The sequence below is a fragment of the Chryseobacterium camelliae genome (genome assembly GCF_030818575.1).
Lineage (GTDB): Bacteria > Bacteroidota > Bacteroidia > Flavobacteriales > Weeksellaceae > Chryseobacterium > Chryseobacterium camelliae_A.
Genome location: NZ_JAUTAL010000001.1, coordinates 3,056,208 through 3,113,878, shown reverse-complemented (window position 1 = coordinate 3,113,878; position 57,671 = coordinate 3,056,208). Strand labels below are relative to the sequence as shown.

Here is a 57,671-nt window from a genome sequence, read left to right as displayed (position 1 = left end):
CGACGACTTTTCCATCTTCGGCAGGCTGGATCTTCTTCGCCTTGATGCTTTTGCCTTTTGCTTTCTGTTTGATGATCTTCATCAGCTCATCGGAATAGGTGTCTTTATACATGGCCGGATCAAACTCCTGAGAAAGCTGTTCGATAAGGTTAACCGCCATTTTCAGCTCCGCACCCTTAGCCGCTTTTTTAGCCGGGATTTTCAGGTCAGAATAATCCCTGATCTCCTGCTCAAACCGTAACCGGTTCAACAATAAAATATCATTGTTATAAGGGCGGATCATGCCGATGGTTTCACTTTCACGGAGGACAAAGGTGCCGATGCCTACCATTTCCGTCTGCTGAAGTGCTTTCAGCAAAAGTCTGTACGCATTTTCACCATTTTTCTGGGGTTCAAGGTAATAGGGGGTTTCAAAATAAATACTGTCTACCTCATCTTCCTTTACAAACTGGTCGATAGAAAGGATCTTGGATTTTTCCGGGCTGGCTGCTTCGTAATCATCTTCGTCCAGAACGATGTATTTATCATCGATGCGGTATCCTTTCACGATATTTTCCCATTTCACTTCTTTTCCTGTAGATTCGTTCACCCGTTTGAAACGGATATTGGAATAATCAGACTTATCCAGCATATCAAGATCCAGCTTGGTTGTTTCCGTTGCCGAGTAGATCTTTACAGGAATATTCACTAGGCCAAAACCAATGGCACCGTTCCAGATTGCTCTCATTGTACTGTATTTGAGGCATAAAGTACAATGATTGTGCCGCGCAGGACATTATAAAAAGGATGTGGTACTTAATTAAATCTGCTGAAAGCGGGCGTAATGTTTGAGATACGCCATAGTCTTGTCAAAATGTTCTTCATCTGTATTTTCCTTACTGATAACCACATGCATCAATGATTCAATGGTAATGTACAGGTATAAGTTATCTGAAAGGCAATAGGTGATTTCTTTCCAGGCTACTTTTAAATCAAGTCTATGATCTGAAAATCTGAAATGGGTGGGTGTCAATTCCCAAAATAAGGGCTTTGAATGATGCTGAAGTTTTTCAGCCTCTTTCTTTAATACGGTTTCCGCTTTTCTTTTGGCTTTTCCGTAATAGGTAATATAATTGAAAAACATAACCAAATACATTAATCCGCTGCCGACGAAAAAGTATCCGAAAGGTTGCCGGTAAAACAGTAAAAAAGATCCTAAAGCCAGGAATATAATGCCCCAAACCAGATTTTTCTTATTCTTATCCAGATTATTTTTCCAGATTCTTCTGAATTCATATTTATATATCCGGGATACGTTTTCTGGTGAATTTACAGCAGTACAGGTAAAGATTTCTTCAATCATGTTAACTTTTTAGGCAATAGGCTACAGTTTTCCTGTTAATGAAAGGGGTAAGATGGATAGAATAAAAAAGCGGAGAAAAATCTCCGCTCAAATTTATGCTTTTAAATCCAGTTTCAGTTCAAGCTCATCCAGCTGTGCCTCAGCGATGGCTGCCGGTGCATCAATCATAACATCTCTTCCGGAATTGTTTTTAGGGAAGGCAATATAATCCCTGATAACTTCATTTCCGTCCAAAATTGCTACCAGACGGTCAAACCCGAAAGCAAGTCCTCCGTGAGGCGGCGCACCGTATTTGAAGGCGTTCATGAGGAACCCGAACTGGGCTTCCGCTTCTTCTTTGGAAAAGCCTAGCAAATCAAACATTCTGGACTGTAAATCCTTATCGAAAATCCTGATGGACCCTCCTCCGATTTCATTTCCGTTCAGGACCATATCATATGCATTAGCCCTTGCTTTTCCAGGATCAGTTTCCAGCAAATGGATGTCTTCCGGTTTCGGGGATGTGAACGGGTGGTGCATCGCATGGTAACGTCCGCTCTCCTCATCAAATTCAAGTAACGGGAAGTCTACTACCCACAGCGGAGCGAATTCATTTCCTTTTCTCAGTCCGAGACGGTTTCCGAGTTCCATCCTTAAGGCGGAAAGCTGGGTTCTTGCTTTATTTTCGTTTCCGGAAAGGATCAGCATCAAATCGCCTTCCTTTGCTCCGAATTTTTCGATGATTGCCGTTAAATCGTCTTCATTATAGAACTTATTGACTGATGAGGTCTTCACGCCGTCATTCTGGAATTTTACCCAGACCATTCCGGAAGCTCCGATCTGCGGGCGTTTTACCCAGTCAACCAGCTCGTCGATCTGCTTTCTGGTATAGTCTGCGCAGCCTTCTACATTGATCCCGACTACCAGTTCCGCATCGTCAAATATTTTAAAATCTTTTCCTTTAACCAGATCGTTCAGCTCCACGAATTTCATTCCGAAACGGATGTCCGGTTTGTCGTTACCGTAAGTCTGCATGGCATCGGCAAAAGTCATTCTCGGGAAATCTCCGAATTCCTGTCCGGTAATATCTTTCAGCAGGTTCTTGGTCATGCCTTCAAAAACATTCATCACATCTTCCTGTTCCACGAATGCCATTTCACAGTCGATCTGGGTAAACTCCGGCTGCCTGTCCGCTCTTAAATCCTCATCACGGAAACATTTCACGATCTGGAAATATTTATCCATTCCGCCCACCATCAGCAACTGCTTGAATGTCTGCGGAGATTGCGGAAGGGCATAAAACTGCCCCGGATTCATCCTGCTCGGTACCACAAAGTCTCTTGCACCCTCCGGAGTAGATTTGATGAGCACCGGAGTTTCCACTTCGATGAAGCCGTTATCGGAAAGGTAATTTCTTACCTTCTGGGCCATTTTGTGGCGGAAAATAAGCTTATCCTTGACCGGATTTCTTCTGATATCAAGGTAGCGGTATTTCATTCTCAGTTCTTCTCCGCCGTCTGTTTCATCTTCAATGGTAAACGGGGGGAGCTGGGATTCATTAAGGATGGTTAATTCTTCAACTAAAATTTCAATTTCTCCGGTTGGAATATTCGGGTTTTTGCTCACTCTTTCAATGGTTTTCCCTTTCACCTGGATCACGAATTCACGGCCCAGCTTTTTGGCTTCTTCCATCAGTTGTGCTGAAGAGCGCTCCTGGTCAAAAACCAGCTGCGTAATCCCGTAACGGTCCCGGAGATCGATCCAAATCATAAATCCTTTATCACGGATGGTCTGTACCCATCCTGAAAGTGTAACGGTTTCATTAAGATTTTTTAGAGACAGTTCTCCATTGGTGTGCGATCGAAACATTGGTTTTTAGATGTTAGATATTAAACGTCGGCTATCAGATCTATCAATCTGATTTTCGAGTGCAAAGATAGGATTTTTGAAGGTTTTTGAAATAAAAAAACTCCCTTTCGGAAGTTTTTAATGAAAAAGAATGAATACGAGCAGATATATCTTGTGATTTACCATTCTTCTCTATGATAGTCTTAGTTATTAATCCACTCGACAGCTTTTTCCATTACCTCATCCCTGTTGTTAATGATTCCTTTTGCAGTGGGTTCTACTTCAACGTCAGGTACAATTCCTATTCGCTGGGTTTATTACCATCCGGGTAATAAATACCGATTCCGCTGATCAGGCAGTATAACCTGTAAAACGTTGCCGTCAGCTCCAGCGGTCTGCTGCATATTCAAGAATGTCTCCCGGCTGGCATTCTAGTGCTTTGCAAATGGCTTCTAGGGTAGAAATTTTTATAGCTTTAGCTTTTCCGTTTTTTAAAATAGAAAGGTTTGCCTGGGTAATTCCGATTTTCTCGGCCAGTTCCTGCGATTGCATCTTGCGTTTCGCAAGCATCACATCTACATTAATGATAATAGGCATAATTAAAATTTCATGTTATGGTAAAAAAACAAATTCTGTAATCTGATGTAATTATGTTAAGGCAAAAGTACTAGATAGTGAAAAATGGTGCGTAAACTGTGTACGGTGTAATAACCATTTTTTTTCATATGCAGGGATTTACTCTAAAAGCTTAATTAGTTCCGGTTGATTATATTTTTTTGCATAATCTAAGGCAGTTAAACCTTTGTTGTTTTTTGTTTCTTTTTTAGCGCCGCTTTCCAAAAGTTTTTTTACCATTTTAAGGTCCCCATATTTTGCAGCAAACATCAGAGGTGATTTTCCATCACATATTTTTTCAAGGTCTGCTTTTTCGTCAATAAGTTTTTGGAAAATGTTCACACTTTTCATCTTAATGGCTAGTGCCAACAGATTATAGGAGGTTTCATTGACATTGAAACATTGATTAATGTTCTGTCCATCAAGAAGATCTGCAAACCTTGCTGTGTTATCGAATTTCAGAATCTGTATCTGGTCATTATTCAATTCCTGAGCGTAAAAAAGTTTTGAAAGCATGAAGAATGCAATAAATAATAAATTTTTCATAGGATTAATTTAAATTGAGTTTTATTATAAAATATTAAATAACAAGATCACTTTCATCTTGCATCTTTTTTCCTTTCAGAAAAACTTCTTTCATCAGGATGAGACTGAATCCGGTTATCAAAAAAACGAAAGGCTGAATAAGATCAGGCTGTTGTGGGGAAATCAGAATATTAATAAAGCCTTGTATCACACCAAAAGCCAGCAGTCCAAACCCCAAGATTTTAAAATTCTTAATAGCTTTATCGGTAAAGAAATTGTCCTGAGAAAGTTCAAGGATAATTCTGAATGTTGTAAGTAGAATAAAATTAATGGAAATAAGCCCCAGAAAAGCGAGAAGTAAGCTTTGATAGGTGTTTTTAGTCGTGAGGGCCATGCTGGTAAAAGGATAGTGAAACTGAACAGCAATACTGCTGCCGGGATTTTTCAGGCTTTCCAGCGAAATAAAACGGTTGGTTTCTTCTGTAAAAAAATAAAGAATGATTAAACTCAGTATCCAAAGCGAAGCAATAGCAAATATGACGATGTAGACTCCAAAAGGATATCTTAACCACCAAAGTAAAGATTTTTTTCCTGTAATTTTCATGTTTCTTATTTATTTATTGCAAAGATATAAATAATTATTGTATTACGATAATTATTTTCTGTAAAATATGAATCGCAAAAATGGCTTTTCTTGTCATATCAGTCGACAGGTCCGAATTCCTGATTGTATACTATTGATTTATAAAAACATTAACAAGGTGAAATTTTTATTTTTATATTAAAATTTATAATTTAGTGCTTCACCAAATAAATATTTGTCATTATGGGAAAAGGAGATAAAAAATCCAGAAGAGGAAAAATCACCAATGGAAGCTACGGAAAAAGAAGGCCCAGAAAAGCTTCGAAATCAGTTGTCGCCACAGAAGAAAAAGCGAAAAACTAAGAATAAAAAGGCCGGAGAAATAAATTCTCCGGCCTTTTCTATGTAACAAAATTAAATTATTTTCCGCCTAAAAAGCTTCCCAGGATATCACCCAGGCCTCCTCCTCCTTGCTGTTTCTTCGGGTCTCCATTACCGAGGATGTTCCCCAGAATATCATGTAAAGGATTTCCTGAAGAGGAATTGTTACCTCCGCCCAGCACACTTCCGAGAATGTCATTCAAAGGACTTGACTGCTGAGACTGAGCCTGGCTCGATGCGTTTCCTAAGATGCCGCCCAAAAGGTCTCCCAATCCTCCGGATCCTACATTGTTCTGCTGTTTTTCTTTTCCGATATACCCCATAATTACAGGAGCCAGCATAGCAAGCACAGGTCCGATTTTATCGATGGAGATTCCCGTATTCTGTGAAAGCTGATTTTCTACATTCTGCTTATCGTTTCCGAATATATGGTTCAGGATAGAACCGCCTTCTGCCTGTCGCGTTTCCAGTTGGGAAGGATCATCCAGAATACTGCCGTCATGGTCTTTATCAAGAGCATTATTAAGTGCTTCCGCTTCTTTATTGTCCTCAGATTTCTTTCTGAGGTAAGAAATAATTAAAGGAGCTGCCACAGCGAGCAGGGCAAGCACCTGATTTCTGTTGATACCAAATTTGTTTTCTGCCTGGTCAGCGACCTGGCTGCCCGTATTTCCTGTCAGTAAATCGATTAGGCCCATAGTTTTGTGTTTCTTTTAATTGTTAGTAAAGCAACAATACCAAAAATTATTCCTCAATACAAACGCTCAGTGAAATTTTTACAGACAGTCTTAATTCTTAAGAATGGGAACATTGGAACATGCTTCCCCGAACATCAATGATTTAACGACCGGCTGCAGCTGTTCCACAAGCTCAATATAGGCATTTTCAGGGATTTCTTTGTCGGAACATCCTTTTACCAATACCCGTTTTCCCCTCATTTCACTAAAGTCATACTTCTGGATGGCATTATGCATGAGGATCACTTCAAGGTCTTCACGGTTTCCGAAGACTATTTTTCTGGTAACCGGCGACAGTTTTGCCGTAATCAGGAAATATGCCCAGAGCGGAACAATGGCATCCGCTGAATTGTATATGTAAACATAGGTGTCACGGTATTCTTCCGCATCCATGGCCGCTACTTTTTCGCGGAAATCTTTTTCTTTGAGGATCATCTCCATAAAGAGAAAATCTTTAAGGTCTATGCCTTTGCGGGCACCTCTGGGAACCAGATCCGTAAGATCAAAGTTGATCAGGCCGCTTTCTGCAACCTTATTCCGGATTTCAAATTCTTCTGCCATTTTTATTATTATCTTTGAACAAATTTACAAATTAAGATCCAACAAAATCCTAATTTGTCTCTATCCTTACCATAGAAATGAAGTATTATATCATAGCAGGAGAAGCCTCAGGAGATCTTCACGGCAGCAATCTCATGAAAGCCTTACGGAAAAAGGACCAGCATGCGGAGTTCAGATTCTGGGGCGGTGACCTGATGAGCGCTGCGGGAGGCACGCCGGTGAAACATTACCGGGACCTTGCCTTTATGGGCTTTCTGGAAGTTGCTAAAAATATCAGGACAATTCTGAACAATATCAGGTTCTGCAAACATGATATCCGGAGTTACAAGCCTGACGTGCTGATCCTGGTCGATTACCCGGGATTCAACCTGCGGATTGCTAAATTCGCCAAAACACTCGGCATTAAAGTCGTGTACTATATTTCGCCCCAACTCTGGGCATGGAAGGAAAGCAGGGTAGAGATCATTAAAAAGTATGTGGATGAGATGCTGGTCATTCTGCCGTTTGAAGAAGATTTTTATAAAAAACATGGGGTTCATTCCCATTTTGTGGGGCACCCGTTGCTGGATGCTATTTCCAATCTGGAAAATATAGATCCGAAAACATTTAAAAAAGATAACGGACTGACTGATCGGGAAATCATTGCGCTTTTGCCTGGTTCCAGGAAGCAGGAAGTGGAAAAGATGCTCGAGCTGATGCTTTCCGTACGCCCGCATTTTAAGGACTATCAGTTTGTCATTGCCGGCGCACCAAGCCTTCCCAAAGAATTTTATCAGAAGTATGTGGATGATCATGTACATTTCGTTTCCAATAAAACCTATGACCTCCTGAGGTGCTCCAAAGCAGCTTTGGTAACCTCCGGAACGGCTACTTTGGAAACAGCACTCTTAAATGTTCCTGAAGTAGTCTGTTACCGCGGAAGCAAAATTTCCTATGCCATTGCCAAGCGGCTGGTGAAAAATATCAAATACATTTCCCTGGTCAATCTGATTATGGACCGGGAAGTTGTTAAGGAATTAATCCAGGATGACCTGAATACCCCAAATCTAATTAATGAGCTGAACCAGATCATTTCCGGAGAAAAAAGATCTGTTATGCTGAAGGATTATGAGCTGCTGAGGGAAAAGCTTGGCGGAAAAGGGGCGAGTGATAAAGCAGCGGAAGTGATTGTGAATGTCATAAAATAGTCCAATAATAAAGCCCCATTTCAGGGGCTTTACATTATTGTTTAGTTAAAATAATTTCTTTAGGCAGCGGCTGCGGAATGCCTGTATTGTAATAAGGACAATCCGATGTTATGATCTCATTTCGATAAAAGTATTTCCATTCCAGCTTTGTTTTGGTAGAATCTAAAAAATTAATAGTTATAGTGCCTGAAGTATTGCACAAATCTGAATCATTATAATATAAAGCATATCTATTATCATCTTTTATAAATTTACCTCCCCATATTTTTGCTTTATCATCCGATAGATTTGTATTATCAAATAGTATGTTTCCATTGGTATCTAAAACTTTGAATTTTGCAATCAGATAATCTCTATATTTTTTTAGAACATCATCATATTTATTTGTAATTTTTTTGAAATTAATAAAAATCGTTTTATTATCCCAAGTTCCTTTCCAGGTTCCTTCATAGAAAGGCAGTTCATTGTTAGTATCCTTTAAATAAGCATTTTCAGGGATATCTGTAAATGTTCTCAATGGATAGGTTTGTGCCGTACAGGAAATTGTAACAGTAAATAGTATAAATAAAAATATATTTTTCATAATAAATTGTTTAAATAGTTATTGAGGACAAGGAATTGACTGAACAGGATTATCAGCACCATTATATTGTAATTTACTCGTGCTGCCTGTAGCTTTATCTGACTGATACACTTCGAGACCATTTATATTGACTACTTCCTGTAAAAATTTTGTAAATAGTTTTTCAACGTTAGGTTGAGTCAGTTGTTTATTTTCAAATAATTCTCCGTATTGTTTTCCATACCATGTTTTCCAATTTTCAAGTTGTCCTACCGTTACAGCAAAATTACCATCTCCCGAATATTTCAGGATATAATTTCCTTCTGAAGTGATCACCATGGCATAAGCATCGGTCATATTGCCTTTCAGCTTTGCATTTGCGACACAACTGGTTAAAAACGTAGCCACATCATACGGCGAAAATATCTTTACAACCCCCTCCATGTTAAGATGGGTATGCATATACCCGAAATATTTATTTCCTTCCGGAAATCTTACATTTCCGTTGCTGCTGTTGGCTAAAGATTCGTACGGTACTGTGCCGTAGGCTGCGGAATAGCCTGTTTCCGTACTTTTGTTAAACATTTCAGGTTTATCCAATGCGGCTACCTTGTCTTTAAAACCTTGGTTCTGGTTCTGGGCTTTCATTTTCTCACAAGGGTTTTTAGGATTCTGCGGGCTTGTGCTTCCTCCCCCTCCCGGATAAGGGTAGGTAGGCTGTTCCCCGCCTTCATTTCCGTCTCCATCGGTTGGCTCAGGAGGACAGGTAACAATATAATTGGTTTCCCAATACCCGGCATTGGATCCGTATTCATCTGCAGGATACCACATGGATACTGCAGAGATCTGGCACTCTGTAATTCCTTTATTTTCAACTGAACTGTAAGGCTCTGATTTTACAGCTTCTCTTTCTTTAGAAGTAATATACCTCTGGAAGAATTTAATATGTTCAGAGTCACGATCCTCCAGGAACCTGACGTGATCCCCATTTCTGGGAACCTGCAGGCAGGCAGTAACTTTTCCTCCTTCTGTAACAGGGACAATCAAAAAGCTTTCATCAAAATTCCCCATGGTCATGGCATAATCCCATAAAGGTACAGCATTTCCTTTTTTAATCTCAGCTTCATGTTCAAAATAGATCTGCATTACATTTTTAATGTATTTTTCATCTTCTCTGAAGACGCTTTTGGAATGATATTCCTTAGAAGCCGGATCGGAAGAAGTATAGATCTCATCATGGACACAGGAAAGCAGTACAAGGGAGAAGGCCATCATGAAAGACAGCCACGAAATTAATTTTCTCATCATAAGTTTTGGTTTTTAGTAGGTTAAAGATATAAAAATTATCACTTCAGCGTGATGGTTTCAAAGCTAAAATATTTTTTTTCCGGATATCATTAATATTTTAATATTTTTGATTAAAATTTTAATATCATGAGTTTAGGGACGAAAGTGAGGAAATACAGGGAAGCAAAACACTGGTCGCAGGATGACCTCGCGCTGCGCCTGGACGTGACCCAGGGGACGATCTCAAATATCGAATCGGACAGGACCATTCCAAATTCCATGCTTTTAAATAAGATGGCCAAGGAGCTTGAAGTGGATATCAATGATTTGTTGAATGATGCTTCAAATAACATCATGACTAATAATGAATTTAGCGATCATGCCGTTGCTGCCGTAAATCAGTATAATCCTGTCTTTAATATTCAATCAAAAGAAATCACAGAGAGTATTTTGAAAAACCAGGAGCAGCTAACAAAATTGATGGAAGCCCAGACGAAGCTTATTGAGAACCTGCTTAAAAAATAATCCATTCAGCAGATCATGAAAAACGGCGAATAATGTTCCGGCAGTTTTTCTTTTTACTGGTTATATTGTTGTAAAGCATTACTTTTCGGTTTCCGGCTTGTCATTTCTTGCTGAAGTGTTTATTTTTGGATCACACAAGTTTTGAAATTGAACAGGCAACCATTCCTTATTCTCGTCACCTGCTTCATCCTGGGCATCCTGTTCCAGGACAGATTAACCTTGTCAGGCATTGGGGTCTATAGTATTACCGGGATATGTATTCTTGTATTTTCGGCGCTTTTTCTTACATCCTATTTCTCGTATAAGGCAAGACCATATCTTTTAGGCGTATTATTCTTCGGAGCGGGTATCACGGCACACTTTATCCATACTTTTTCCGGAACCGGTTTTCAGCAGGCCTCCCATTCCAATGTGGTTTTCAGGATCACAAAAAAGCTTAATTCAACTGAGAAAAATAAAAAATATGAGATTGAGGCGCAATCCGGGGCAGAAGTTTTCCATGCAGTGCTTTATATCCCTAAAGATCATGAAGAGCTCGACTTTAATCATTATTACCAGGCTTTGGGGTATATCAGCAGACCTGAATCCCCTAAATCAGATTTCCAGTTTGATTATGCCCGCTACCTGAACCGGAAAAATATCAGTTACCAGTGCTACATCCGCAATCACATATCTTCTTCGGTGCGTAAAGATATAAGCCTGACGGAATCCATCCAGCAGAAAAGGCTCGAAGTCTTGCAAAAGATTGACCATACAGGATTGTCAAAGACAACCCGTGAGTTTTTAAAAGGGATTATCCTGGCGGACCGTACGGAAACGGATGCCGTGACAGCTCAGGATTTCAACCGGTCCGGCCTGATGCACTTCCTTGCTATTTCAGGGACGCATATAGTGGTCATTTTCGGTGTGGTATATATTATTCTGACACGTTATGTGCCGGTTTATTTCAGGAAATACGCAATTGTGCTGAGCCTGGTGTTCATCTGGATGTTCGCTGCATTTATCGGGTTCGGGAATTCCGTGGTACGTTCCTGTATTATGCTGAGTGTCTATTATATTTATGTGCTTTTGCAGAGAAAGCCGGATCTGCTGCATTCATTGGCCTTATCTGCATTTGTCATCCTGGTTGCAGATACGCAGCAGCTTTTTGATGTAGGGTTCCAGCTTACCTTTGCCGCTGTCCTTGGAATTTTCTGGCTGAACAGGCCTATTCTGAGACATTTCCCAAAGCAGGATCACTTCATCAAGAAAATTATATTCAATACGGTCTCTATTTCCATTGCTGCCCAGCTGGCCACCTTACCGCTGGTGCTGTATTATTTTCACCAGTTTTCTCTCATCTCCGTTATTGCTAATTTTGCCATCGTTCCGTTTTCAGAAGTGATTATCATTTTCTCATTTGTCATGACTGGAATTATCGCATTGGGTTTTGATTTCACTTTGCTGAATAGTATATATGATACGGTGATCCGTTGGCTGCTCCAGGCGATCCACTGGTTTGCGGGTTTTGACGAGGTTTTTCTGGAAAGTATTCCGCTTAATCTTGTAGAAGTGCTGCTTCTTTCTGCCTTAGTCTATCAAATGAGATTTGCAATACTTAAACCTGATTACAGAAATGCTGTCAGGATGGTTAGTGTGATCCTTGTATTTTTAATGACCAGAACAATTTTTAATATCATTGCCCATCAGCGGGATGAGGTTATGGTCCATCGGCTGTATAAGAATACTGTGTTTTCTGTAAAGACTGGCGGCAAAGCCTGCTTCTGGATTAAAGGTGGTTGCGATAAAGAGCGTATCATGAAAAATATTATCCATCCCTATAAAGCTTCCAGAAGACTGAATGAGGTAGTGGTGAAAACATTCCCTTCCCATGCCTACCAGGTCGCTTATGAAGGTAAAATCTACCCTTTAAATTAGGTTTTTAATTTTTTTGTTTTCCCTTTATTCAGAAGACTTTAAGAGCTTATTTAGAAAGATTACAAACTGGGTAATTGTGAGATTTCTCACTTCTTGATGTTATTAACATTTCTTAATTTTGTGGAAATTCAAATTTAAACTTATATGGCAGGTTTAACGAGTTCTACAATAGGTAGAAAGTATGCTATGGCATTGTCGGCTATTTTTTTGCTGATCTTTTTGGTAATGCACCTTGCAGTCAACCTTTTATCGGTTTTCGGTGAAACGGCTTACAACAATGCTTCGCAGTTTATGGGATATAATCCTCTTATCCAGTTTATTATGCAGCCGGTACTGATCTTTGCCGTGATTTTCCATTTTGTAATGGGGTTTGTTCTGGAAATCAAAAATAAAAAAGCACGTCCTATCAATTACGCAATGAACAGGGGATCTGACAATTCATCATGGTCTTCCCGTAACATGATCATTTCCGGAGCGGTGATCCTTGCTTTCCTGGTACTGCATATGTATGATTTCTGGTTTCATGAAATGAATTACAAGTATATCAACGGTCTTCCGGTTGAGGAATCCAGATTCTGGGGAGATCTTCATGCAAAATTTGCAGATGTTTGGAGAGTGGTTTTATATGTGATCTCATTTGTGCTGTTAGGGCTTCACTTGTCTCACGGATTCCAGTCTTCTTTCCAGTCTATCGGGGCAAGACATCCGAAGTACATGCCGATGCTGAGAAAAGTAAGCATCTGGTATTCTATCCTTATTCCGTTAGGATTTATCTTTATCGCAATTTATCATTATATAACTCAATAATATCAATATACTAATATGAGTAAGTTAGATTCAAAAATTCCAGCAGGTCCTTTAAAGGATAAATGGAAAAATCATAAAGACCATATGAACCTTGTTGCCCCAAACAACAGAGATAAGATTGATATTATTGTTGTGGGTACAGGTCTGGCAGGAGGTTCTGCAGCGGCCACACTGGCAGAGCAGGGCTATAATGTGAAAGCATTCTGCTACCAGGACTCTCCGAGAAGAGCACACTCTATTGCTGCTCAGGGGGGGATCAATGCGGCCAAGAATTATCAGGGAGACGGTGACTCTACCTACAGGTTATTTTACGACACCATCAAAGGTGGAGACTACAGGGCAAGAGAAGCAAACGTTTACAGGCTTGCTGAAGTTTCTGCAAATATCATTGACCAGTGTGTGGCACAAGGCGTTCCTTTCGGAAGAGAGTACGGAGGCCAGCTGGATAACCGTTCATTCGGTGGGGTTCAGGTAAAAAGAACTTTCTACGCGAAAGGACAAACCGGACAGCAGCTTTTATTAGGAGCTTATTCCGCGATGAGCCGCCAGATCGGTAAAGGAAGGATTAAAATGTACAACCGCCATGAAATGATGGAGCTGGTTATCGTAGACGGTAAAGCCAGGGGAATCATTGCAAGGAATCTGGTAACCGGTGAGCTCGAGAGACATTCCGCTCACGCTGTTGTTATTGCTTCCGGAGGTTACGGTAACGTATATTTCCTTTCTACCAATGCAATGGGATCCAATGTTTCCGCAGCCTGGAAAATCCATAAAAAAGGAGCATATTTTGCAAATCCTTGTTATGTACAGATCCACCCTACGTGTATTCCTGTACATGGTACACAGCAGTCTAAATTGACCCTGATGTCCGAATCATTGAGGAACTCAGGAAGAATCTGGGTGCCTAAGAAACTGGAGGATGCTGTAGCCATCAGGGAAGGTAAATTGAGACCGGAAAATATCAAAGAAGAAGACCGGGATTATTACCTGGAAAGAAGGTATCCTGCATTCGGTAACCTTGTTCCGAGGGACGTTGCCTCAAGAGCAGCCAAGGAAAGGTGCGATGCCGGATTCGGAATTGAAAACAACGATACTAAAGAAGGAGTTTACCTTGACTTCTCTACTGAGATCATGAAGAAAGGTAAGGAAGCTGCTATTGAAAGGCATATCCACAATCCTACAGAACAGCAGATCTACGATCTCGGAAAAAATTGGGTAGAGGAAAAATACGGTAACCTGTTCCAGATGTATGAGAAAATTACTGCCGATGATCCGTATAAAACGCCAATGAAGATCTATCCTGCGGTTCATTATACCATGGGAGGTGTTTGGGTAGATTATAATCTTCAGTCTACGATTCCAGGATGTTTTGTTATCGGTGAAGCTAACTTCTCGGATCACGGAGCCAACAGGCTGGGAGCATCTGCACTGATGCAGGGGCTGGCAGACGGATATTTTGTGCTTCCATATACTATCGCAGATTATCTTTCTGCAGATATCAGAACCGGAGCTATCCCTACCAACAGCGCGCCTTTTGAACAGGCTGAAAAAGAAATCAAAGAAAAGGTAGATTTCTTTATCAATAATAAAGGAACCCATTCAGTAGACCATTTCCATAAGAAACTGGGACACATTATGTGGAATAAAGTAGGAATGGGAAGAACTCCTGAGGGTCTTGAAGAAGCCATCAGGGAAATTGAAGAGGTAAGAAACGACTTCTGGAAGAACGTAAGAGTTCCTGGAGATAAGGAAGGCATGAATACTGAGCTTGAAAAAGCATTCAGGGTAGCTGACTTCCTGGAGCTGGGCCAATTGATGGCTATCGATGCGCTGAAAAGAAATGAATCCTGCGGAGGCCACTTCCGTGAAGATCATTCTACACCGGATGGAGAGGCTGAAAGAGACGATGTGAATTACAAGTATGTTGCCGCCTGGGAATATCAGGGGAAAGACATCAATCAGGAAGTAATGCACAAAGAAGAGCTGATCTACGAAAACATCGAGGTTAAAACAAGAAGTTACAAATAATCTCCAACCTATAAATATATCATTATGAGTTCAAAAAAAGGCTTACATCTTACGCTGAAAATTTGGAGACAAAAAAACAATAAATCTAAAGGTCAGTTTGAGACTTATAAAATATCGGATGTTTCTACAGATTCCTCTTTTCTGGAAATGCTGGATATCCTTAATGAAAATTTAATTAACGATGGAAAAGAGCCGGTGGCTTTTGACCACGACTGCCGTGAAGGAATCTGCGGTATGTGTTCCCTGTATATTAATGGTAGAGCACATGGCCCGGATACAGGAATTACTACCTGTCAGCTTCACATGAGAACGTTCAAAGATGGTGAAACCATCGTTATTGAACCATGGAGAAGTGCTGCTTTCCCGGTTATTAAAGACCTGATCGTAGACAGGAGCGCATTTGACAGGGTGATGGCTGCCGGAGGGTTTGTATCTGTAAATACTTCAGGAAATACCCTGGATGCCAATGCGATCCCGGTTCCGAAAGAAGATGCGGATAAAGCTATGGATGCTGCTGCATGTATTGGATGCGGAGCTTGTGTGGCATCTTGTAAGAACGGTTCTGCTATGCTGTTTGTAGGGGCAAAAATTTCCCAGTTTGCATTACTGCCTCAGGGAAGGATAGAAGCAAAACGACGTGTTCTGAATATGGTGAAAGCGATGGATGAGGAAGGATTCGGGAACTGTTCCAATACCGGAGCATGTGAAGTGGAATGTCCTAAAGGAATTTCACTTGATAATATTGCCAGAATGAACAGAGAGTATATGGCTGCCTTCATTGATAAAGGATAGAATTAATCTTTTCAATACAACAAAAAATCGTCTCCTCACAGGATGGCGATTTTTTAGTTAAATCTTTCATAAAAGCATTTTTTAGTTGTATTGAGTATATTGAAAAACTTATTTTTGCGTAATTATAAAATTGAAATGAAAAAATATCTTTTATTGTTTATCATTGCAGTCTTTGCAATGTCTTGCTCTAAAAAAGTTGAAGTAAAAGGAAAAATTACCGGAGGATCTCCATTGGAAAGAATTGAATTCATAGATCCTACCAATATTTCTATGCTGCCTGCAGTAAATTTGGGAGTAGATAAAAACGGAAACTTCTCAGGAAGTTTTGAAGCTCCTAAAAGCGGGATGTATGTGATTTCCTACGGAGGCAAGCAAAATGTTATTTATCTTAAAGGAGGGGAGACTCTTGATATTTCCGGTAACGGGATGACTTTCCCTACAGAATATGTGGTTACAGGGGATGCTAAGAAAAATAATGACTTTTTTACAGCGACTCAGAAATACCTGGGGACCTATGCCCAGACCATCAATATCAATGACCTGATGATGAAGGATGAAAAAACCTTCCTTAAGGGCATCCAGAAAATAGAATCAGATATCAACAAAAATATTGATGAGAATGTTAAGAAGTTCAATCCGGATAACGGAGTGGTGGAATGGAAGAAAAATGACATTGCCAGTACTTTGCTTACCATTATGACGCAATATGAGATGAGCCACAAGCAGATGGGCAATCCTTCTTTCAAGGTAACCAAAGCATTCACGGATTATGAAGATAAGCTTCAGGCCAACAAAGATGACATGATCAAAGAAAGCCCTGCTTACAGAAGTTATCTGCTGACTAAAATGAGCCCGGACTTCCAGAAATATGCGGAAGCCAAAGCCAAAGGAAAAACAGATGTTACCACTTCTGAGTTGTTCAGCCAGTTCCTGAAAGACAAAAAAGATATGCCGCAGTCTACTAAAGATTACCTTCTTGCATTTGTGATGACGCAGTCAGATCTTCAAAATCAGATGCTTACCGATAAATCACTGGCGAAAGTAAGAAAGATTATTGATGAGGATATCAAAGATTCAGGGCTTAAGCAGGATCTTAACAGACTTCAGCTGGCCATGAAAGGAGTAAAAGTGGGTGATGCTGCTCCTGATGCTTCACTGGTAAAACAGGATGGAAAAAAATACAGCCTTTCTGAAAACAAAGGAAAGCCGTACCTAATGATGTTCTATGCTTCATGGAACCCGTATATTGCAGAAGGAACAGTACCCGTGTTAAAGGAGGTTGTTAACTTTTACAAATCTAAAATGAACTTTGTATTTGTGAATATGGACGATACCAAAGACCAGTTCGTAAAAACCAGCAATGCTCTGTTGAAAGGAATTAATGGTATCAATGTCTATGCTGAAGGCGGACTGAATTCAGATATTGCTAAAAAATACGGTATTTACGGATTCAGGTTGCCATCATTTGTTATTGTAGACAAAGACGGGAAGATTGCCAGCAAACCATACGTAAATCTTGGCGAGCAGGAGCTTGTAACCATATTGGATAAACTCACAGGGCTTAGTGCGCCGAGAGTAGATCCGAGGGTACAGCTGCAGGTGGGAAATAATGCCGCCGCACAACAGGCCAATCCTCAGCCGGCCCAGACAAAATAATCAATTTAGAAACAGATTAAAAACCTTGTCTACGGATAAGGTTTTTTTTATTGTATTTTTGCAATGCGAAACCGTGGGGTTTCATCGTTATACTTATCAGAATGAAAAAGAAGAAGAACAGGAATATTATCCTTGAAAATATAAAGCTTTTAAATGCAGGAGCCAAAGGCGTGGCTATCGGAAAAACGGAAGACGGGAAAACTGTGCTTGTATCCGGTGCTATACCAGGGGATGTTGTTAATGCAAGAGTGAAAAAATCAAAGTCCAAATATTATGAAGCTGAAGCTGTGGATATCCTGGAGAAATCGCCGTACAGAGTAGATCCGAAATGCATCCATTTTGGAGTTTGTGGCGGCTGCAAGTGGCAGAATATGAGTTATGAAAAGCAGCTGGACTTCAAGCAGGCGGAAGTATATAATAATATCAAAAGAATTGGTGGTATCGATGATTTTGAAACGGTTCCTATCCTCGGTTCTGCAGAGGAATATTATTACAGGAATAAAATGGAATTCTCTTTTTCCAATGCAAGATGGCTTACTCAGTATGAAATCAGTTCCGAAGAAAATTTCGGCAGCCGGGATGCTCTTGGCTTCCATATTCCAGGGATGTGGAGCAAAATCCTTGATCTTAAAGAGTGCTTCCTTCAGGAAGATCCCTCCAACACAATACGTCTGGCTGTAAGGGAATATGCCAGCAATAACGGGCTGGATTTCTTCGATGTGAGGAACCATGAAGGCTTTTTACGTACCCTAATGATGAGGCAAAACTCTGCAGGAGAATGGATGGTACTTTTCCAGCTCTACAGGGAAGAAAAGGAAAACAGGGAAAAGCTTTTTGGATTCCTGCTGGAAACTTTCCCTCAGATCAAAACATTGGTGTATGCCATTAATCCCAAACCGAATGATTCCATTTACGACCTTGATATCCATGTATACCACGGAGAAGGCTTCTTAATGGAAGAAATGGATGGGCTTAGGTTTAAGATCGGTCCGAAATCTTTCTTTCAGACCAATTACAAACAGGCCCTTGAACTCTACCGTAAAACTTTGGAGTTTGCAGACCTGAAAGGGGATGAAGTGGTATATGATCTTTACACCGGAACCGGAACCATTGCCCAGTATGTTGCCAGAAGGGCCAAGCAGGTTATCGGGATAGAATCCGTACAGGAAGCAATAGATGCAGCGGTTGAGCATGCCGAACTGAATGGCCTTACCAATTGTACGTTTTATTGCGGAGATATGAAAGATGTTTTCAATGATGAATTCCTTGCCAACCACCCAAAAGCGGATGTCCTGATTACGGATCCGCCAAGAGACGGTATGCACCAGAAGGTGGTGGAACAGATATTAAAGCTTTCACCGGATAAAATAGTTTATGTAAGCTGTAATTCCGCAACGCAGGCAAGGGATCTTGCCTTGATGAAAGAACAGTATACCGTAGTAAAAATTTTACCGGTAGATATGTTCCCGCAAACCCATCATGTGGAGAATATTGCCTTGCTGATCAAAAAATAACAGATGTAAATTTGAACCCACCCTATACCTATGAAATACCTTAAAATTTTTCTGTTGACCCTTATCCTCGGCCTGGTTTTTTCCTGTGGCGGGGATGATGATATCTGTGAAAGCGGGGAAGGTACTCCAAGAATGAAAGTATCCTTTAAAAGAGAAAGTTCAGGTCTGCCAAGAACACTGGACTCGCTGTATGTAGCGGTTGATTACGGATCGGGTAAAGTACAGCTGGGAAAACAGACTAACATCAATTCCCGGCTGATTCCTCTTAGGGTTGATGATGCTCCGTATACCGATGTCTATTTCAGGTTATCAGATAAAGGGGCAGAATCGAAAGTGAGAGTAAGCTACACCACCAGATCCACTTATGTATCGCCTGGATGCGGAATTAAAAAGAACTACGAAAACCTGGACGCCCAATTAACCAATCCCAATCCGGTACTGAAGCTTGAAGCCGGTCAAAACTTTATAGAGAATGAAGACAAAACAATTCTTTACCTTCTTTTTTAGTGTCTTGAGCCTATTTTGCCTTTCGCAGAATAAACAGACAGCACCTGCAAAAGCAGAAAAGGAAAAATGGAAGTACGAACCTAACTTCATGGTGGGGTTTGACCTTCTAAATGCCGGAGTTTCTTTCTTTTCAGACCGGAAGGTATATCAGGGGTTTATTTCATCAAGGATAAAAGGAGATATTCATGCCATTGCCGAAGCTGGTTTCGAATCGAATATCTATACGAAAAACAGTTATGATGGTAAAGCCAACGGTCCATTCGTAAAGCTGGGAGCATTTTATATGCTGGCTAAAGACAGCGAGAATCCTTTCAATGGGTTTTATGCCGGCGGAAAGCTGGCCGGATCTTTCTACACCCAGGAATATATGGCCGTACCGGTAAGAGGGTACGGAGGCAGCAATTCTTCCGTAGCTTTTCCCGCTTCCACTCAGTCTTCATTCTGGCTGGAGGGCGTATTAGGCGGTCGTGTACAGCTATTTGAATCCAACTTTTATATTGACGTCAACCTTCAGCCTAAATACCTGGCTTATACTACCAAACAGGATGATATCCAGCCGATGATTGTTCCCGGCTTCGGAAAAAGTTCCTCTAAATTTACCATGGGATTTGCGTGGAATATTGCGTATAAGTTTTAAGGATCATTTTAAATCACAGGGCGGAAACCCAAGCTTTCATACGGCTGCTCCTGTTCAGCTATAATATCATATTCGTATTATATTCTGAAAACACATTTGTGAACGGTACATAAAAAGTACTGGATTTTAGGGATTGTTTACTGTAATTATTTGGTTTAGATCAAGTATATCTTGTATAATTTTAAGTATAATTTTAAATTTAACATAATATAACTGATTTTATCCTTGATAACAAAGCATAAATATTTATATTTGGAGTTATCAAATAATTCATAAATAATTCATAAAAATTTAAATGAAAAAACTTATTACTGGTTTATTGTGTAGCTTCATAGGGAGTAGTGCGCTTGCTCAGTGGACTCCTGCAGCTATAGCTAAGAGGAATGTCTCTGAGGTTTCTCTTTCAAACAACGCTTATTACAAGTTGGATCTCAACAGGCTCAGGTCACAACTTGAAAATGCTCAGGAAACCGGACCAAATGCAAAAGCCGTTGAAATCTCATTGCCGACCATGAGAGGGAAAATGGAACGTTTTGCAGTGTACAGTTTTCCTGTTATGGTAAAAGAACTGGCAGATCAGTATCATCTGGGCTCTTATGTGGGAGTAGGTATTGACGATCCTTCAAAATTCTTAAGATTTTCAGTATCGCCAAATGATCTTCAGTCTATGATTATCAAAGGAGGTGAATATGAATTTATTGAGCCTTCCAACTCCGACAAAACCATTTACGAAGTTCATGCAAAATCCAAACCTACCGGCGGGAAAAGCTTTATCTGTAGTACAGAAGAAAGTCCTGCGGCAAAGGAACAGATAGAAGAACTTTTGCAAAAAGGGCAGTCTTTCAGCAATCAGCCGACTGACTTTTCAAAAATGTCAGATAAAAAATACAGAACCATGCGCCTGGTAATGTCTGTTACCGGTGAATATACTGCTTTTCACGGAGGTACCGTTCCTGGTGCTTTAGCAGCAGTTAATGCTACGATGACCAGAGTGAACGGTGTCTTTGAAAAAGATTTTGCATTGCACCTTAATATACAGAATTATACCAACGTTATTTATACGGATGCAGCTTCGGATCCTTATTCTGACGCAGCTACAGGAGCTGCCGGGGCATGGAATCTGGAACTTCAGCAGACATTAACGGCTAATGTAGGAAATGCCAATTATGATGTCGGACATTTGTTTGGTGCTTCCGGAGGCGGAGGAAATGCAGGATGTATAGGATGTGTATGTATCAATCCTTCTACCGCCGTGCCAAAAGGTAAAGGATCGGGATACACCTCTCCGGCAAATGGTATTCCTCAGGGAGATACCTTTGATATTGATTATGTTGCCCATGAGCTTGGGCACCAGTTGGGGGCAAACCATACATTCTCTCATGCAATTGAGGGATCCGGCGTAAATGTTGAACCGGGTTCAGGATCTACCATTATGGGATATGCAGGTATTACCGGGGCCAATACAGATGTTCAGGCAAATTCTGATGCTTACTTTCATAAAGCGAGTATTACACAGGTTCAGAATAACCTGAATGTCAGGACCTGTGATGTTGAAACAACAATCACGAATACCCCTCCTGTAATTGCAGCTTTGCCGTCATACACCATTCCTAAAGGTACAGCATTCGTTTTAACAGCTTCTGCAACTGATGCTGAGAATGACCCGCTTACTTACACATGGGAACAGGTTGACAGCGGTCTCACCAGTGCGCAGACAATTAATAAAAATAACATAGGAACAACTACTTATGGCGCGGCGTTCAGGTCTATAGCCCCAACAACCAGCCCAACTCGGTATTTTCCTAAGTTATCTTCCGTAATAGCAGGAGTATTAGACAATTCCCTGAATACCTGGGAGTCTACTCCTCAGGTGGCAAGAAATATGAAATTTGCCGTAACGGTAAGAGATAACAACCCGACCTCCACACAGCAACAGACTCAATTTGCAGAGCAGAATATCACTGTAGGCGGAGACGGGCCTTTCAGAATTAATGCAGGTAATTATTTGTTCTCAAATGTCAGCAATACTTTAACATGGGATGTAGCTAACACCAGTGGCGCACCATACAATTCAGCTAATGTTAAACTGGACTACTCAACAGATAATGGTGTAAACTGGACTACCATTATTGCCACAACGGCCAACGACGGAACGGAAAGCATTAATATGCCGGCTTCATTAAACGGACAGTTTGTTATAGTAAGAGTTTCATCCATCGGAAATATATTTTATGCGGTAAAAAAAGTAATGGTGACAACCCAGGTAGGTTGCGGAAATGCAGTTACCGGAGTTTATGTTGATAACATAACCAATACCGGAGGAACTGTAAACTGGGCACCGGTGAGCGGAGCAGTTTCTTATGTCATCCGATATAAGAGAACTTCAGATACTACATGGCAACAGACTACTACGACGGCTACTACTGTTAATCTTACCAATATTATATCCAATGCAACATATGAAGTGCAGGTAGCTTCAGTTTGTGGAACTCAGGGCTCTTTTTCAGCAAGTACCGTTTTCTCAACGCTGAATCCTACTTATTGTACAGTGGCTGTTACCAACACTGCACCACAGTATGAATATATTTCTAATGTAACTTTGACCAGCAGTACGGGAGCAGTGCTGATGAGCAATTCATCAGGACCATCTGCTTATTCAGATTATACTGCGAATACAGCGCTTCAGCCTAACCTGACAGCCAACAATACCTATACATTTTCAATGACTATAACAAATGCGGATTATGATACTGCTGCTGTTTTCATTGATTATAATAAGAATGGTGTATTCGAGGCTTCAGAAAGGATATTCAATTATCCGGTAAACCTTCCTACAGGACCAATTACAGGGACATTTACAGTGCCTTCCACGACCATTACCAATCAGCCACTGAGAATGAGGGTCATCCTGTATTACGGGGGACAGGCTCAGGCGGGATTATCTCTAGGATCTACGTATGCAGGTTGCGGGGCAATCGGTTATGGTGAAGCGGAAGATTATAATGTTATCATAGCGACTACGCTTGGAACATCTGAAGTAATTGCAAACAGCGGAATTAATATTTACCCTAATCCTGTTTCCGATGTCCTGAACGTAACCAAGGTTTCGGATAAAGCTACCTATAAAATATATAGCGCGGCAGGACAACTGATCCAACAAGGAAATATTAACGGCGGTAAAATTAATGTTGCTGAACTGATTAAAGGTGGATATATTATATCGATTGAAGATAAAGACAAGGATCTTTTCAGATCTAAGTTCATTAAAAAATAAAATCCTTTATTTTGATAAAAATCCCCGGCTTTTAACCGGGGATTTTTTATTTTGAATGGAAAATACGTTATCATTAGTTTTATATAAAAAAAATACTTGAACTCATAAGATAATAATAAAAAATGATTAGATTTGTACGATTAATATAATATTGAGAAAGTTATGAAGAAAATTTTTACTTCTTTCTTTTTCCTCTTTCTGTTTGCGATTACCAGTGCACAATGGAGTCCGACGACATTCAGAGGAGAAAAAATAAGAGGGAACTCCGACATCAGGGGCTATTACTCTTTGGACATTTCCTTATTAAAATCTCAATTGGCAAACGCACAGCTAACCGGCAGAAATGCTAAGGCTGTAACGATATCGTTGCCAACTTTAGATGGGAAAATAGAAAAGTTTGCCGTGTACAGCTTTCCGGTTGTCGTAAAGGAACTGGCAGACCAATATCAATTAGGCTCTTACGTAGGTGCCGGGATTGATGATCCAAGCAAATACCTGCGATTCAGTCTCGCTCCGAATGATTTCCAGGCGATGATCATTAAGGACGGACGGTATGAATTTATCGAGCCGGTAGACAAAGACAAAACGGTTTACGGTGTGCATCCGAAAACCGACAAAAGCAAAGAAGGCTTTCTTTGTTCTATGAATGAAGATGCACTTTCCAAAGAAGAAATAGCAAAGCTGTATCAGAATGGAAAGTCATTTGCAAACCAGACTACTGATTTTGCAAAATCATCAGATAAAAAATACAGGACTATGCGTCTTGCCATGTCGGTGACCGGGGAATACACCCAGTATTTCGGCGGAACCGTTGCAGGTGCATTAACGGCGATCAACGCCACCCTAACCAGATGTAACGGTGTTTTCGAAAAAGATTTCGCTTTACACCTGAATCTACAAAACTTTCCGGGTGTAATTTATACAGACCCGAATACCGATCCTTATTCTCCGGCTGCTCAGATGAACAACTGGAATTTACAGCTTCAGCAAACCCTTACCGCAAATGTCGGAAGTGCCAATTATGATATCGGGCATTTATTCGGTGCTTCCGGAGGAGGAGGTAACGCAGGATGTATCGGATGCGTATGTATAGATCCTACGAGCAATACATCTACCCAAAAAGGTTCTGGATATACTTCACCTGCGGACGGTATTCCACAGGGAGACAATTTTGATATTGATTATGTAGCTCATGAAATGGGACACCAGCTGGGAGCTAACCACACATTCTCTCATAGCCTTGAAGGTACAGGCGTAAATGTTGAACCGGGATCCGGCTCAACAATTATGGGATATGCGGGGATTACCGGTGCTAATACAGATGTTCAGCCTCACTCTGATCCTTATTTCCATGCGGCAAGCATCGGACAGGTTCAAACCAACCTCAATAGCAAAACATGTGACGTTGAAACGACAATTACTAACAATCCTCCGGTAATTGCTGCTCTGCCTACCTATAATATTCCTAAAGGAACCGCATTTGTATTAACCGCTTCTGCAACAGATGCAGAAAATGATCCTATGACCTATACATGGGAGGAAATGGATAATGCGAGTGTAACCATTAACAAGAATAACCTAGGGACTACTTCTACCGGTGCAACATTTAGATCTATTGCACCTTCAACAAGTCCTTCAAGATATTTTCCTAAACTATCTTCTGTACTGGCCGGAGTTTTAAACAACTCTAACAACGGTTGGGAGTCTGTCTCTACAGTAGCAAGAACCACTAACTTCAGAGTAACGGTTCGTGATAACAGCCCGATCGCTACCCAGCAGCAGACTCAGTTTGCGAATCAGCAAATCATAGTAGGAAATGACGGACCATTTAAAGTTACTACTGCTACCGTATATAATAACGGTGCGACCAATGTAACATGGGACGTAGTGAATACCAACGCTGCACCTTATAATGCTGCCAACGTTAAAATAGATTATACAACAGACAACGGACTTACCTGGAACGTTCTGTCAGCTTCTACAGCAAATGACGGAAATGAAAGCTTAACATTCGGAGCCCTTACTGTAGGAGCAACGGTTAAGATCAGAGTAAGTGCAATCAATAATGTATTCTATGCCATAGGCAACGCGACTGTAGCAGCTCTGGCTAACTGTACCAGTGCGGCACCTACAGGAGTTACGGTATCTGCGATTACCCAGACTCAGGCAACAGTAACATGGTCTGCCGCTTCCGGTGCTACTTATATCGTGCGTTACCGTACAGTAGGAAGTACAACCTGGACTCAGGTGAACGCTGCCACAAACTCTATTACACTGACCAACCTGACAGACGGAGTTCAGTATGAAGTACAGGTTGCGAATGTATGTTCAGGTACTACTGGAAACTTCTCTGCTTCCACTACGTTTACCACATTAGGTTTGACATACTGCTCTATGCAGTCCAGCAACTTTAATGACGAGTATATTTCCAATGTAACAGTAACCCCGAACGGCGCTGCTGTAATGTCTAATCCTTCTTCAGGAAGTACTTATACAGATTACTCAAACACACCGAGTGCATTGGTTAATCTGGTTATCGGTTCTGCTAACAATACGGTTTCTGTTTCCAAATTCTGGACCGGAACAACCTATAGTGAGGCAGTAGGTGTATGGATCGACTTTAACAGAAACGGAGTTTTTGAATCTTCAGAGCAGGTAATGAACTCTGCTGCCAGCACAACCACACCTGTTACCGCAACATTCTCTGTTCCTGCCGGTGCTTATAACGGGCCAGCGACTACGAAAATGAGAGTGGCACTGCAGTTTAGCTCTTCACCGGTAATGTGTACGAGTTTTACATACGGAGAAGTTGAAGACTATGCCGTAAAATTGGTACAGCCAATTGCATGTTCAACCAATGCTCCTTTAAATCTTACCGTAAACAATATCACGGCTACTTCAGCATATGTAATGTGGGATCCTGCTGCCAATGCAACCTATATATTACAATACAGACAGGTAGGAACCACTACATGGACTACTGTTCCTTTAACAGTAAACTCCTATACTATTAACAACCTGACTGAGCAGACTCAATATGAAGTTCAGGTAGCATATGTATGTTCAGGTACTACCGGAACTTATACAACGCCTTACCAGTTCTCAACGCCTGCGGTTAATTACTGTAGCATTACTTCTGGGAACAACAGCAACGGATATATTTCCAATGTAACGGTAGCTCCAACCAACTCATACATCATGAGTAATACTACAGGAGCCAACTCTTACACGAATTATTCAGCGAATGCCAATAACCTGGTTACTTTGGTACGAAGCTCGACGAACAATACCATTTCGGTAAGCAAATCATGGTTAACCACTACTACATCTTCATTGGCTGTAGGTGCTTGGATTGACTTTAACAGAAACGGTATTTTCGAGACATCAGAAAGAGTACTTTCCTCTACTGCAAATACAACTACACCGATCACGAATACATTCACAGTTCCGGCTACCTCTTATAACGGTCCGTTAACACTGAGAATGAGGGTAATTGTTTCTACGAGTACCATTAATGATCCTTGTGTTAACATTACCAACGGGGAGATTGAGGATTATGCAGTTAAGATTGTTGATCTGCAGCCTTGTACCACTGCAGCACCGTCACCGGTTACAATTGCTAACGTTACAGCTGCATCTGCAACCGTTTCATGGTTAAGTGCAACTGGTGCAACTTATGCATTGAGATACAGAACAGGAACAGGAGCATGGACAACAATCAGCCCTGCCACCAATCCTTATACAATCCTTAACCTGAATGCACAGACAACGTATGAAGTGCAGGTAGCTACAATCTGTAGCGGTACTCAGGGGGCATGGTCAACTTCAGTAAACTTTACTACACCGGCATCTACCTATTGTAACTCGGGTACTGCGACAGTTACGGATGGATACATCAATAATATAACCGTATCAGGAACTAATACTCCTGCTATGTCCAATAACTCTGGACCTAGTACTTATACGGATTATTCCAACGATGCAACAAAAACCATTACATTAGCACGTAACTCTACGAACAATACTCTTTCTGTAGGAAGAACCATTCTTTCCAGTACGTATTCTACGTATGCATGGATTGACTTTAACGGTGACGGAATATTCAATAATAATCCATCAACCACTGCCGGAGGTGAAAGAATTATGAACCTTGGTTATTCTTCTACGACACCGGTTACAGCTACTTTCAGCGTTCCTGCAAATGCTTATACAGGATCAAACAAAGTGAAGATGCGCGTTATTGTATATTACTTAACGCCTACTGATGCTTGTTCACCGCTTACCAGCAATGGGGAAGTAGAAGATTATCAGGTTAAATTTGTAGATATTCAGCCTTGTACTACGGCTCCTCCTACAGGAATCGTGATGAGTAATATTGCAGCGACTACAGCTACAGTATCCTGGATTTCTTCTACCGGTGCTACCTATTTGGTAAGATGGAGAACAACGAACCCTGTTGGAACATGGAATGTTTCTCCAACGCCAATCAATGGTAACAGCTACAACATTACAGGCCTTACTGAGCAGACTGCTTATGAGGTACAGGTAGCAACTATATGTGGTGGTACTCAGGGAGCATGGTCTTCATCTATACCATTTACAACAACGCCGATCACATACTGTAATATGACCGGTACCGGAACTACGGATTTCATTTCCAACGTAACGGTTACGCCTGTTAACCTGGGTATCCCGGCAATGACGAATACTTCGGTACAGACCAACTATATCAGTTACACTACACCAAGTACACTCGTAACACTGGATATCGGTTCCACAGGAAACAAACTTTCTGTAGCCAAAGGATGGTCTGCTGCTACACAGAGTGATGCAGTATCTGCATGGATTGATTTCAACAGAAACGGTATTTTTGAAACTTCAGAGCAGATCATGGCGTCTTCTGCGAGTACGACTACCCCGGTAACAGCCTTGTTCAATGTACCTGCAACGGCATACAGCGGTCCGCTTACAACAACCATGAGAGTAGTGCTTAAGCGTTCAAGTGCGCCGGTAATGTGTCAGGTTGCTACCAATGGTGAAGTAGAGGATTACGCGGTAAGATTAAGACCTTGTAGTACAGCAACGCCAGGAACTCCAACATTTACCGTTACTCACAATACCGCTACTGTAACCTGGACGGGTGCAACAAACAATGTAACATACCTTGTTCAGTATAGAGTATCCGGAACAACGGCATGGACGAATATATATGCATCTACACTGATAGGAAACGTTCCGTTAACCATTACAGGACTTACTCCGGCAACAACGTATGATGTACAGATCTCTGCGGTATGTAGCAATACAGCAGGAACGCCTACAGCAATCACGACGTTTACTACCCGTTGCGACCCTACCCCTCCGAATGTTACCATCAGTAACATAACGCCAACTACTGCGGTAGTAACATGGGCTCCGGTAGCAGCAAGCTCAAGCTATGTGTTGAGATACAGAGTCGTAGGAAGTACACAGTGGATCGATGTAACAACCATCCCTACGACACCGGGTAATACCTATACACTGACTAACCTGTCGCCATATACTACGTATGAAGTTCAGGTAGCCAACAAGTGTAACGGGGAAACTACCATAAACCCATATTCAAATCCTAAAGTATTTACTACAGAAAGGACTTGTGAATTGCCGCCTCCGGGATTAACCATCACCAACCTTACGCCTACAACCGCTACTGTGGTTTGGGATCCGTTCCCGGGAGCAACCTATATCCTGAGATACAGAAAGGTAGGTATCCCGAGCTGGACTACGGTAACAGTATCTACCAATACTTACACAATCCAGGGATTAACGGAATTGACGAAGTATGAAATGCAGGTGGCCAACGTATGTTCAGGAACTCCTGGTAACTATACGCCTCCGTACTTCTTTACCACACCTACGGTGATCTATTGCCAGATGTCATCTTCGGGTTCTACCGGAGCTTACATCTCAAAAGTTACCGTAACTCCTAATGGTAAAAACCAAATGGAGAATGCATCAGCAGCCTCTAACTATACCGATTATACAGGAGATTCGACTAAGTTCATAGAATTGATCCAGGGGTCTACAAACAACCAGATTTCAATTGATAAGAACCTTGCCGGAGGTGCTAAAGCAGGTGTTGCAGTGTGGATCGATTTCAACAGAAACGGATATTTCGATATCAATGAAAGAATCCTGGTTTCTGGTGCGAATACAGATACTACTGTCAGCGGAACCTTCACGGTGCCATCAGATGCCTTCATCAGCCTTACAGATTATAAATATGTAGTGATGAGAGTAGCGATGCAGAAAGACGGAATCCCGGTAAACTGTACCAGCTTTGCTACAGGAGAAGTAGAAGACTATACCGTAAGGATTTCCAAGCTTCCTGTACCGAATCCGCTGGATCAGACTCAGATTATGATTTACCCTAACCCGGTAAGCTCAATCCTGAATGTGAAGAACATCAGCAAAAAAGCGAACTATAAGATTTATAGCGCTGCCGGACAGCTGATCTCCCGTGGAATCATTCTGAACAACAAGATTGATGTAAGTAAACTGATCAACGGGGTATATGTCATCGACATCGACGATAACGGTACTACCGCACAGAAAAAATTCATCAAAGAATAATTTTCAAAATAAGATAAGCTCTCAGAAATGAGAGCTTATTTTTTTTACATGAAAAAACCTCGTCAGAAATCTGGCGAGGTTTTTACTTTATTCAATATCGAAAACGATGCGTTCTGTCTGTTCCTTTAAATCCTCTAAATCCGAATTGTTGTAGATAATACAGTCGGCCAGTTTGATCTTTTCTTTTTCGGGCATCTGCTTCTCCATAATGGCTTGGACTTCCCGGTAAGTCTTTCCGTCCCGGTCCATCACCCTTTTGATTCTGATGTTGTCCTCTGCCGTCACCAGCAAGGAACGGTCGCATTGCAGGTTCAGTTTCAGCTCGAACAATAAGGCTGTTTCCTTAAAGATGAGGTATTTCGACTGTTTTTTTACCCATTCTTCAAAGTCCAGCCTTACGGCCGGGTGAATGATCTCATTGAGTTGCTGAAGCAGTTCCGCATTGCTGAATACTTTTTCCGCAACAAATTTCCTGTCGTACTGCCCGTTGCTGTCATAGGCATGATCTCCCAGAAGGGCCCGGATCTCAGTTTTTAAGGCTTCATTGTCATTCACGATAGACTTGGCCCTGTCATCCGAATAATAGACCGGAAATCCAAATTCTTCGATGAAGTGTGCAACGGTGGTCTTGCCTGAACCGATGCCTCCCGTAAGCCCGATAATCTTTCGCGACGGTTCCGGCTCTGCCTGCTGGGTTTCTGATTGTAATTCTTCCATAGGTAAAAATTAATATCCGAATACTTCATTAAAGCTATACGTTTCATGAAGCCTTACTCCTTTTTCAGTCATGGTAAGGCTTGCCAGCTCATGGTGGGCGTCATGCTCAAAAAAGAGCAGGTATTCATTATCGATGCATTGTTTCAGGAATTTGCCTTTTTCCTCCAGGGTCAAAAGCGGTCTTGTATCATAGCCCATGACATATACCTGATTGATGTGCCCGGCGGTAGGAATCAGGTCTGCGGCAAATACAACAGTTTTTTCTTGGTACTGCAGTACCGGAAGCATTTGCTTTTCCGTATGGCCGTCAACAAAAATAACATCCATTTTAAGATCGGGGGCAAATCCGAAATTGCCATTTTTAGGGAGTGGCAGGAAATTCAGCTGTCCGCTTTCCTGTATCGGGATGATATTCTCTTTCAGGAAGCTGGCTTTTTCCCTTGCGTTAGGCTCTGTAGCCCATTGCCAGTGGTTCTCATTGGTCCAGAACTGTGCATTCTTAAATGCGGGCCGGTAGCCCGTTCTGTCGTCATTCCATTCAATGGCTCCGCCACAGTGGTCGAAATGCAGGTGAGTAAGGAAAACATCAGTGATATCCTCGCGAATGAAACCATATTTTTTAAGGTTTTTATCGAGATTATCATCTCCCCACAGCGAATAGTGGCTGAAGAACTTTTCATCCTGCTTGTTCCCTAGGCCGCAGTCTACCAGGATCAATTTTTTACCGTCTTCTATAAGCAGGGACCGGGTACCCAGTTCAATCAGGTTTTTTTCGTCTGCCGGATTCGTTTTTTCCCAAAGGCTTTTCGGGACGACCCCAAACATAGCGCCGCCGTCAAGCTTAAATTTTCCGCATTGTATCGGATATAGTTTCATATCATATTTATATTTAGGTTCATGTATTCAATTGTTGCATCTTTTGAGCGACCGCCTTTGCATTGCTGTCGCCTTTTTCAAGCTCGCGGATGATGTTCAGATAGTCATTTTCCTTTCTGTTCTGTGAAAGTTTCTGTTTGATGAAGATCTCCGTAGGTATTATTTTGATCCCGAATGCTCCCTTCATTTCTTTTTCCACAAAATCTCTTCCCATATCCTTTACCATTACAGGACATTTCTGGGATTTTTCATATTTGAAGGTGAGTTTTTCAAGATGGTTGTAGAGCTCTTCCTGCGTCATCAGTTTAACGGTCCCATAGATCTGAACTGCTTCATAATTCCAGGTGGAAACATTCATATGGTCATACCAGCTGCTGGAAACATACGTATGGGCTCCTAAAAAGTCACACAGTACTTCTGAGCCGTTAGTCAGTATTTTGGCCTGCGGATTCGCCCTGGAAATATGCGTTTCCACATACAGGTTTTCAGGATCATCTTCATTCAGGATCATCATGGAATGGGTGGCCCGGAGCTTATCTGCAGATGAAATCAGCAAAGCAAAGGCATTTTCGCTGATGATGTCTTTCATCAGCTGCCGGTCTTCGCTTTTGTATATTTTTGGTACAAACATAAAGCATGTATTAGATCTTAAGAACTGTACAACATCTGCATTAAAACAATTCTCCGGGATTTCTGGGTTTTGAAATATTGAGGTGCTTATAGGCTTTCTCCGTTACTTCTCTTCCTCTGGGCGTCCTGATGATAAATCCTTCCTGGATCAGGAACGGCTCATAAACTTCTTCCAGCGTTTCAGGGTTTTCACCAATGGAAGTAGCCAGGGCGGAAATCCCTACAGGTTTTCCTTTGAAGTTTTCAATCATCACCCGCATGATTTTATTGTCCATTTCATCAAGGCCGAACTCATCCACATTCAGGGAATTCAGGGCGTATTTGGTGATGTTGATTTCAATTTCACCATTACCTTTTATTTCAGCAAAATCGCGTACCCTTCTTAACAGGGCATTGGCGATCCTGGGTGTTCCGCGGCTCCTGCGGGCAATTTCAATCGCAGCATCTTCATAGATTTTTACACCCAATACTCTTGAGCTCCGCTGAATGATCATGGACAAAAGCTCAATGCTGTAATATTCCAGCCTGCTCTGGATACCAAATCTGGCCAGCATAGGCTTTGTCAGCATTCCACTTCTGGTGGTTGCGCCTACGAGCGTGAAAGGATTGAGCCCGATCTGGACGCTTCTGGCATTGGGGCCGGTTTCCAGCATAATGTCGATCTTGTAATCTTCCATGGCAGAATACAGGTATTCCTCCACAACCGGTGATAGCCGGTGGATCTCATCGATAAACAGCACATCGTTCTCTTCAAGGTTCGTCAGCAGCCCGGCAAGGCTTCCCGGCTTATCCAGCACCGGACCTGAAGTAATTTTACAGTTAACGCCCAGCTCATTGGCAATAATATTGGCCAGAGTGGTCTTACCCAATCCGGGAGGTCCGTGTAGCAGCACATGGTCCAGTGCACCACCTCTTTTTTTGGCAGCGGTAACAAATACTTCAAGGTTCTCCAGGGTTTTTCGCTGTCCTGCAAAATCTTTAAAGCTCTGGGGACGGATCTGCTCTTCCTGCAAAAGTTCTTCGCGGGAAAAATTCTCTTTGTCCGGATGTAAAAAATCTGGCATTAATTCATTTTCATTTACTTCAAAGATAGGAAATTTAGATGAGGTTCAGAAAAACTTCCTGCAGACTTCAGCTGACTTTCAGGGATTATCATATTGTCAGCCGACCGTTCAAAGGTTCCGATTATTTTGAGTATTTTTGAGAGTGAAATGACAAAGCAATATGAGTAAATCTTAAACATTGGTTTTTCATATCAGCTTTAGCTTAGCATAATGTATTCTATGAAATTAATAGGACCTTTTAAACAGATATTGACCCTGGCTAACCTGCCCCTGAGAGGAAAGCTGTCTGATGAACAGCTTGAAATCATTCCCGATGGAGGAATCCTGGTAGAAAACGGAAAAATTCTTAAAACCGGGGTATTCAGTATTCTGCATTCTGAATACCCCGATATTGAAACTGAAAAGATCGAAGGCGAACAGGTTGCTTTACCTGCTTTTACAGACTCTCATACCCATATTTGCTTCGGCGGTAACCGGGCGAATGATTTTGCGATGCGGAATGCCGGAAAAAGCTATCTTGAGATCGCTGAAAGCGGCGGGGGAATATGGAGCTCAGTGCAGCACACCCGTGATGCATCCGAAGAAATGCTGCTCAATACCCTGATGCAGAGAATAGAATTCCTAGTGTCACTCGGTATTACTACTATCGAGATTAAAAGCGGCTACGGCCTTGATAAGGATAATGAGCTGAAAATGCTGCGGATTATTAAAAAAGCACAGCAAAAGACGGATGCCACTCTGGTTCCGACATGCCTTTCTGCTCATTTGAAACCGAGGGATTATAATGGCAGCAATGAAGAATACCTGAATTACATCTTTACCGAAATCCTTCCTGAAGTAAAAAAGGAAAGCCTGGCTGAGCGTGTGGACATCTTCATTGAAAAATCAGCTTTCCAGCCTGAAGAAAGCAGGGATTTCCTGCTTAAAACTAAAGGATTAGGTTTTGAAATTACCGTACATGCCGATCAGTTTACGCCCGGAAGTTCCAGGATTGCAGTAGAAGTCGGTGCAAAATCAGCCGACCATCTGGAAGCGACTGTTGAAGAAGATATTGCCTATCTTGCACAATCTGATACGGTGGCGACAGCATTACCCGGCGCAAGCCTCGGCCTTGGTGAAAAGTTCACTCCGGCCCGGAAACTGCTGGATGCAGGTGCCATTCTGGCGATTGCCAGCGACTGGAATCCAGGTTCTGCTCCTATGGGAAACCTGATCGTGCAGGCATCTATCCTGGCTACTTATGAAAAATTGACCACTGCAGAAGTGCTTGCCGGCATTACCTTCAGGTCAGCGTATGCGCTGGGACTGGAAGACAGGGGAAGACTGCTGGAAGGCAAGAAAGCGGATTTTATCACTTTTGCTACCCATAATTTCCAGAATATCCTCTACTACCAGGGAAGTCTAAAACCGGAAAAAGTGTTCATCGGCGGCAATGAAGTGAAAAACCGGTAAAACGGTGTCCGGACCGGTCCTTCATTAATTTCATTGGATTTTTAAACTTTTAAAGCGCGTTTGGAATTATATTGGTTTCAATCATATCAAAATAAACAGTACAGGATTGGCCGGCAATAGCTGGTTCCAAAGTATAGATTACTGATCAAAACAATAGACAATGATTTGGCAAGGCAGATTAGACGGTGAAGAGCTTCTTCATCACAGGATATTTCAGAGGGTAAGGCAGGAAACGGATTATGATGCGGTATCAAAAGGCGATTTTGTATTGCATGGCTTTACCGTAGATGAGGGTGTGAAACGCAATAAAGGCAGGGAAGGAGCTAAGGAAGCCCCCGATATCATCAGAAAAAATATGTCTAATTTCCCGGTTATTCTACCGGATTTCTCCCTTTTGGATTTCGGCAACATCAGTTGTGAAGGCGGAAACCTGGAACAGGCACAGGCTGACCTGGCTAAAAAGGTATCCAAAGTCTTGCTCAAAGGTGCCCGTTCCCTTGTCCTGGGCGGCGGGCATGAAGTGATGTATGGCCATTACCTTGGGGTTAAAACTGCTTTTCCCGAACAGAAGGTAGGAATTATCAACATTGATGCACATTTTGACAACCGTATGCCTGAACAGGGCATAGGAGCGAGTTCCGGTACCGGTTTCTGGCAGGTGGCACAGGAAGGGGACATCCATTCACTGCATATCGGCATACAGAGGAATTCCAATACACTGAAATTATTCGATACTGCGCATCAGTTCGGCATGAAATACATCCTGGCTGATGAACTGTTTTTTGAGAACCTTCCTTCGGTATACCAGCGCATCAATGACCTTTGTGAATCTGTGGATGTAGTGTATCTTACCATTTGCATGGATGTTTTCAATGCCTCCATTGCTCCGGGAGTTTCAGCATCTGCTTATAACGGCATTTTTACAGACGCAGCCTTCATGCATTTCTACAGGCACATCCTGAAACAGGAAAAACTTGTGGCGCTGGACGTGGCAGAAGTCAACCCCCTGTATGACATTCAGGACCGGACCGCCAGACTGGCAGCTTCGCTGGTGAACGAATGGCTGATGGTATAACAGGCATGATGATTATAGAAAGATTCATTGCTGTAAACCGATCCCCGGAATATAATTTGCCTTATAAAGAAAGATTTAACCTGTTTCATCATGAAACAAAATGTATATTATGGATCAATTGATTGAAAATAAAATCCTTAAGGCGGATCTGGCCTTCAACGAATGGAAAAAAGTACCTTTTGAAGAAAGGCAGCAACTGATCGCAAAAGCAGCTGCATTGCTGTCCGCTGATTCTGAAAAGTTCGGTAAGATCATTACCACTGAAATGAACAAACCGATTGCACAGTCTGTAGCAGAAGTAGAGAAGTGTGCTCTGATGATGAACTATTATGCCGAAGCTGAAAATATCCTGAAGCCTGAAAAGGTGGATTCTGAATTCCATTATTCTGAAATTCAGTACGTACCTAAAGGCGTGATTTTAGGTGTTATGCCCTGGAACTTCCCTTTCTGGCAGGTGCTCAGGTTTGCGGTTCCGGCCATCCTTGCGGGCAATACCGTGGTTCTCAAGCATGCATCTATCTGTTTCGGCAGCGGGAATGCCATTGAACAGGTATTCCTGGAAGCAGGCTTTCCTGAAGGGATTTTCCAGAACCTTGAAGTAGGGCATGGGGAAGTGAAAGAAATTCTGGAACATAAAGCCATCATGGGCGTCAGCCTTACCGGAAGCGAGAAAGCAGGTGCAGAAGTTGCTTCCATTGCAGGCCAGAATATTAAAAAATCTCTGCTGGAGCTAGGCGGAAGTGATGCCTTTATCGTATTAAGCGATGCGGACCTTGATGAAGCGGCTAAAGTAGGTGCCCTGGCCAGGCTGCAAAACTGTGGACAGACCTGTGTTGCTGCCAAAAGATTCATCATTGATGAAAAAATTGAGGAAGAATTCCTGCCGAAGTTTATTGAGGAATACAAGAAGTTTGTTCCGGGAGATCCTATGGATAAAGAAACTAAAATTTCCGGTATGGCGAGGGCAGATCTTGCCGATGATCTGGAAAAGCAATTCAACAAAGCCCTGGAAAACGGAGCGGAAATCATCCTGCCTTTGGAAAGGGTATCTGAGAATGCCTTCACTCCGGGACTGATCAGGGTCAATCCGGGTAATCCCATTTTACAGGAAGAGCTTTTTGGACCTTTAGGAATGATTCTGACCGCTCAGAATGATGAAGAAGCTGTCAGGATCGCCAATGATATTCCTTTCGGGCTTTCCAATTCCGTATGGACAAAAGATCAGGAACGCCAAAAACTCTTCATAGAGAACCTGGAATCCGGAACGGTTAATATCAACAGAATGACCAGTTCCGACCCGCGTTTCCCGTTTGGCGGTACCAAGTCGTCCGGATACGGTACAGAGCTTTCTTTACTGGCTTTACGTGAGTTTGTTACACCAAGGACTGTGGTAGGCAACTAACCAATACCATAAAACAACAAAAACTCCGGAGATTTCCGGAGTTTTTTATTGATAAAGCATTAAGCTTTTTTCTCTTTTACTTTTAACCCAGTACTATACTGTCGTCAGACGCAGCGTATTGGTTTTACCGCCTTCATAGGAAGGAGTTGCGTTGATGTTGATCACGAAGTCACCGCTTTCAATATATCCGTAATTATGGGTAAGCATATTAACCTGGATGATAGTTTCATCAGTAGATTTCTTCATGTCATAATAATACGCATGAACACCCCAAAGAAGGTTCAGCATGGTGATGACCTTTTTATTACCGCTGTATACGATGATGTGGGAATTCGGCCTGTGAGCTGAAAGCTGGAATGCTGTATATCCTGAACTCGTTAAGGTAACGATTGCAGAAACATTGGTTGTTTTCGCAATTCTTACGGCAGCAAGGCAAACCCTGTTCGTAATGAACCTTTCGTCGATGCAATTGAAGTCTTTTTCAATCGGTTCGTTTTTATGCTGGTAAAAATGCGTCATTTCAATATTCTTAACGATTTTCGCCATGTTTTCAACTACCTGTACCGGGTATCTTCCTACAGAAGTTTCTCCGGAAAGCATTACGGCATCTGCCCCATCGAGTACGGAGTTGGCCACGTCATTTACTTCCGCTCTGGTAGGCGTCAAGCTGTTGATCATGGTTTCCATCATCTGGGTAGCAATGATGACCGGCTTGGAATAGAACCTTGCTTTTTCCACCAGTGTTTTCTGGATCGCAGGAACTTCTTCCATAGGAACCTCCACTCCTAAATCTCCACGGGCAACCATCAGTCCGTCGCACTCCAATAAGATTTCATCGATATTTTTTACGCCTTCCGGCTTTTCGATTTTAGCGATGATCGGGGTCTTGAATATACCGTTCGGATGCTTGGAAATCAATTCTTTAAGATCGATAATGTCCTGGGCATGACGCACGAAAGAAAGCGCGATCCAGTCTACTTCCATATCAAGCATGAAGTTGGCATCCTGGATGTCCTTATCAGTTAGTGCAGGAAGCGAAACATTCGTATTAGGAAGGTTAACCCCTTTTTTAGAGCTCAATGGTCCTCCCTGGATGGTTTTGGCCTTTACCGTATCGATCAGATTGGTTTCTGTTACTTCCAGTACCAGCTTTCCGTCGTCGATAAGGATTCTTTCACCTACTTTCACATCCTGAGGGAACTGCTGGTAGGTCATGTACACTTTTGTAGAATCTCCTTCGATTTTCTCGTTGGTGAATGTAAGGATATCACCAGGATTCAGGTATGAACCTTCCTTTACCACACCTACTCTCAATTTAGGCCCCTGGAGGTCTCCCAGGATCCCTACAGAAAAGCCGTGTTCTCTGTTAAGCTCTCTGATGATGTCTATATTGCTTCGAACTAAGTCGTAATCTGCATGTGAAAAATTTATTCTGAAAATATCAACACCAGCCTTCATTAATCCTAACATGACTTCTTTTGATGAGGAAGCCGGCCCAAGTGTCGCGATGATTTTTGTTTTCTTTAAATACTTATTCATAATACTGGATAATTTGATACAGTTCCTCGCTGGAACCTAATGTATAATCTTGAATCGGAAACACAAGATTTTCCGGGAGCAAAATTAAGGAAAAATCAGGAAATTGTTCCGAACTATGCAGAATATATTCCACATCTACCTGATTATTTAATAAAAACTTAATGTTCTCCTCGTCTGAAAAGAGCTCAGTCTGTATTTTTTTTTGTTTACTGTCTGAAGATCGGTTGGAAATAAAAGTAAAGCAGGTGCGGCTGTGCTTATGATAGGCCTGAAACCTGGGGAAAAAATAATCATAGTGCACGCCGTGGAACACGATGTCCTTCTTTCTGGAGAAGACGAGGTCGTTGTTCAGGTTTACTTTATAAAAAAACTCATGATCAGGGATATGTTTGACTAATCTTACCAACCCAATGGCAATATTTTCAAATTCCGTATCGTCTACATCATATAGTTTTTGAATTTCCAAGTATGTTTTCTTTTTTGTTTAAAATATAAAATGCTCTTTGTGCCGCTTTTTCTTCTGCTTTCTTTTTGGATGTTTCGGTTGCATTGGCAATCCTTTCATCCCCGAGCCAGACGTGGCAGCGAAACACCGTCGCTTTGTTTACCTGTATTTCTTCACAGGTTTCATATTTTATATTCAGTTTCTTCTTCTGGCTCCATTCCAGCAGCAGTCCTTTGTAGCTGACGATTTTATTTTCCAGCTTGTTGATTTCGGAAGGCGTAAGGAGCCTTTCGAGGATAATCTTTTTACAGGTTTCGTACTGGAAGTCCAGGTAAACTGCTCCTACCAGTGCTTCAAAGAGGTTTCCGCAGATATTTTCGCCTAAGGCTACAGAACTCTGTTTCTGCAGGAGGTCTGTAAGTTTCAGGTCTTCTCCGAGCTTGTTCAGGTTTTTCCTGTTGACAATCTTGGATTTCATCTGGGTAAGATATCCTTCATTGGCTTGAGGATACGTATGAAACAGGTGGCATGAGATAACAGCTCCCAAAACCGAGTCGCCCAGGAATTCAAGGCGCTCATAATTGCTGCCGTCTTGGTTTTTAGACGAGCTTTTCAAAGAAAAAGCTTCCCGGTAGAGCGCGATGTTCTGTACCTCGGTCCCTAACATTTTCGTAAGTTCGGTACTGAGGAAATAATCTCTCTCCGTTAATTGCTTTTTTCTTTGTTTGAGAAGGAATTTAGAAAAGTATTTCTGTAACTCCATTCAGTAGATTTAGATTTTCTTAAACAGAACGCAGGCATTGTGCCCGCCGAATCCGAATGTATTGCTCATGGCTACTTTTACATCCTTCTGTACAGCGTGGTTGAAAGTAAAGTTCAGTCTGCTGTCGATATTTTCATCATCAGTGAAATGATTGATGGTAGGAGGAACAACACCATGAATAATAGTTCCTAACGCAGCAATAGCCTCAATCACGCCTGCAGCACCCAATAAGTGCCCGGTCATGGACTTGGTGGAATTGATCTGAATGTCATAGGCATGCTCTCCCAAAAGTCTTGAAATAGCACTGGATTCTGCGATGTCTCCTAATGGAGTAGAGGTACCATGCATATTGATATGGTCTACTTCATCAGTAGTTAATCCCGCGTCTTCCAGGCAGTTTTTCATAACCAGGTAAGCGCCTAATCCTTCAGGGTGAGGTGCAGTCATATGGTGCGCATCTGCACTCATTCCTCCTCCGGTCAATTCCGCATAAATCGTGGCACCGCGTTTTACAGCGTGCTCATACTCTTCAAGGATGATGCATCCTGCTCCTTCCCCTAATACAAATCCGTCTCTGTCTTTGTCAAAAGGCCGTGAAGCTGTTTTTGGATCGTCATTTCTTGTGGACAATGCCATCATTGCATTGAAACCGCCTACACCGCTCGCTGTAACGGCAGCTTCGGATCCTCCGCACACAATAACATCCGCTTTTCCAAGCTGGATGATCATTTTGGAGTCGATCAGCGCATTGGCTGATGATGCACAGGCAGAAACCGTAGTGTAGTTAGGCCCGTGAAATCCGTATTCAATAGAAATATGCCCCGGTGTAATATCCGCAATCATTTTAGGAATGAAGAATGGGTTGAACCTCGGGATATCCGTATTCGCCCAGCCTAATACTTCATTTTCAAATGTCTCCAGCCCGCCGATTCCTGAACCCCAGATCACGCCAACCCTGTTTTTATCCACCTGGTCTTCAATGATTCTGGAATGCTTTACAGCTTCCCTGGCGGCTACCAGCCCAAACTGCGTGTTCCGGTCCATCTTCTTCGCTTCTTTCTTGTCGAAAAAGTTCAGGGGATCGAAACCTTTTACCTCGCAGGCAAATTTTGTTTTGAAGTTTGTGGCATCAAAAAGAGTAATCGGAGCTGCACCGCTCTCACCTTTCACAAGATTTTCCCAGTAATCCTTCGCATTATTTCCAATCGGTGTTAGTGCGCCAAAACCGGTTACAACTACTCTTTTTAATTCCATAAACTTTTTTTAAATGTTCTTGTTGAAGAATATTATTTATTTACTACTTCCTCAATGTAAGCAATAGCGTGTCCTACAGTAGTAATTTTTTCAGCCTGATCATCAGGAATCTGGATGTTGAATTCTTTTTCGAATTCCATGATTAATTCAACTGTATCTAATGAATCAGCTCCTAAATCATTGGTGAAGCTAGCTTCAGGAGTTACTTCTTTTTCTTCAACGTCAAGCTTATCAGCGATGATAGCTTTTACTCTTGATGCAATGTCTGACATAGTAAATATTTTTTTAATTGTTAGATGGTGCAAATATATAAAATTCTTTACGATAAAACATTTTTTTGCTCTTTTTTGTGGTGTTGGTATAGTACTTTCGTAGAGATTGGATTTAGTTTTTTCGTTTTCAGAGGTTTATATTTCTGCACCTGAAATGTTGTTTAATGTTCTTTTACCAAAGCAATAAGTTTACCAGATGGGTATATCGCGATCTGTTTGTGCATAATTTTATGATGCTGAAGTGATGCCGGTAACCAATATGCTTTATCTTTGCAGGCCCAAAATCCCCGAGTCACGGTGCCCTTACCGGCAGTCATTGGCTCCGGATATACAGGCTACAATAATCCTGAATTTATAATTGATGCTGATGAAAACAATGATCTCTGCCGTTGCCCTTTTGATGTGCATTCTGGTAGGCTCCCAAACCCGGGGGAAAGTAATAAAAATCAAAGACGGGGACACTGTGGTGGTCCTGCTTTCCGACAATACCCAGCAGACATTACGCCTGGCCGAGGTGGATTGCCCTGAAGACAGCCAGGCCTTCGGGAAAGCGGCCAAACAGTTTACGGCCGGCCAGGTTTTCGGGAAAACGGTTACCTTTTACCAAGTAGGAAAGGACCGTTACGGAAGAGGTGTTGCAGGTGTTTTCTATGACAATGATAAATACCTGTCCAGGGAAATTGTCAGGGCCGGTTTCGGCTGGTGGTATTTTAAGGCTTCTAAGAATACGGAACTCCGGAAACTCCAGGATGAAGCAAAGCTGAAAAAGCTGGGCATCTGGGCAGATAAGAATGCAGTATCGCCGTGGGAGTTCAGGAAGGCGAAGAAAACGAAGAAGAAAAATACAACGGATAAGGCTAAGAAATAATTAAAGCAGTAAGCCGGATAAGGAGTGTAGCTTCTGATGCCCTTTACTTTCATTTTTCCTGCGTTCACCGGTTTTATTCCTGAGCTGAATACTTTGCTGTTCTTTAATGGTAAACGGTACCATACTTTTGCTTCATTAATCTTTTAAATCAAGAGAAATGAACAGAGAATTGGTATTCTTAAGAACTTTTGCAGCGGCCACTGCCTGCGGGATGATCTTTATTTTCGCATCGGCGTTTAAAACAAGCGGGAATCAGAAATTCGGTGAAATTGACGTGGAACGGATCAATATCGTAGAAAATGATGGTACCGTAAAAATGATCCTGACCAACGTAGGCCGCTTCCCGAATGGAAAGACTAAAATCAACGGGCTCGCCGTTAATGAAGACCGGAAAAAACGTTCGGGCATGCTGTTCTTTAATGAAGAAGGCATAGAATGCGGAGGTTTTATCTATGATGGTAAAAAGACCAAAAACGGCCACGAATCCGGGCTTTCGCTGACCTATGACCAGTATGACGGTGACCAGGTGATGCAGCTGCTGACGCAGGATTTCGGTAAAGGAGACCAGAGGTTTGTCGGCTCCACGCTGGCTTTCAATGACCGTCCGGCAAAAGAATCGCAGGTAAAGACCATGGACATCATGAAAGAGCTGGATGAGATCGGTAAAAAAGATCCTGAAGCAGCCAGGCGGAAGTACCGGGAATATGAAGCCCAAGGACTGATGGGCGGCGTTCCTCGTGTAATGCTGGGAAAATCGAGGAGTTTAAATAATGGACTGTTCCTCTTTGATGACAAAGGATCACCGAAAGCCATGTTCTACGTGGATAAAAACAACCAGGCAAAACTGGATTTTTACGATGACAACGGGAGAGTCATGGCATCGTTCCCTGAAAAGAAATAAAACATCAACAACAGGCCTGTGAATCCACAGGCTATTTTGTACCTTATGATCCTGAAAAGGCCGATGAAAAGTATCATACAAAAAGCTTATTGGAACAGGTATTTCCTGTTGTTTATCCTGATCTTTGCCTATGTACAGTCCATTTATACGCGCATGATGGTCTGGCAGGAAATCAATGCCTATATTTTTACGCCTGAAGCGGCAATGATGACACTGCTGAATGCAGGCATCCTGTTCTGGGTCATCCTGTATTTTATCGGGAAATGGAAAGGTTCAGGCGTGCTCAACAGAAAGATCCTGCTGAAAATATTCGGGGCATCGCTGGTGACGTATATGGTTTCCATGAAGGTGATAGGATTGGTGATTGCCCTTGCCTTCGATACGGTGGAACGGAATTTCAACCGGCAGGCATTTACCTACGCGCTGTTTTCCGATTTCCTGGACGGGATCATCTATGGCGGATTTTTCCTGGCCTATTATTACTACCAGCATAATAAGGAACAATACCGGAAACTGCTCGTCTATAATGAAGCACTGGCGAAAAGCAAAATCAACCAGCTGAAAAACCAGCTCAATCCGCATTTCCTGTTCAACAACCTTAATGTCCTGGACCAGTTGATTGAAGAGGATAAAGAACAAGCCTCCGGTTTCCTGAATGAATTTGCTGATATTTACCGGTATGTGCTGAAAGTTTCGGAAAAGGAACTGGTTACCATCAATGAAGAAGCTGATTTTGCCCGACAGTATTTCAACCTGATCCGGTACCGGTACGGAAATGCCTATCAGCTTACTTTTAACATGGACAACAGCAATGGTTATATCGTTCCTTTAACATTGCAGCTCCTGATCGAAAATGCCGTCCAGCATAATCTGGGAACCGAAGAAAATCCTGTGATGATTGCCATAGAGATTGAAGAGTATATTTTGGTCTCAAACAATATCAACCTGAAAAGGAATGCCAAACCCGTATCCGGGCGGGCGCTGAAAAACCTGGACGAACAGTACCGGATTTTGATTCAGAAACCTGTTGAAATCAATAGTTCAGATAACCTATTTTCTATACGTATTCCCATTATTCATTCACAGAACCCATGATCAAGATCCTCATTATAGAAGACGAAATACCGGCCAGGAAAAAGCTGAAACGGTTTATTGACGGATTAGGCCTCGCTACGGAAGTAATCGCAGAGCTTGATACGGTGCAGGCTGGCATAGCCTTCCTTGAAATCCATCAGCCTGACCTCATCTTTTCAGATATCGAACTGCTGGACGGGAATGCTTTTGAAATCTATGCCGAAGTTCCTGTGGCCTGTCCCATTATTTTTACCACTGCTTATGACCATTTCTGGATGGAGGCCTTTGATAGCAACGGCATTGCGTATCTCCTGAAACCGTTTTCCCAGGAACGTTTCCGGAAAGCCTGGGATAAATATATCCTGCTGACGCAATCACCGCCAAAACAAAAAACAGCCATAGATGACCTGGCTCAACTGATCAGGCAGAATCTATCCGGGCAACCGTATAAAAAACGTTTCACGATCAGCAGTATTCAGGGGATGTATTTCCTGGAAACCGGGCAGATTGCCTATTTTGAAGCTGATGAAGGAATTGTTTTTGCGCATGATAAGACAGGGAAGAAGCACCTGCTGTCCGCCTCCACTTTAAAGGAGATCGAAGAACAGCTGAACCCGGCAGATTTTTTCCGGATCAACCGGAGTGAAATCGTCCATAAAACGTATGTGGAAAAAATACAGCGCTACAATAAAAATATCCTGGCCCTACAGATGACAGGATGTGAAACCCCTCTTAAAACCAGTCAGAACACCACGGCTGCATTCCGGGAATGGGTGGAGCGGTAATACGTAAGGTTCTGTCATCAACAAATCTCCAGGTATAAAATCTGTTCTCCTGAACCAGGATGGCTTTACTTTTTACAACGTTCTTCCAGCAGTTCCGCAAAGGCTTGCACCAGCTCATCTATGATTTTAAGAATATCCTCATTCAGGAGGCAGGTATCTCTGTGCAGGTTTTCGGAGGGATTGAGGAAGCTAAAGAAATCGAACGGCAGCTTTTCGATGAGGTAACCCAAGGTTTTTATTTTCGGTTCGGCATATTCGCAGAGTTTCCAGAGGATGCGGATGTTGATCCTGTTTGGTCGGTAATGGAGCGTGGCATAAATGAATACCGAACAGGCGCGGTAGAAAATGCCGCTTAAAATCAGTCCGCTTCCTTGATGGGAATCCGGTTTTTCCACGGAACGCACCAGCCGGTATTTTTCGTGGAGCCCGCAAAAGTGATGGTAGTCAAGGTCGATATCCAAACCTGCATCTTGTTCTCCGGTATGCCAGTGGATGACGGAAGGGATTTCTGCGGTATAGATCGCTTTTTCCGGGACCATAATCGTACGGAAAAACGACTGGCATTCCCAAAGGGAGTCCTGGATCCAGGCTGCTGAATGGGCAATCGGAACGACGGCATAGGTTCCGCCGGTCTTCCGGGCAACGATCTGCATCATCTCAAACAGGTCCTGGTTGCTGATCTTTTTGCTCAGCAGCAGCAGGTAAAGCACCTGGGTTTTTTGTCCGGCAGCATAAACTTCTTCTTGATGGAACAGGAAAATTTCTTCGATGCAGAAATGGCGGGTCAGGATACTGATCACCGGTTCGTAAGGCGAAACAGCTTTGTTCTTAGTCAGGATCTGGGGTGTTATGGACCGATGCCTGACTGCCTTTTTCATTTCCCGGAATGTTGTTGTGACTATATCGTAGAGTTGGCGCTCTGTTTCGGCAATGGCTTCCTTAAATTCATCTTTCAGGCACATAAGATCCTGTTGCCGGTCTGCTTTGGCTACGCTGAGGAGCGCATCGGTAATAAAATATGTGGTGCCGGTCTTTTTCAGCATCAGGCTCCTGATCTGCGGGAGGAATGGCTCCAGCCTCAGGAACCGCTGATCCAGGCTGTCCTGGTAGAAATACGTGCCCAGATGGAGGAATTCCAGGTAAAACAGGTGGTGCTGGAAAAGGCTGGTATACAGGTGATATGCCATCGCCAGGGAATGGCTGTTTTCCGCTTTGCTGATTTCAGTGCTGAGTAAATCGTGGGTGTGGTAATACGCTTCCCTGAACTGCCTGAACTTTTTCAGCTGCCTGCCAGGTTCCGGCGCTGAAAATTCATGGCCTTCCGCAGTATGGATCAGGGTGGAAGCATGGCAATGCCGGAGGGTAAACAGGCTTCCGAGCCTGAGGTGCTTTCTGACGTCCAGTCCAGCCAGCAGGATGACGTGGGTTTTGCATTGGTGCAGTGCTTTACGGATCCATTTGCCCCGGTACACTCCGTCCGGAAGGTGAGAGCTGCTGAGGTGGATGATCAGAAGCTGCTTCTGAGCGGTCTGCGAATAGCTCAGGAATACATATTGCACGGCGGTTCTGCCGGCAAAAGAAGCCAGGAGTTCCGACAGCTTTTCAGACTGCGGATGGCGTTCCGGAATAAGGATTTGTGTGTTCATCATCTTGATTTTTACCGCAAATTGAGCCGAAAAATCAACGTAGCCAACCAAGGATTGGTGTACCGAACTATAACAGAATGTAAAATATAGTCTTGGCAGAATCTCGTATAATGTATATCTTTGATTTCAAATCTCAACCTATGACAGCTACAGCAAAGAAACATATCGGGAGAAACATCGCAAGAATCCGGGAAATGCGCGGCATGAAGCAGGAAACCCTGGCCGAAATTTTAGGCGTCAGCCAGCAGAAAGTATCCCTGCTGGAAAATGCCGAAGAACTGGAAGACCACAAACTGGAACCCATTGCCAAAGCCCTGGAAATCCCGTTGGAAGCGCTGAAGAATTTTTCGGATGATGCCGTTTTCAATATCATTTCCAATACTTTTAATGAACACAGCTCAAACAATAACAATTACCAATGTTCAATAAATCCTATTGATAAATTGATAGAAGTTTATGAAGAAAATAAGAAGCTGTATGAGCGGCTGCTGGAAACGGAGAAGGAGAAGAGTAGGGTGATTGAGGAGCTGGTGAGGAAGGTGATTAAAGATTGAACTTGAAATTTTTTATATGGGACTGTCTGGGAGGACGGTCTTTTTTTGTATTAAATATTTGCATATATTAAAGTTTTCTTTGATAATTAGTATCTGATTAAGTGTTGACTAGTTCAATTTATTCCCTTCGCTGGCGCAAGCGTCACGCTCGTGCATATTATTTCACGCTTATATTTATTAGATATACTAATAGGTATCTAGATAAATGAAAAATGCTCAAAAGCGTTAGCTTTTATTTTGGCACGTGCGAGACGCTCGCGCCAGCAGGGTAATTCCTGAATAAAATTTCAGAATATTTTAAGTAAAAACACATCTCTCTTGATAAATTAATAATGTAAATATTGTAAATAATAAAGATAAATTGAAAGATGTTGAGCCAATTTTAATAAAGAAAGAAGGGTTATTTTTGACCCTAAAGCTAATTTAGATAGAAAACAGAAATTATTAATAACAAATAGAGTAACTGGTGAATTACGGAAAGAAAAATCAAGACAAAAAATCAGAAATGCTCTTGATAATTGGGATTTTAAAATTTTAGGAAAAATAACTCAAACGAAACTTATTGAAGCTTCTGGACTCTCTAAAAATACAGTTGAAAAATACGGCAAAGAGTTTAGGCAGAGAATACGAAATCTAAATCATAATTTAAGAATAAAGTAGGTAAATTTTTTCAGCATTCGTTCTTATTTTTTTCTTAAATTCTTTGTTTTATTTTTATAAATTAAACCATAAAAATGCAGAATTTAGATTGGAATAACATACGCTCCTTAAATAACTCTCAAAAAGATGGATTTGAGGAGTTGGTATGTCAGCTTGCTAAAAATGACAACATTGATAATGCAAAATCTTTTGTAAGGAAGGGTTCTCCCGATGCAGGCGTTGAATGTTTTTGGATATTAAATGATGATAGAGAAATATGTTATCAAGCAAAATTCTTTACTTCTCCTTTAACATCAACGCAATGGGGTGAGATTGATGAATCAGTTAAAACGGCGTTAGAAAAGCATCCTAATTTGATAAAATATATTGTTTCGATTCCTCAAGATAGAGCTGATGCAAGAGTTAAAGGAAAAAAATCTTTTTTAGATAAGTGGAATGATTCGGTTGCTAAATGGGAAAAGTGGGCTAAAGAAAGAAACAATGACGTTGAATTTTTATATGAAGGTAGCTCTGAGTTATTAGATAAATTAACAAAACCTGAAAATATAGGTAAAAGATTGTTTTGGTTTAACCAAAATGAATATTCTGATGAATGGTTTTTTAAACAGAATAAAAGCAAGATTGAAGATTTAGGCGTAAGATATTCACCTGAGATAAATGTTGATTTAGATATTAAATATGTTTTTGACGGTTTATATTTAAATAAAAGATTTAAAGAAAATCTTACAAATAATATAGCAAAAGCAGATACTAAATTTTCAGAATTTTTAAGTACTCTAAAAGATTTTCCTGAAATCAAAATTTTTTCTGAAGAAACTTTTAACAAATTAAAACTAAAAACGAAAGAATTATTAAATAAACAAAACTTTGAAAAACACAAATTAATTAAGAATCTCTATGATTATACATACAACTATTTAGCGGCTCATTTTGGAAATAATTATTTTAAAATCATCAAAGACAATAAAAATGAGAGTTTAATAAAACGAGAGTTTGATGAACTTGTAGGAAGCATTCACGACGTTAATAGCGGATTACATAACTTCGATGCAGAATTAGCCGATGTACCTTATTTACTTATTGAAGGAAAGGCAGGAATTGGCAAATCTCATTTAGTTGCAGATATAATAAAGCAAGGATTTGACGAAAATCAATTTAGTATTTTATTATTAGGACAACATTTTTATACAGGAAATGTTTGGACGCAAATAAAAAATCTACTTGATATAAAAGATTCCAAAGAGGAATTTTTAGGTGCAATAAACTCAAAAGCAGAATCAATTAATTCTCGAATAATAATATATATTGATGCAATTAATGAAGGTGAGGGAAAAGAAATTTGGCAAGACCAATTAAACGGTTTGTTAGAAGATATTAAAGCATTTCCAAATATTGGTATAGTATTAACCATAAGAAGTACTTATAAGGATATTGTTCTTCCAGATAATTTTTTAGATAAGGTTGCTCATTTTGAGCATAGAGGTTTTGATAATTTGTATAATGCTACGAAAGTATTTTTTGAACATTATAACATTCAAGAACCTCCTATACCAATATTAAATCCAGAATTTAACAATCCCCTATTTTTAAAGTTATTTTGTAAAGGTTTGTCAGATAACGGATTGAAAACAATACCACAAAATTATGATAACTTAAACACAATTTTCGATTATTTAATTGATGCAGTCAATAAATCATTATCGAAAAAATTTGGTTACAATCATAAGGATTTCAATTTAGTAAATGAAGCTATTGAACTAATTGTTTCAGAAATGATTAAACATCCTTCTTTTCAAATTTCAAGAAAAGATGCAAATGTTCTATTTAAAGAAAATTTCAAAAATGATGTATCCAATAGTAGAAATATTTTAATAGAATTAATCAATGAAAATATTCTAAATGAAAATGCAATTTATAATCCTAAAACAGAGAAATATGATAAAGAAATAGTTTACTTTTCTTACGAAAGATTAGGTGACTATTTAATTGCTAAAACTTTGTTATTGGAAGACCTCAAAATAATTGAACAGAAAAAAACAATAACTTCTGATTGTAAAATTCATGAATATATAAAAGATGAAAATGCAATTATGAGAAATCAGAGCGTAATTGAGGCTTTTTCTATTATTATTCCTGAAAAAACAAATTTTGAACTTTACGAATTGTTAGAAAACAATAACATATACGATATTGGAGAAGCATTTTTAGATAGCTTGATATGGAGAAATAAAGATACAATTAACGAAAAAATAAATAATTACATTGATAAATATATATTAACAATTAATGGATTAAAAAATAAGTTTCTTGAAATACTTATTCAGTTATCTTTAAGAGAAGACCATTTTCTGAATTCTTATTATCTCGATAATTTTTTATCAGGTATGAAAATGAATCAAAGAGATTATTGGTGGACTATTTTCATTAATGATTCTGAAATAGCAAAGCTGTTTATTGACTGGATATTTGAGAGTGAGAATATTGAAAGTTTTACTGAAGAGTCTAAAAAATTAACATCAATTGTTTTAACTTGGTTTTTAGCTTCATCAAACAGAGAATTAAGAGACTTATCAACAAAAGCTTTGGTTAAAATCTTTCAAAACAACCTACCATTACTTGAAAGGTTGATTAAATTTTTCAAAAATGTCAATGATTTATATGTAAAGGAAAGACTTTTTGCTGTGGCTTACGGTTCAACATTAAGAACAAATAATGAGAAGCAGTTAAAAGTTTTTGCAACCTTCATTTTTAATCTTATTTTTAAAAATAAAAACCCTATTGAGCATCATTTAGTTAGAGATTATGCGAGAGGAGTTATAGAGTTTGCAAACTCTAAAGGATTATTGAAATTTGATATAAAAGACGCTCGTCCTCCATATAAAAGTAAAATGCCTGAAAAGATTCCATCAGAAACGGAGGTTAAGAAGTTTGAAATAGAAAAGAAAGAATTTAATGTTCAAAACAGTCTTTACAATCTCGTAATGGGTTTTAGTGATTTTGCAAGATATACATTAGGTACAAATTATCATTCTAAAATATCAAATATTTCAATAGAATCATATAGTGTTTTTCAAGAAGTAACCAATTCGTCAAAGAAAAATAAAGAAGAATTAGAGAATCTAATCAAGCATTGTAAAGACTATAAATCTGATTTTGTTAGACAGGAATGGAAAGAACTTTTTAAAGATTTATATGAGAGCTTAGAAAATGTATTGAAAGTCCTTTTTAAGCTCCCCCCTGATAAAGCAAAATTACTGTATAATTACATAAATAGAATTTCAGAAAATTATTCTTCTGAACCAAGATTCGATATTTCAGTTATTCAAAGATTAATTATAAATGACGTTTTTAAAACTTATGGATGGAAAAAAGAATGGTTTGACATTCATGATTATAGACATTTAAGAGATGCATATTTCAATAAAGAAACTTATTCTAAAAGAGAATCCATTGGAAAAAAATATGTACTTATTTCTTATTATAAATGGTTAGCTGTTATTTTAGATAATTATTTAACACAATTAGACTATTCTTCTATCTACGACAGTAAATTTGAAGTATATACTACAGGCTCTTGGTCTACCAATAGACGAGATATTGACCCTACTTTATTAGAAAGGGAATTTTATCAAGAGGAGTCATACAAAAATAATAAAGCAACATTTTGGTATCCTGAAAATAAATTTGATTGGAATAATAAAGATTTTACTAAATGGGTGTTAAATACTAATGATCTGGTTCATCCTAAATTCCTTGTAGATATTAAAGATAATAATGGTAATGAGTGGTTGAATTTGTATTCATATCCTTCTTGGTATAGTAAAGAAGATTCAATGGGTAGTAAGAAACAAATATGGTATCATATAAAAAGTTTCATTATTAATAAAAAAGATAAAACAGCCATTATTAAGACTTTAAAAGGAAAATCGTTTTTTAATCATCAAATTCCACAAGAAAGAGATGTTTATGAAGTTTATAGTAGAGAATATTATTGTAGTAAAGCTTTTGATGATTGTACATATGAAAATCATCCGGAAACAAGCGATAAAAGATTACACTCTGAAATAAATGGTAAAAATATTTCAGGATATCAGACATCTATGAACTATGTTTATTATAAAGAAAAAGATTTTTCTTTAAAAGAAAATGTTTATATAAAAAGACCTACCAAATATTTATTTAATTTATTAGATATACATTTTAGAGATAATGAATATGAATTATATAATCAAGATAATAAGTTAGTAGTTTTCAATCCTGCAATAAAATTTCAAGAAGGAAATGATTGCCTTCTTGTTGATAAAGAACATTTACTGAAGAAATTAGCCGAAAAAGATCTTGAGATAATCTGGTTGGTATTAGGAGCAAAAGAAGTAATTGGAGATATGAGCATCATTAATGAAGGTAATATTAATAATATTTTTTATTTGAACAATAATGGAGAAATTGAGGGTGATCTTTCTTTGACTCCCTACAAAGAAAGTTAATAAAGTAACAATAATTATTGCAAATTATTAAATTTGAAGATATAACAAATTTAGAAATAGAAAAAACAATTAAGAATTAAAATATAAGGAGCGTTAAACTCTGTTATTCTGTAAGAAATCGGCAAAATTTTAAACAGCAAGAATGACAAGTGTGATGCCCCTGGCTAGCGCGAGCGTCACGCTCGTGCACATTATTTCACGCTTATATTTATTAGATATAATAGGTATCCAAATCAATAAAAGATGCTAAAAAGAGTTAGCTTTTATTTTGGCACGAGCGAGATGCTTGCGCCAGCAGCAGGATTTCAAAATCAATAAAATAGATTACAGATTATATTATTAATTGGTTTTAAAATCTACTTTATAATTTAGCTCTATGGGATTATTTTTACTTCTGATATTTTTTCTGATAGATTCTTTCACGTCTCTGTGGTTTGCTTCGGAAAGAGTTCCGGAAGCATCCTCATTTAAAATATCTCCTTTTTTAAGCGTGGATAAAGGATTGTTATAAAAATCGGTCTGTATTTTTTGGAAATCCTCCCAAGAAATCAACTTCTGATATTTTGCCGGATATAATTCTTTCCATTTGAAATCTTTGATTTGTACCAATTCAAAATCATAATCTCCTTGATCATCTGTTATTTTGATGATTAATCCAGGTAAACCACTAAAAATATATGGTCCGTCGGAAATTGGAACTTCAGAGGTAAACCATGCATTCCAGATCCTTCCGCCATAAGATCCTTCCGCCTTTTGACAAAGATATTTTCCAATTGTTTGTTTTTCCGGTAATATTTTCCATTCAATCTTTTCATTCATTTTTATGGCAAAGGTTGAATATGCTATAGGAATGAAAACATACTTTAAAACAGTATTTTCTTTAGTATCCTTTTTCACATACAGTTACTTATTATTAAATTCAGTATCAAACCCATTAGGATATCCTCTTTTAATCGCTAATGAATCTGATTTCCGGAACATTGCAGAACGAAACAATAATACGTCTTTATCGGTATCCAGATAATACGTAATGGTGTCAAGTCTTATGCTGTCAGTATGGGGCTTGTATTTTAACTCATATATAAAGCTTGATTTTTGACCTAAAAGATGGCACGATATCATCACAAATACAAGCAAATAGTTTTTTATATTCCTAATCATCTTTGAATATATATTGATGATAAACTTAATTAATTTTATTCACAATACAGATAAAAAAGTTCAGTTAGAGTTAAGCTGTATTTTTATAGATTCTATTTTGGTTGTAAATTTTCTATTGTCTTGTAGTTTAATGTACTGTGGCTTCTCTCGCTGAGGGTGAGCGTCACGCTTATGCAGTAATTTTTTAGAAAACAAAAAGAGAAAATGCAACCCGCATTTTCTCTTTTTTCAGTGGAGTAGTGGGATTCAAACCCTCGCCTGAACAAAACCATTTATTTCAGAAAGGCATTTTTATAATCCCTGAAAAAGTCCTCTATAGTCCGGGCGGGTTGATGCAACACGGTTTCCACATCCGTGCTTACTGTTGCCGTTTTGCCGTCCCGTTGCAGTTGGGTATAAGCCAGCAAGGTATTGATGACCCACTCAGGCTTGCCTTGTTGCTGCATCCGCTGCCGGAGTTCTTCTATGTTCAGGGAAACAAAGGAAACGTTTTGGTTGGTTATGCGGCTGATGGTTTCTGCCACTTCACCATAATTAACCGCGGTTCCGCCTGTTAAAAAATAAGAATGGCCGGCATGTGGCTCCGGCTGCAAGAGGATACGGAATGCTACTTCCGCGATATCCCGGATATCCACATACGCACGCTTACCCTCGCCGGTAGCGTCATAGATTTTACCTTCCGTTTTCACGGAATGTGCCAGTTCTCCCAGCCAGTTCTGCATCATCCCTGTTGGGCGGAGAAGTGTATGGGTAATACCCGCATTCCTGAGTATTTCTTCTACTTCGCCGTGTACCCTGGCAATTAAAAAGGGAGAATCTTTGTCAGCCGCTGCTGACGACAGCTTTACGATATGCTTTATGCCCAGTTCCCGGGCCACGGAAATGACGTTGGATTGTTCTTCCACAAAACCATGACTATGCCCTGATAAGAGGAATACGGAGTCAGCATCTTCCATGGTTTTGTACAGGCTTTCCCGGGAAGACATATCTGCCTGCACCCATTGTACACAAGGCATCCGGATGGCTTTTTCGGGGTTGCGGCTTACGGCAATGGTTTGAATTCCTGCTGCTGATAAAAGGCCGATCAGTTCCGAACCTATTTTTCCTGTGGCACTGAATACGGTAATTTTCTTGTTCTGCATTTTTTAATCTTTAATGACAGGGCAAAGGTATCGGGCTGGAAAAAAGGAAAATAGAACAAAACCGACAGGCTAAAGTTTCCATTCCGGGAAATTGAGCTCCTGCTCATCCGCGCAGGCTAAAAACTGTTTTGGCGTAGCACCCGTAAATTCCCTGAACTCACGAATGAAATGAGACTGGTCTGCGTAGGAATGCTGGTAAGCAATTTCCGTCAAAGAATTGAATGTCCGTCTGCGAACACTGTCAAGAGCAGCCTGAAAGCGGCAGATTCGGAAAAATAATTTGGGTGAAATACCGATATCCGTTTTAAAAATCCTTTCCAAGGAACGTTCTGAAAGGTTTAAATCTGATTGGATTGCAGACAGTCCGTCATCATGGTCTGTATTTATCCTGGCAACGGCATACGAAGACTTCCTGTTTTCAGGATATTTATTCTTTGCGATCTGACGGGCAAGGAAGTCAGACAGGATAGCAATTCTCTTATCCGTTTCATCATCACTTAAAAGCTGGTCCGCCAGGTCATTTTTAACAACCTCATTTAAATCAAGATAACGATCTGTCAGTTCATGGGCATCAATGCCGAAAATGGCTTTTATGGCAGTCGGCTGGAAGTAAACACCTATATTACGGTATTTTCCTGTGGCTGTTTTTTGCGAGTTGGATGATGTTAAGCCATGTATAAAAAGCTGTGGCAGCTTATTTCCGTCCTTATCTAAAAAACTATTGGCATTTTCCTGGAAGATCAGTCCCGGACAACCGTCAGCAATCATTTTGAAAGCCTTTGTTTCACCGCACGGAATATCATCCTCCAGCATTCCGAAATGACGGATGTAAGGCTGAAGCACTGCTATGGGTTGTATGGGTTGATCTCTTGGGTTAAACATTGTACGGGGTTTCATTTCAGGCGTTTACAAAATCCTGATTTAGCGGGAATTATGTTTGATTATAATGCAAAAGTAATGATTCTGAGGATGTAGTACGTGTGGTTTGTAGAGTATGTACCTGGAGAATTAATGCGGCAGTAGTTTTTTTATTGGTTTATGAGCGGGATGCTCGCGATAAAAGAATAATTTCAGAAAACAAAAAGAGAAAATGCAAACTGCATTTTCTCTTTTTTCCCAGTGGAGTTGGAGGGATTCGAACCCTCGTCCAAACAAGCAATACATAAGATTTCTACATGCTTATTCTGCTATTGATTTTCGACTGGAGGCAGAGAGCAGACACCCAACTTCCAGCTTATCTTCTGAGGTTTTCGAACTTTAGCCGAAGCATCTAAAGCCTTATTCCTGCATTCCTATATCCCAGGATCAAACGCCGCAGAACAGGGCTTTTGTGGGACATCTTGCTTCCCTACTGAAATCTTCGGGAAAACGCTTGATCTACTATACTTCGATATTAAGCTGCAAGAGCGAACTCTTCGTTGCCAGTTAAAATTTTGTAGCAAGGGATTATAGAGATCGCGCTACGGTTCTCTGCATGCTTACTTACCCATTGACCTTGCTGTCGAAACCAGTCAACCCCATGAATAAAGTGACTACAAAGATACGGAATTTTGTTTAAATAGCGTTCATATGGATGGGGCTTTGAAAAATTGATTATCTCAAGAGGATTAATAAGCTTATATAATAAAGAATTGTATTCAACATTTTACAAAGTATCTGTTATGCTTCAATAGCTTACCAAAAAGACTTTTTGCTTTATTTGACCTATACTATCTGCTGCAGAATATCGCTTTTTCTTTATATAATTTGCCCATTCCATAAAAAAGCATTATTTTTGCAGTCCAAAATGAGATGTAAACTATGTTAATAATTCCTGTAAAAGATGGTGAATCCATCGATAGAGCACTAAAGAAATATAAAAGAAAATTTGACAAAACCGGAACTGTTCGTCAGCTAAGAGCAAGACAGCAATTTGTTAAACCTTCTGTAACTTTGAGACAAGCCAGATTAAAGGCGGCTCATAAACAAAGAGAGCTTAGCAAAGAGGAGCAGGCTTAAGAAAAATTTTCTTAAACACATATAAATTCACTTCTTAAATACTATATTTGAGGAGTGAATTTTTTGTTTTGATATTATGATGATGCTGGATAAATTTTTAGAATACCTGCAGCTAGAAAAAAGGTATTCTCCCCATACGATTACAAGCTATAAAAAAGACCTGGAAGACTTTTCCCGTTTCTGCCTGGAAACAGAGTCTTCGGAAGACCTTAAAGCCATCAACAAAAAAGTCATCCGGAATTTCATCGTTGAGCTCAGCGAAAAGGACATTTCTAAAAGAAGCATCAACAGGAAACTTTCCTCTTTGCGGAGTTTCTATCTTTTCCTCCTCAAAATAGGGGAGATCACCGTTTCGCCGGCTGAAGGCATTGCTTCCCTAAAGTTTTACCCTGAGAAACAGATTCCCATTTCTGAAGAAGAGATGGTTACGCTCGGAGACCGGATTTCAGAAGGCGGATACGATATGCTGGACCAATGCATCATTGAAGTATTGTACCAGACCGGGATGCGGAAAGCCGAGCTTTGTGGCCTGATATTTGAGCATGTTGACCTGGATGGCTGCATGATGAAGATCCTGGGAAAAGGAAATAAACAAAGAATGATTCCCATATCTGAATCGCTGGCTTCCCTGCTTAGAAAATATCTCTTGGTACGGCAGCCGCAGGAGGATTATGCTTCCTGTTTCTTCGTTAATGGCAAGGGGAAAAAACTCACCGAAAAATTTGTCTATCTGGTGGTTAATAAGTACCTTAGTCTTATAACATCCAAGCAGAAAAAAAGTCCTCATATCCTCAGGCACAGTTTTGCAACCCATGTGCTGGACAACGGGGCGGAAATTTCTAAAGTAAAGAAAATATTGGGACATTCCAGCCTTGCAAGCACGCAGGTTTATACGAATGCCAATATCGAACAATTGAAAAAAGTGTTTAATAAGGCTCATCCAAGAGCGTCTAAAAAAGATGAATTATGAAGATCACCGTACAATCAATTGGTTTAACTCCTCACGAACCACTGGAAACGCACATCGACA

At 40.6% G+C, this 57,671-nt stretch carries 48 protein-coding genes and 1 other RNA gene (2 of these 49 cut by a window edge); 25 read left to right on the top strand and 24 right to left on the bottom strand.

The genetic code is table 11. The annotated features are described in order from the left end of the window. The 6 genes from ku to QE404_RS14205 all read right to left on the bottom strand — a co-directional run. A protein-coding gene (ku, locus tag QE404_RS14230) for a non-homologous end joining protein Ku (protein WP_307451535.1) crosses the window boundary here: on the bottom strand, positions 1 to 727 show its 5' portion. 59 nt of this gene lie to the left of the window's left edge; only the first 727 of its 786 coding nucleotides appear in the window; it begins with the start codon at positions 725 to 727; the stop codon falls past the left edge of the window. A gap of 72 nt (positions 728 to 799) precedes the next feature. Then, a complete protein-coding gene (locus QE404_RS14225; RefSeq protein ID WP_307451533.1) occupies positions 800 to 1,342 on the bottom strand; it encodes a hypothetical protein in 543 nt (180 codons plus the stop codon). Positions 1,343 to 1,435: 93 nt separating this feature from the next. Beyond that, a complete protein-coding gene (aspS, locus tag QE404_RS14220; protein WP_307451531.1) occupies positions 1,436 to 3,190 on the bottom strand; it encodes an aspartate--tRNA ligase in 1,755 nt (584 codons plus the stop codon). Positions 3,191 to 3,550: 360 nt separating this feature from the next. Continuing rightward, positions 3,551 to 3,766, bottom strand: a complete 216-nt coding sequence (locus tag QE404_RS14215) for a helix-turn-helix domain-containing protein (protein WP_307451529.1) — start codon at positions 3,764 to 3,766, stop codon at positions 3,551 to 3,553. A 138-nt stretch (positions 3,767 to 3,904) separates the two neighbouring features. After that, complete coding sequence (locus QE404_RS14210) at positions 3,905 to 4,330, bottom strand: ankyrin repeat domain-containing protein (RefSeq protein ID WP_307451527.1); 426 nt, start codon at positions 4,328 to 4,330, stop codon at positions 3,905 to 3,907. Positions 4,331 to 4,364: 34 nt separating this feature from the next. Then, positions 4,365 to 4,913: a DUF2975 domain-containing protein gene (locus tag QE404_RS14205; RefSeq protein ID WP_307451526.1), complete on the bottom strand. Its 549-nt coding sequence runs from the start codon at positions 4,911 to 4,913 to the stop codon at positions 4,365 to 4,367. Between the two features lie 222 nt (positions 4,914 to 5,135). Between QE404_RS14205 and QE404_RS14200 the strand changes: the two genes are divergently transcribed. Then, on the top strand, positions 5,136 to 5,255 hold the full coding sequence (locus QE404_RS14200; protein ID WP_307451524.1) for a 30S ribosomal protein THX: 120 nt from the start codon (positions 5,136 to 5,138) through the stop codon (positions 5,253 to 5,255). A 56-nt stretch (positions 5,256 to 5,311) separates the two neighbouring features. On the opposite strand, the gene QE404_RS14195 is transcribed toward QE404_RS14200, so the two are convergent. Together QE404_RS14195 and QE404_RS14190 are read right to left on the bottom strand one after the other, a co-directional pair. After that, positions 5,312 to 5,971: a DUF937 domain-containing protein gene (locus tag QE404_RS14195; protein ID WP_307451522.1), complete on the bottom strand. Its 660-nt coding sequence runs from the start codon at positions 5,969 to 5,971 to the stop codon at positions 5,312 to 5,314. Between the two features lie 90 nt (positions 5,972 to 6,061). Next, positions 6,062 to 6,571: a DUF2480 family protein gene (locus QE404_RS14190; RefSeq protein WP_307451520.1), complete on the bottom strand. Its 510-nt coding sequence runs from the start codon at positions 6,569 to 6,571 to the stop codon at positions 6,062 to 6,064. Between the two features lie 77 nt (positions 6,572 to 6,648). On the opposite strand from QE404_RS14190, the gene lpxB reads away from it, so the two are divergent. Continuing rightward, the gene (gene lpxB / locus QE404_RS14185) at positions 6,649 to 7,758 is read left to right on the top strand and encodes a lipid-A-disaccharide synthase (RefSeq protein ID WP_307451518.1); all 1,110 of its coding nucleotides are present in this window, start codon (positions 6,649 to 6,651) and stop codon (positions 7,756 to 7,758) included. Between the two features lie 34 nt (positions 7,759 to 7,792). On the opposite strand, the gene QE404_RS14180 is transcribed toward lpxB, so the two are convergent. Together QE404_RS14180 and QE404_RS14175 are read right to left on the bottom strand one after the other, a co-directional pair. After that, the gene (locus QE404_RS14180) at positions 7,793 to 8,341 is read right to left on the bottom strand and encodes a DUF6705 family protein (protein WP_307451517.1); all 549 of its coding nucleotides are present in this window, start codon (positions 8,339 to 8,341) and stop codon (positions 7,793 to 7,795) included. Positions 8,342 to 8,359: 18 nt separating this feature from the next. After that, the gene (locus QE404_RS14175; protein ID WP_307453955.1) at positions 8,360 to 9,628 is read right to left on the bottom strand and encodes a hypothetical protein; all 1,269 of its coding nucleotides are present in this window, start codon (positions 9,626 to 9,628) and stop codon (positions 8,360 to 8,362) included. A gap of 126 nt (positions 9,629 to 9,754) precedes the next feature. Here QE404_RS14175 and QE404_RS14170 point away from each other — a divergent pair, with 126 nt between their 5' ends. From QE404_RS14170 to QE404_RS14120, 11 genes are all read left to right on the top strand, one after another. Further along, positions 9,755 to 10,132: a helix-turn-helix domain-containing protein gene (locus QE404_RS14170; protein ID WP_307451512.1), complete on the top strand. Its 378-nt coding sequence runs from the start codon at positions 9,755 to 9,757 to the stop codon at positions 10,130 to 10,132. 147 nt (positions 10,133 to 10,279) lie between these two features. Continuing rightward, complete coding sequence (locus QE404_RS14165; RefSeq protein ID WP_307453954.1) at positions 10,280 to 12,049, top strand: ComEC/Rec2 family competence protein; 1,770 nt, start codon at positions 10,280 to 10,282, stop codon at positions 12,047 to 12,049. Between the two features lie 144 nt (positions 12,050 to 12,193). Further along, positions 12,194 to 12,856, top strand: coding sequence for a succinate dehydrogenase cytochrome b subunit (locus tag QE404_RS14160; RefSeq protein WP_307451506.1), 663 nt, complete (start codon positions 12,194 to 12,196; stop codon positions 12,854 to 12,856). Positions 12,857 to 12,871: 15 nt separating this feature from the next. Beyond that, complete coding sequence (locus QE404_RS14155) at positions 12,872 to 14,884, top strand: fumarate reductase/succinate dehydrogenase flavoprotein subunit (RefSeq protein WP_307451504.1); 2,013 nt, start codon at positions 12,872 to 12,874, stop codon at positions 14,882 to 14,884. 24 nt (positions 14,885 to 14,908) lie between these two features. Continuing rightward, positions 14,909 to 15,676, top strand: a complete 768-nt coding sequence (locus QE404_RS14150) for a succinate dehydrogenase/fumarate reductase iron-sulfur subunit (protein ID WP_307451502.1) — start codon at positions 14,909 to 14,911, stop codon at positions 15,674 to 15,676. A gap of 135 nt (positions 15,677 to 15,811) precedes the next feature. Then, positions 15,812 to 17,332: a TlpA family protein disulfide reductase gene (locus QE404_RS14145; RefSeq protein WP_307451500.1), complete on the top strand. Its 1,521-nt coding sequence runs from the start codon at positions 15,812 to 15,814 to the stop codon at positions 17,330 to 17,332. 101 nt (positions 17,333 to 17,433) lie between these two features. Then, on the top strand, positions 17,434 to 18,846 hold the full coding sequence (gene rlmD / locus QE404_RS14140; protein WP_307451498.1) for a 23S rRNA (uracil(1939)-C(5))-methyltransferase RlmD: 1,413 nt from the start codon (positions 17,434 to 17,436) through the stop codon (positions 18,844 to 18,846). Between the two features lie 30 nt (positions 18,847 to 18,876). Continuing rightward, positions 18,877 to 19,353 carry a DUF6452 family protein gene (locus QE404_RS14135; protein ID WP_307451496.1) on the top strand — a complete coding sequence of 159 codons (477 nt, stop codon included), beginning with the start codon at positions 18,877 to 18,879 and terminating at the stop codon, positions 19,351 to 19,353. Further along, entirely contained in the window at positions 19,319 to 19,990 is a 672-nt protein-coding gene (locus tag QE404_RS14130) for a DUF6048 family protein (protein ID WP_307451494.1), read from the top strand. The genes QE404_RS14135 and QE404_RS14130 overlap by 35 nt, the downstream gene beginning before the upstream one ends. Before the next feature lie 295 nt (positions 19,991 to 20,285). Next, complete coding sequence (locus tag QE404_RS14125; protein ID WP_307451491.1) at positions 20,286 to 23,264, top strand: zinc-dependent metalloprotease; 2,979 nt, start codon at positions 20,286 to 20,288, stop codon at positions 23,262 to 23,264. 162 nt (positions 23,265 to 23,426) lie between these two features. Then, positions 23,427 to 29,876: a GEVED domain-containing protein gene (locus QE404_RS14120; RefSeq protein WP_307451490.1), complete on the top strand. Its 6,450-nt coding sequence runs from the start codon at positions 23,427 to 23,429 to the stop codon at positions 29,874 to 29,876. An 87-nt stretch (positions 29,877 to 29,963) separates the two neighbouring features. Here QE404_RS14120 and coaE read toward each other — a convergent pair whose 3' ends face one another. The 4 genes from coaE to ruvB are packed head-to-tail and all read right to left on the bottom strand — an operon-like array spanning position 29,964 to position 33,163. Continuing rightward, positions 29,964 to 30,593, bottom strand: coding sequence for a dephospho-CoA kinase (gene coaE / locus QE404_RS14115; RefSeq protein ID WP_307451487.1), 630 nt, complete (start codon positions 30,591 to 30,593; stop codon positions 29,964 to 29,966). A gap of 9 nt (positions 30,594 to 30,602) precedes the next feature. Further along, entirely contained in the window at positions 30,603 to 31,469 is an 867-nt protein-coding gene (locus QE404_RS14110) for an MBL fold metallo-hydrolase (RefSeq protein WP_307451486.1), read from the bottom strand. Between the two features lie 19 nt (positions 31,470 to 31,488). Beyond that, positions 31,489 to 32,100 (bottom strand): FMN-binding negative transcriptional regulator, encoded by a 612-nt coding sequence (locus tag QE404_RS14105; RefSeq protein WP_307451484.1) that lies wholly within the window; start codon positions 32,098 to 32,100, stop codon positions 31,489 to 31,491. Positions 32,101 to 32,140: 40 nt separating this feature from the next. Then, entirely contained in the window at positions 32,141 to 33,163 is a 1,023-nt protein-coding gene (ruvB, locus tag QE404_RS14100) for a Holliday junction branch migration DNA helicase RuvB (RefSeq protein ID WP_307451482.1), read from the bottom strand. A gap of 219 nt (positions 33,164 to 33,382) precedes the next feature. On the opposite strand from ruvB, the gene hutI reads away from it, so the two are divergent. The 3 genes from hutI (at position 33,383) to QE404_RS14085 (ending at position 37,092) form a co-directional block, all read left to right on the top strand. After that, positions 33,383 to 34,615 carry an imidazolonepropionase gene (gene hutI / locus QE404_RS14095; RefSeq protein WP_307451481.1) on the top strand — a complete coding sequence of 411 codons (1,233 nt, stop codon included), beginning with the start codon at positions 33,383 to 33,385 and terminating at the stop codon, positions 34,613 to 34,615. A gap of 160 nt (positions 34,616 to 34,775) precedes the next feature. Further along, on the top strand, positions 34,776 to 35,690 hold the full coding sequence (gene hutG, locus QE404_RS14090) for a formimidoylglutamase (protein ID WP_307451479.1): 915 nt from the start codon (positions 34,776 to 34,778) through the stop codon (positions 35,688 to 35,690). 109 nt (positions 35,691 to 35,799) lie between these two features. After that, positions 35,800 to 37,092 carry an NAD-dependent succinate-semialdehyde dehydrogenase gene (locus QE404_RS14085; protein ID WP_307453952.1) on the top strand — a complete coding sequence of 431 codons (1,293 nt, stop codon included), beginning with the start codon at positions 35,800 to 35,802 and terminating at the stop codon, positions 37,090 to 37,092. Positions 37,093 to 37,185: 93 nt separating this feature from the next. On the opposite strand, the gene pyk is transcribed toward QE404_RS14085, so the two are convergent. The 5 genes from pyk to QE404_RS14060 are packed head-to-tail and all read right to left on the bottom strand — an operon-like array spanning position 37,186 to position 41,365. Then, a complete protein-coding gene (pyk, locus tag QE404_RS14080) occupies positions 37,186 to 38,631 on the bottom strand; it encodes a pyruvate kinase (RefSeq protein ID WP_307451478.1) in 1,446 nt (481 codons plus the stop codon). Then, positions 38,624 to 39,097, bottom strand: coding sequence for an IPExxxVDY family protein (locus QE404_RS14075; RefSeq protein ID WP_307451476.1), 474 nt, complete (start codon positions 39,095 to 39,097; stop codon positions 38,624 to 38,626). Before QE404_RS14075 ends, pyk begins: the two co-directional genes overlap by 8 nt. Beyond that, entirely contained in the window at positions 39,075 to 39,839 is a 765-nt protein-coding gene (rnc, locus tag QE404_RS14070) for a ribonuclease III (RefSeq protein ID WP_307451474.1), read from the bottom strand. The genes QE404_RS14075 and rnc overlap by 23 nt, the downstream gene beginning before the upstream one ends. Before the next feature lie 9 nt (positions 39,840 to 39,848). Beyond that, positions 39,849 to 41,093, bottom strand: coding sequence for a beta-ketoacyl-ACP synthase II (fabF, locus tag QE404_RS14065; RefSeq protein ID WP_307451472.1), 1,245 nt, complete (start codon positions 41,091 to 41,093; stop codon positions 39,849 to 39,851). 32 nt (positions 41,094 to 41,125) lie between these two features. After that, entirely contained in the window at positions 41,126 to 41,365 is a 240-nt protein-coding gene (locus tag QE404_RS14060; RefSeq protein WP_100075678.1) for an acyl carrier protein, read from the bottom strand. Positions 41,366 to 41,732: 367 nt separating this feature from the next. On the opposite strand from QE404_RS14060, the gene QE404_RS14055 reads away from it, so the two are divergent. From QE404_RS14055 to QE404_RS14040, 4 genes are all read left to right on the top strand, one after another. Beyond that, entirely contained in the window at positions 41,733 to 42,233 is a 501-nt protein-coding gene (locus QE404_RS14055) for a thermonuclease family protein (protein WP_307451468.1), read from the top strand. Positions 42,234 to 42,390: 157 nt separating this feature from the next. Further along, a complete protein-coding gene (locus tag QE404_RS14050) occupies positions 42,391 to 43,134 on the top strand; it encodes a hypothetical protein (RefSeq protein WP_307451465.1) in 744 nt (247 codons plus the stop codon). Positions 43,135 to 43,197: 63 nt separating this feature from the next. Next, the gene (locus QE404_RS14045; RefSeq protein ID WP_307451462.1) at positions 43,198 to 44,229 is read left to right on the top strand and encodes a sensor histidine kinase; all 1,032 of its coding nucleotides are present in this window, start codon (positions 43,198 to 43,200) and stop codon (positions 44,227 to 44,229) included. Beyond that, positions 44,226 to 44,993 carry a LytR/AlgR family response regulator transcription factor gene (locus tag QE404_RS14040; RefSeq protein WP_307451459.1) on the top strand — a complete coding sequence of 256 codons (768 nt, stop codon included), beginning with the start codon at positions 44,226 to 44,228 and terminating at the stop codon, positions 44,991 to 44,993. The genes QE404_RS14045 and QE404_RS14040 overlap by 4 nt, the downstream gene beginning before the upstream one ends. A 65-nt stretch (positions 44,994 to 45,058) precedes the next feature. Here QE404_RS14040 and QE404_RS14035 read toward each other — a convergent pair whose 3' ends face one another. After that, positions 45,059 to 46,642, bottom strand: coding sequence for a hypothetical protein (locus tag QE404_RS14035; protein ID WP_307451455.1), 1,584 nt, complete (start codon positions 46,640 to 46,642; stop codon positions 45,059 to 45,061). Between the two features lie 137 nt (positions 46,643 to 46,779). On the opposite strand from QE404_RS14035, the gene QE404_RS14030 reads away from it, so the two are divergent. Both QE404_RS14030 and avs2 read left to right on the top strand, forming a co-directional pair. Beyond that, on the top strand, positions 46,780 to 47,193 hold the full coding sequence (locus QE404_RS14030; RefSeq protein ID WP_307451451.1) for a helix-turn-helix domain-containing protein: 414 nt from the start codon (positions 46,780 to 46,782) through the stop codon (positions 47,191 to 47,193). A gap of 734 nt (positions 47,194 to 47,927) precedes the next feature. Further along, the gene (gene avs2, locus QE404_RS14025; protein ID WP_307451449.1) at positions 47,928 to 52,340 is read left to right on the top strand and encodes an AVAST type 2 anti-phage system protein Avs2; all 4,413 of its coding nucleotides are present in this window, start codon (positions 47,928 to 47,930) and stop codon (positions 52,338 to 52,340) included. A gap of 339 nt (positions 52,341 to 52,679) precedes the next feature. Here the strand turns inward: avs2 and QE404_RS14020 are convergent, their stop codons facing one another. The 4 genes from QE404_RS14020 to ssrA form a co-directional block, all read right to left on the bottom strand. Next, positions 52,680 to 53,237, bottom strand: coding sequence for a GLPGLI family protein (locus QE404_RS14020; protein WP_307451446.1), 558 nt, complete (start codon positions 53,235 to 53,237; stop codon positions 52,680 to 52,682). A 536-nt stretch (positions 53,238 to 53,773) separates the two neighbouring features. Beyond that, the gene (locus tag QE404_RS14015) at positions 53,774 to 54,643 is read right to left on the bottom strand and encodes an SDR family oxidoreductase (protein WP_307451443.1); all 870 of its coding nucleotides are present in this window, start codon (positions 54,641 to 54,643) and stop codon (positions 53,774 to 53,776) included. Between the two features lie 69 nt (positions 54,644 to 54,712). Further along, the gene (locus tag QE404_RS14010) at positions 54,713 to 55,540 is read right to left on the bottom strand and encodes an AraC family transcriptional regulator (protein WP_307451441.1); all 828 of its coding nucleotides are present in this window, start codon (positions 55,538 to 55,540) and stop codon (positions 54,713 to 54,715) included. 220 nt (positions 55,541 to 55,760) lie between these two features. After that, positions 55,761 to 56,162: a transfer-messenger RNA gene (gene ssrA / locus QE404_RS14005) on the bottom strand. A gap of 281 nt (positions 56,163 to 56,443) precedes the next feature. On the opposite strand from ssrA, the gene rpsU reads away from it, so the two are divergent. The 3 genes from rpsU to QE404_RS13990 form a co-directional block, all read left to right on the top strand. Beyond that, positions 56,444 to 56,641 carry a 30S ribosomal protein S21 gene (gene rpsU, locus QE404_RS14000; RefSeq protein WP_100075659.1) on the top strand — a complete coding sequence of 66 codons (198 nt, stop codon included), beginning with the start codon at positions 56,444 to 56,446 and terminating at the stop codon, positions 56,639 to 56,641. An 82-nt stretch (positions 56,642 to 56,723) separates the two neighbouring features. Beyond that, complete coding sequence (locus QE404_RS13995) at positions 56,724 to 57,611, top strand: tyrosine-type recombinase/integrase (RefSeq protein ID WP_307453400.1); 888 nt, start codon at positions 56,724 to 56,726, stop codon at positions 57,609 to 57,611. Continuing rightward, positions 57,608 to 57,671, top strand: the 5' portion of a protein-coding gene (locus QE404_RS13990) for an HPF/RaiA family ribosome-associated protein (protein WP_100075658.1). It continues 227 nt past the right edge of the window; only the first 64 of its 291 coding nucleotides appear in the window; it begins with the start codon at positions 57,608 to 57,610; its stop codon lies beyond the right edge, outside the window. Before QE404_RS13995 ends, QE404_RS13990 begins: the two co-directional genes overlap by 4 nt.

Coding starts and splice junctions, on each gene's coding strand:
- QE404_RS14225 (WP_307451533.1), bottom strand. CDS start 1,342: ATGATTGAAGAAATCTTTACCTGTACTGCTGTAAATTCACCAGAAAAC.
- aspS (WP_307451531.1), bottom strand. CDS start 3,190: ATGTTTCGATCGCACACCAATGGAGAACTGTCTCTAAAAAATCTTAAT.
- QE404_RS14215 (WP_307451529.1), bottom strand. CDS start 3,766: ATGCCTATTATCATTAATGTAGATGTGATGCTTGCGAAACGCAAGATG.
- QE404_RS14210 (WP_307451527.1), bottom strand. CDS start 4,330: ATGAAAAATTTATTATTTATTGCATTCTTCATGCTTTCAAAACTTTTT.
- QE404_RS14205 (WP_307451526.1), bottom strand. CDS start 4,913: ATGAAAATTACAGGAAAAAAATCTTTACTTTGGTGGTTAAGATATCCT.
- QE404_RS14200 (WP_307451524.1), top strand. CDS start 5,136: ATGGGAAAAGGAGATAAAAAATCCAGAAGAGGAAAAATCACCAATGGA.
- QE404_RS14195 (WP_307451522.1), bottom strand. CDS start 5,971: ATGGGCCTAATCGATTTACTGACAGGAAATACGGGCAGCCAGGTCGCT.
- QE404_RS14190 (WP_307451520.1), bottom strand. CDS start 6,571: ATGGCAGAAGAATTTGAAATCCGGAATAAGGTTGCAGAAAGCGGCCTG.
- lpxB (WP_307451518.1), top strand. CDS start 6,649: ATGAAGTATTATATCATAGCAGGAGAAGCCTCAGGAGATCTTCACGGC.
- QE404_RS14180 (WP_307451517.1), bottom strand. CDS start 8,341: ATGAAAAATATATTTTTATTTATACTATTTACTGTTACAATTTCCTGT.
- QE404_RS14175 (WP_307453955.1), bottom strand. CDS start 9,628: ATGATGAGAAAATTAATTTCGTGGCTGTCTTTCATGATGGCCTTCTCC.
- QE404_RS14170 (WP_307451512.1), top strand. CDS start 9,755: ATGAGTTTAGGGACGAAAGTGAGGAAATACAGGGAAGCAAAACACTGG.
- QE404_RS14160 (WP_307451506.1), top strand. CDS start 12,194: ATGGCAGGTTTAACGAGTTCTACAATAGGTAGAAAGTATGCTATGGCA.
- QE404_RS14155 (WP_307451504.1), top strand. CDS start 12,872: ATGAGTAAGTTAGATTCAAAAATTCCAGCAGGTCCTTTAAAGGATAAA.
- QE404_RS14150 (WP_307451502.1), top strand. CDS start 14,909: ATGAGTTCAAAAAAAGGCTTACATCTTACGCTGAAAATTTGGAGACAA.
- QE404_RS14145 (WP_307451500.1), top strand. CDS start 15,812: ATGAAAAAATATCTTTTATTGTTTATCATTGCAGTCTTTGCAATGTCT.
- rlmD (WP_307451498.1), top strand. CDS start 17,434: ATGAAAAAGAAGAAGAACAGGAATATTATCCTTGAAAATATAAAGCTT.
- QE404_RS14135 (WP_307451496.1), top strand. CDS start 18,877: ATGAAATACCTTAAAATTTTTCTGTTGACCCTTATCCTCGGCCTGGTT.
- QE404_RS14130 (WP_307451494.1), top strand. CDS start 19,319: ATGAAGACAAAACAATTCTTTACCTTCTTTTTTAGTGTCTTGAGCCTA.
- QE404_RS14125 (WP_307451491.1), top strand. CDS start 20,286: ATGAAAAAACTTATTACTGGTTTATTGTGTAGCTTCATAGGGAGTAGT.
- QE404_RS14120 (WP_307451490.1), top strand. CDS start 23,427: ATGAAGAAAATTTTTACTTCTTTCTTTTTCCTCTTTCTGTTTGCGATT.
- coaE (WP_307451487.1), bottom strand. CDS start 30,593: ATGGAAGAATTACAATCAGAAACCCAGCAGGCAGAGCCGGAACCGTCG.
- QE404_RS14110 (WP_307451486.1), bottom strand. CDS start 31,469: ATGAAACTATATCCGATACAATGCGGAAAATTTAAGCTTGACGGCGGC.
- QE404_RS14105 (WP_307451484.1), bottom strand. CDS start 32,100: ATGTTTGTACCAAAAATATACAAAAGCGAAGACCGGCAGCTGATGAAA.
- ruvB (WP_307451482.1), bottom strand. CDS start 33,163: ATGCCAGATTTTTTACATCCGGACAAAGAGAATTTTTCCCGCGAAGAA.
- hutI (WP_307451481.1), top strand. CDS start 33,383: ATGAAATTAATAGGACCTTTTAAACAGATATTGACCCTGGCTAACCTG.
- hutG (WP_307451479.1), top strand. CDS start 34,776: ATGATTTGGCAAGGCAGATTAGACGGTGAAGAGCTTCTTCATCACAGG.
- QE404_RS14085 (WP_307453952.1), top strand. CDS start 35,800: ATGGATCAATTGATTGAAAATAAAATCCTTAAGGCGGATCTGGCCTTC.
- pyk (WP_307451478.1), bottom strand. CDS start 38,631: ATGAATAAGTATTTAAAGAAAACAAAAATCATCGCGACACTTGGGCCG.
- rnc (WP_307451474.1), bottom strand. CDS start 39,839: ATGGAGTTACAGAAATACTTTTCTAAATTCCTTCTCAAACAAAGAAAA.
- fabF (WP_307451472.1), bottom strand. CDS start 41,093: ATGGAATTAAAAAGAGTAGTTGTAACCGGTTTTGGCGCACTAACACCG.
- QE404_RS14060 (WP_100075678.1), bottom strand. CDS start 41,365: ATGTCAGACATTGCATCAAGAGTAAAAGCTATCATCGCTGATAAGCTT.
- QE404_RS14055 (WP_307451468.1), top strand. CDS start 41,733: ATGAAAACAATGATCTCTGCCGTTGCCCTTTTGATGTGCATTCTGGTA.
- QE404_RS14050 (WP_307451465.1), top strand. CDS start 42,391: ATGAACAGAGAATTGGTATTCTTAAGAACTTTTGCAGCGGCCACTGCC.
- QE404_RS14045 (WP_307451462.1), top strand. CDS start 43,198: ATGAAAAGTATCATACAAAAAGCTTATTGGAACAGGTATTTCCTGTTG.
- QE404_RS14040 (WP_307451459.1), top strand. CDS start 44,226: ATGATCAAGATCCTCATTATAGAAGACGAAATACCGGCCAGGAAAAAG.
- QE404_RS14035 (WP_307451455.1), bottom strand. CDS start 46,642: ATGATGAACACACAAATCCTTATTCCGGAACGCCATCCGCAGTCTGAA.
- QE404_RS14030 (WP_307451451.1), top strand. CDS start 46,780: ATGACAGCTACAGCAAAGAAACATATCGGGAGAAACATCGCAAGAATC.
- avs2 (WP_307451449.1), top strand. CDS start 47,928: ATGCAGAATTTAGATTGGAATAACATACGCTCCTTAAATAACTCTCAA.
- QE404_RS14015 (WP_307451443.1), bottom strand. CDS start 54,643: ATGCAGAACAAGAAAATTACCGTATTCAGTGCCACAGGAAAAATAGGT.
- QE404_RS14010 (WP_307451441.1), bottom strand. CDS start 55,540: ATGAAACCCCGTACAATGTTTAACCCAAGAGATCAACCCATACAACCC.
- rpsU (WP_100075659.1), top strand. CDS start 56,444: ATGTTAATAATTCCTGTAAAAGATGGTGAATCCATCGATAGAGCACTA.
- QE404_RS13995 (WP_307453400.1), top strand. CDS start 56,724: ATGCTGGATAAATTTTTAGAATACCTGCAGCTAGAAAAAAGGTATTCT.